This window comes from Paenibacillus sp. P36 (assembly GCF_045866505.1).
Taxonomy (GTDB): domain Bacteria; phylum Bacillota; class Bacilli; order Paenibacillales; family NBRC-103111; genus Paenibacillus_E; species Paenibacillus_E chondroitinus.
On record NZ_AP038372.1, the window covers coordinates 7,174,808 to 7,232,478 of the forward strand.

At 48.4% G+C, this 57,671-nt stretch carries 47 protein-coding genes and 1 riboswitch (2 of these 48 running past the window's edge); of the genes, 8 read left to right on the forward strand and 39 right to left on the reverse strand.

The genetic code is table 11. The features are described 5' to 3' along the window. The 8 genes from ACKTT9_RS31415 to ACKTT9_RS31450 all read right to left on the reverse strand — a co-directional run. A protein-coding gene (locus ACKTT9_RS31415) for an ABC transporter permease (protein ID WP_397369575.1) crosses the window boundary here: on the reverse strand, nt 1–442 show its 5' portion. 419 nt of this gene lie to the left of the window's left edge; 442 of the gene's 861 nt are visible here — the first part of the coding sequence; the start codon lies at nt 440–442; its stop codon lies beyond the left edge, outside the window. 231 nt (nt 443–673) lie between these two features. After that, complete coding sequence (locus tag ACKTT9_RS31420; RefSeq protein ID WP_407869108.1) at nt 674–2,467, reverse strand: histidine kinase; 1,794 nt, start codon at nt 2,465–2,467, stop codon at nt 674–676. Between the two features lie 7 nt (nt 2,468–2,474). Further along, the gene (locus tag ACKTT9_RS31425; RefSeq protein WP_326063656.1) at nt 2,475–3,263 is read right to left on the reverse strand and encodes a response regulator; all 789 of its coding nucleotides are present in this window, start codon (nt 3,261–3,263) and stop codon (nt 2,475–2,477) included. 466 nt (nt 3,264–3,729) lie between these two features. Beyond that, nucleotides 3,730–5,064 (reverse strand): sulfatase, encoded by a 1,335-nt coding sequence (locus ACKTT9_RS31430; RefSeq protein WP_407869109.1) that lies wholly within the window; start codon nt 5,062–5,064, stop codon nt 3,730–3,732. Then, nucleotides 5,061–6,455, reverse strand: coding sequence for a sulfatase-like hydrolase/transferase (locus ACKTT9_RS31435; RefSeq protein WP_407869110.1), 1,395 nt, complete (start codon nt 6,453–6,455; stop codon nt 5,061–5,063). The genes ACKTT9_RS31430 and ACKTT9_RS31435 overlap by 4 nt, the downstream gene beginning before the upstream one ends. Before the next feature lie 22 nt (nt 6,456–6,477). Next, nucleotides 6,478–7,266, reverse strand: a complete 789-nt coding sequence (locus tag ACKTT9_RS31440) for a carbohydrate ABC transporter permease (protein WP_407869111.1) — start codon at nt 7,264–7,266, stop codon at nt 6,478–6,480. A 5-nt stretch (nt 7,267–7,271) separates the two neighbouring features. Continuing rightward, complete coding sequence (locus tag ACKTT9_RS31445) at nt 7,272–8,189, reverse strand: carbohydrate ABC transporter permease (RefSeq protein WP_407869112.1); 918 nt, start codon at nt 8,187–8,189, stop codon at nt 7,272–7,274. A 152-nt stretch (nt 8,190–8,341) separates the two neighbouring features. Further along, nucleotides 8,342–9,685 (reverse strand): ABC transporter substrate-binding protein, encoded by a 1,344-nt coding sequence (locus tag ACKTT9_RS31450; protein ID WP_407869113.1) that lies wholly within the window; start codon nt 9,683–9,685, stop codon nt 8,342–8,344. A 323-nt stretch (nt 9,686–10,008) separates the two neighbouring features. Here ACKTT9_RS31450 and ACKTT9_RS31455 point away from each other — a divergent pair, with 323 nt between their 5' ends. Further along, nucleotides 10,009–11,208, forward strand: a complete 1,200-nt coding sequence (locus tag ACKTT9_RS31455) for an ROK family protein (RefSeq protein ID WP_407869114.1) — start codon at nt 10,009–10,011, stop codon at nt 11,206–11,208. 105 nt (nt 11,209–11,313) lie between these two features. Here the strand turns inward: ACKTT9_RS31455 and ACKTT9_RS31460 are convergent, their stop codons facing one another. The 11 genes from ACKTT9_RS31460 to ACKTT9_RS31510 all read right to left on the reverse strand — a co-directional run bounded on the left by ACKTT9_RS31460 (nt 11,314) and on the right by ACKTT9_RS31510 (nt 24,665). Continuing rightward, entirely contained in the window at nt 11,314–12,297 is a 984-nt protein-coding gene (locus ACKTT9_RS31460) for a Gfo/Idh/MocA family protein (RefSeq protein WP_407869115.1), read from the reverse strand. Beyond that, a complete protein-coding gene (locus tag ACKTT9_RS31465; RefSeq protein ID WP_407869116.1) occupies nt 12,290–13,285 on the reverse strand; it encodes a Gfo/Idh/MocA family protein in 996 nt (331 codons plus the stop codon). The genes ACKTT9_RS31460 and ACKTT9_RS31465 overlap by 8 nt, the downstream gene beginning before the upstream one ends. An 18-nt stretch (nt 13,286–13,303) precedes the next feature. Then, the gene (locus ACKTT9_RS31470) at nt 13,304–14,383 is read right to left on the reverse strand and encodes a Gfo/Idh/MocA family protein (RefSeq protein WP_407869117.1); all 1,080 of its coding nucleotides are present in this window, start codon (nt 14,381–14,383) and stop codon (nt 13,304–13,306) included. A 14-nt stretch (nt 14,384–14,397) separates the two neighbouring features. Further along, entirely contained in the window at nt 14,398–15,927 is a 1,530-nt protein-coding gene (locus ACKTT9_RS31475; protein ID WP_407869118.1) for a hypothetical protein, read from the reverse strand. Nucleotides 15,928–15,964: 37 nt separating this feature from the next. Beyond that, nucleotides 15,965–17,020: an aldose 1-epimerase family protein gene (locus ACKTT9_RS31480; RefSeq protein WP_407869119.1), complete on the reverse strand. Its 1,056-nt coding sequence runs from the start codon at nt 17,018–17,020 to the stop codon at nt 15,965–15,967. Between the two features lie 21 nt (nt 17,021–17,041). Then, nucleotides 17,042–18,373: an extracellular solute-binding protein gene (locus ACKTT9_RS31485; protein WP_407869120.1), complete on the reverse strand. Its 1,332-nt coding sequence runs from the start codon at nt 18,371–18,373 to the stop codon at nt 17,042–17,044. Between the two features lie 32 nt (nt 18,374–18,405). Beyond that, nucleotides 18,406–19,236, reverse strand: a complete 831-nt coding sequence (locus tag ACKTT9_RS31490) for a carbohydrate ABC transporter permease (protein ID WP_407869121.1) — start codon at nt 19,234–19,236, stop codon at nt 18,406–18,408. A 3-nt stretch (nt 19,237–19,239) separates the two neighbouring features. Continuing rightward, entirely contained in the window at nt 19,240–20,352 is a 1,113-nt protein-coding gene (locus ACKTT9_RS31495) for a carbohydrate ABC transporter permease (RefSeq protein ID WP_407869122.1), read from the reverse strand. A 28-nt stretch (nt 20,353–20,380) separates the two neighbouring features. Further along, entirely contained in the window at nt 20,381–21,574 is a 1,194-nt protein-coding gene (locus tag ACKTT9_RS31500) for an ROK family transcriptional regulator (protein ID WP_407869123.1), read from the reverse strand. 1,014 nt (nt 21,575–22,588) lie between these two features. Further along, a complete protein-coding gene (locus ACKTT9_RS31505) occupies nt 22,589–23,779 on the reverse strand; it encodes an ROK family transcriptional regulator (protein ID WP_407869124.1) in 1,191 nt (396 codons plus the stop codon). A gap of 145 nt (nt 23,780–23,924) precedes the next feature. After that, nucleotides 23,925–24,665 carry an MBL fold metallo-hydrolase gene (locus ACKTT9_RS31510; protein WP_407869125.1) on the reverse strand — a complete coding sequence of 247 codons (741 nt, stop codon included), beginning with the start codon at nt 24,663–24,665 and terminating at the stop codon, nt 23,925–23,927. A gap of 226 nt (nt 24,666–24,891) precedes the next feature. Then, nucleotides 24,892–24,990, forward strand: a riboswitch (purine riboswitch). A gap of 58 nt (nt 24,991–25,048) precedes the next feature. On the opposite strand from ACKTT9_RS31510, the gene ACKTT9_RS31515 reads away from it, so the two are divergent. Then, complete coding sequence (locus ACKTT9_RS31515; protein ID WP_407869126.1) at nt 25,049–26,482, forward strand: NAD(P)/FAD-dependent oxidoreductase; 1,434 nt, start codon at nt 25,049–25,051, stop codon at nt 26,480–26,482. A 168-nt stretch (nt 26,483–26,650) separates the two neighbouring features. Further along, complete coding sequence (locus ACKTT9_RS31520; protein ID WP_407869127.1) at nt 26,651–27,001, forward strand: LytTR family transcriptional regulator DNA-binding domain-containing protein; 351 nt, start codon at nt 26,651–26,653, stop codon at nt 26,999–27,001. Nucleotides 27,002–27,287: 286 nt separating this feature from the next. Here ACKTT9_RS31520 and ACKTT9_RS31525 read toward each other — a convergent pair whose 3' ends face one another. From ACKTT9_RS31525 to ACKTT9_RS31560, 8 genes are all read right to left on the reverse strand, one after another. Continuing rightward, complete coding sequence (locus ACKTT9_RS31525; protein WP_407869128.1) at nt 27,288–28,391, reverse strand: IS4 family transposase; 1,104 nt, start codon at nt 28,389–28,391, stop codon at nt 27,288–27,290. Between the two features lie 287 nt (nt 28,392–28,678). Continuing rightward, the gene (locus ACKTT9_RS31530) at nt 28,679–29,089 is read right to left on the reverse strand and encodes a hypothetical protein (RefSeq protein ID WP_127452444.1); all 411 of its coding nucleotides are present in this window, start codon (nt 29,087–29,089) and stop codon (nt 28,679–28,681) included. Nucleotides 29,090–29,177: 88 nt separating this feature from the next. Then, on the reverse strand, nt 29,178–30,434 hold the full coding sequence (locus ACKTT9_RS31535) for an MFS transporter (protein WP_407869129.1): 1,257 nt from the start codon (nt 30,432–30,434) through the stop codon (nt 29,178–29,180). A 6-nt stretch (nt 30,435–30,440) separates the two neighbouring features. Continuing rightward, nucleotides 30,441–30,881, reverse strand: a complete 441-nt coding sequence (locus ACKTT9_RS31540) for a MarR family winged helix-turn-helix transcriptional regulator (protein WP_407869130.1) — start codon at nt 30,879–30,881, stop codon at nt 30,441–30,443. Between the two features lie 158 nt (nt 30,882–31,039). Continuing rightward, on the reverse strand, nt 31,040–32,398 hold the full coding sequence (locus tag ACKTT9_RS31545) for an MATE family efflux transporter (RefSeq protein ID WP_407869131.1): 1,359 nt from the start codon (nt 32,396–32,398) through the stop codon (nt 31,040–31,042). Between the two features lie 410 nt (nt 32,399–32,808). Beyond that, nucleotides 32,809–33,894: a lactonase family protein gene (locus ACKTT9_RS31550; protein ID WP_407869132.1), complete on the reverse strand. Its 1,086-nt coding sequence runs from the start codon at nt 33,892–33,894 to the stop codon at nt 32,809–32,811. Between the two features lie 50 nt (nt 33,895–33,944). Then, on the reverse strand, nt 33,945–34,589 hold the full coding sequence (locus ACKTT9_RS31555; RefSeq protein WP_407869133.1) for a DUF2238 domain-containing protein: 645 nt from the start codon (nt 34,587–34,589) through the stop codon (nt 33,945–33,947). Between the two features lie 97 nt (nt 34,590–34,686). Then, complete coding sequence (locus ACKTT9_RS31560) at nt 34,687–37,128, reverse strand: HAD family hydrolase (protein ID WP_407869134.1); 2,442 nt, start codon at nt 37,126–37,128, stop codon at nt 34,687–34,689. Between the two features lie 109 nt (nt 37,129–37,237). On the opposite strand from ACKTT9_RS31560, the gene ACKTT9_RS31565 reads away from it, so the two are divergent. Continuing rightward, nucleotides 37,238–38,053, forward strand: a complete 816-nt coding sequence (locus ACKTT9_RS31565; RefSeq protein ID WP_407869135.1) for a glycosyltransferase family 2 protein — start codon at nt 37,238–37,240, stop codon at nt 38,051–38,053. Here ACKTT9_RS31565 and ACKTT9_RS31570 read toward each other — a convergent pair. Next, nucleotides 38,042–38,887, reverse strand: coding sequence for an AraC family transcriptional regulator (locus ACKTT9_RS31570; protein WP_127452429.1), 846 nt, complete (start codon nt 38,885–38,887; stop codon nt 38,042–38,044). The two genes, ACKTT9_RS31565 and ACKTT9_RS31570, sit on opposite strands and share 12 nt — an antisense overlap. Before the next feature lie 135 nt (nt 38,888–39,022). On the opposite strand from ACKTT9_RS31570, the gene ACKTT9_RS31575 reads away from it, so the two are divergent. From ACKTT9_RS31575 to ACKTT9_RS31590, 4 genes are all read left to right on the forward strand, one after another. Beyond that, the gene (locus ACKTT9_RS31575; RefSeq protein WP_407869136.1) at nt 39,023–40,018 is read left to right on the forward strand and encodes a Gfo/Idh/MocA family protein; all 996 of its coding nucleotides are present in this window, start codon (nt 39,023–39,025) and stop codon (nt 40,016–40,018) included. Nucleotides 40,019–40,062: 44 nt separating this feature from the next. Continuing rightward, the gene (locus ACKTT9_RS31580) at nt 40,063–41,001 is read left to right on the forward strand and encodes an aldo/keto reductase (RefSeq protein ID WP_157319148.1); all 939 of its coding nucleotides are present in this window, start codon (nt 40,063–40,065) and stop codon (nt 40,999–41,001) included. Between the two features lie 458 nt (nt 41,002–41,459). After that, a complete protein-coding gene (locus tag ACKTT9_RS31585; RefSeq protein ID WP_407869137.1) occupies nt 41,460–42,200 on the forward strand; it encodes a (S)-benzoin forming benzil reductase in 741 nt (246 codons plus the stop codon). A gap of 138 nt (nt 42,201–42,338) precedes the next feature. Further along, entirely contained in the window at nt 42,339–43,094 is a 756-nt protein-coding gene (locus tag ACKTT9_RS31590) for a DeoR/GlpR family DNA-binding transcription regulator (RefSeq protein ID WP_127458734.1), read from the forward strand. Between the two features lie 52 nt (nt 43,095–43,146). On the opposite strand, the gene ACKTT9_RS31595 is transcribed toward ACKTT9_RS31590, so the two are convergent. The 11 genes from ACKTT9_RS31595 to ACKTT9_RS31645 form a co-directional block, all read right to left on the reverse strand. Next, the gene (locus ACKTT9_RS31595; RefSeq protein WP_174806861.1) at nt 43,147–43,341 is read right to left on the reverse strand and encodes a YbdD/YjiX family protein; all 195 of its coding nucleotides are present in this window, start codon (nt 43,339–43,341) and stop codon (nt 43,147–43,149) included. A 4-nt stretch (nt 43,342–43,345) separates the two neighbouring features. Then, entirely contained in the window at nt 43,346–45,415 is a 2,070-nt protein-coding gene (locus tag ACKTT9_RS31600; protein WP_407869138.1) for a carbon starvation CstA family protein, read from the reverse strand. Nucleotides 45,416–45,529: 114 nt separating this feature from the next. Next, nucleotides 45,530–46,285 carry a LytR/AlgR family response regulator transcription factor gene (locus tag ACKTT9_RS31605; protein WP_407869139.1) on the reverse strand — a complete coding sequence of 252 codons (756 nt, stop codon included), beginning with the start codon at nt 46,283–46,285 and terminating at the stop codon, nt 45,530–45,532. Between the two features lie 6 nt (nt 46,286–46,291). Further along, on the reverse strand, nt 46,292–47,905 hold the full coding sequence (locus ACKTT9_RS31610; protein ID WP_407869140.1) for a LytS/YhcK type 5TM receptor domain-containing protein: 1,614 nt from the start codon (nt 47,903–47,905) through the stop codon (nt 46,292–46,294). An 862-nt stretch (nt 47,906–48,767) separates the two neighbouring features. Next, nucleotides 48,768–50,006, reverse strand: a complete 1,239-nt coding sequence (locus ACKTT9_RS31615; protein WP_407873154.1) for an MFS transporter — start codon at nt 50,004–50,006, stop codon at nt 48,768–48,770. A gap of 195 nt (nt 50,007–50,201) precedes the next feature. Beyond that, complete coding sequence (locus tag ACKTT9_RS31620; protein WP_407869141.1) at nt 50,202–51,320, reverse strand: ROK family protein; 1,119 nt, start codon at nt 51,318–51,320, stop codon at nt 50,202–50,204. Further along, nucleotides 51,302–52,936, reverse strand: a complete 1,635-nt coding sequence (gene nagZ / locus ACKTT9_RS31625) for a beta-N-acetylhexosaminidase (protein ID WP_407869142.1) — start codon at nt 52,934–52,936, stop codon at nt 51,302–51,304. Before nagZ ends, ACKTT9_RS31620 begins: the two co-directional genes overlap by 19 nt. A 26-nt stretch (nt 52,937–52,962) precedes the next feature. After that, the gene (locus ACKTT9_RS31630) at nt 52,963–53,790 is read right to left on the reverse strand and encodes a carbohydrate ABC transporter permease (RefSeq protein WP_407869143.1); all 828 of its coding nucleotides are present in this window, start codon (nt 53,788–53,790) and stop codon (nt 52,963–52,965) included. Next, nucleotides 53,787–54,647 carry a carbohydrate ABC transporter permease gene (locus tag ACKTT9_RS31635; RefSeq protein WP_407869144.1) on the reverse strand — a complete coding sequence of 287 codons (861 nt, stop codon included), beginning with the start codon at nt 54,645–54,647 and terminating at the stop codon, nt 53,787–53,789. Before ACKTT9_RS31635 ends, ACKTT9_RS31630 begins: the two co-directional genes overlap by 4 nt. Before the next feature lie 35 nt (nt 54,648–54,682). Continuing rightward, on the reverse strand, nt 54,683–56,023 hold the full coding sequence (locus ACKTT9_RS31640) for an extracellular solute-binding protein (RefSeq protein ID WP_407869145.1): 1,341 nt from the start codon (nt 56,021–56,023) through the stop codon (nt 54,683–54,685). A gap of 94 nt (nt 56,024–56,117) precedes the next feature. After that, nucleotides 56,118–57,671, reverse strand: the 3' portion of a protein-coding gene (locus ACKTT9_RS31645; RefSeq protein WP_407869146.1) for a response regulator. 72 nt of this gene lie beyond the right edge of the window; 1,554 of the gene's 1,626 nt are visible here — the last part of the coding sequence; its start codon lies beyond the right edge, outside the window — the gene reads right to left on this strand; its stop codon occupies nt 56,118–56,120.

Below are 57,671 nucleotides of genomic sequence, written 5' to 3' on the forward strand. Positions count from 1 at the left end.
GGAAGTAATCAATTGAGGTCATGAAGCCTATCGACTGTCCCCCAGCATCTTCGATAAAACGGTTGACGATCCCGGAATTCTGAGAAAGCAGGGCGATCAGAATCCCGTAAATGATGACCCAAGATAAGAAATGCGGCATATACGTGAGCGTCTGCACAACCGTTTTGAACCACCGCAGCCTGCACTCATTGAGCAGCAAAGCCATAATAATTGGCGGCGCCATCCCAAATACGAGCTTGTAGATACTAATGACGAACGTGTTGACCATTAGCTGCCCGAAATACGGGGAATTAAAAAACGTTTGAAAATGCTTGTACCAAGGATCCGCCCAACCACTGCCGAGAATGCCATCCAGTATTTGAAAATCCTTAAACGCAATAATCACACCATACATAGGAATATAGCGGAAAATTACGAAATAGATAACGCCAGGCAAAAGCATAAGATAAAAAGCCCGAAAGGCCCAAACCTGCTTCGCAGATAATTTAAGCCTCGCATCTTTTGTTTGTCTACCCGCCTTTACTTCCTGCTTGGCTACGATTTGCTGTTCCATGAGGCCACCTCTTTTCCATCTGATCACTCGCTTCCTAACGGGTTGAGTTAAGTATAGCAAGCGCTTTCTTTGGAAAATATACAGTGATCCTGCGAAAATGTTCGAATTCTTGCAAACGCTTTATTTGTTTTTTTCTGTATATTCATGTTCCATTGCCGGAAGTTCAATTCGAATTAATGTTCCGATTTCGGGCAAGGAGAAAATAGACAGACCATACTCCGTTCCAAAATGGAGCCCGATTCGCTCATGGACATTCATGAGCCCGATTCCTGTGAATCTATGTTTGCTCGGCGCTTTGTGCCGCTCTTCGAACACACTGTTCAGGACCTCCGAGTTCATCCCGAGCCCGTTGTCCCTGATCGTAATAATCAATTTATCCTTCGCACACTTGGCCCGTATGCGAATGATTCCCTCACGTTTGAGTGGAACAATTCCATGAAAGATGGCATTTTCCACAAGCGGTTGCAAGGTCAGCTTGAGTATGGTTTTGGAGAGCGTGGCAGGCGGTGCGTCGATCTCCATTGTGAATTTATCGCCATAGCGCACCTTCTGAATATATGCATACATGCGCAGCCCTTCCAGTTCGTCCGCTAACGTAACGAACTCCGTGCTTTTATCAAAGCTGAAGGACAACAGCCCCACCAGGGTCTTGATCGTTTCCCGAACCTCGTAGATCTTGTGCTGCTTAGCCAAAGAGCTAATACAAGCAAGCGTATTGTACAGAAAATGCGGAGCAATTTGGCTCTGCAGCATTTTCAGCTCAAAATGCTTCTTGCGGCGTTCCGCTTCCTTCGTTTCCTGCATCAGATGATGAATCCGCTCCATCATGGCATTGTAGCTTCGCGCCAATCGGCCAATTTCATCATTACCTGTTGCGTGTATGGTGTGGAGCACTTCCATATCTCGCACGCGATCCATTTTGGCAACCAATGTGCGTACCGGCAGCGTAATATACCGGCTAATCATGTAGGTGCTGGCCAAAACAAGAAATATCCAGAAAACACCTGCCGTGCTGAAATTCCGGTACAGGCTGGCAATATTTTGATAGAAAAAACTATTTTCATAGAAGGCGATAAAATACCAGCCCAGATTATTCATGCCGGACTTGACCGCAACCAAATCGCCTTCCGGGCCACCAATCTCCGATGCACCGACAGGAAGATCCGACACCCGCTCGACGAACCCCTCATCCAGCTCCGGCGGATAGACAGACGTATGATAAGGCAGCAGCCGGTAAGAGCTGAGCGGAAGACCAACATCAAACGAATGGACGACATTCTTTTTATTGGTGATGATAGCGAAAGTCTGATTCTTCGTATTCATGAATTGCGCGATCATATTCGTTAATTGAACGAGATCGATTTCTACGACGGCAATCCCTTTCAGCGACTTCGTTGAAGACGACTGAATCGGCAGCACGAAAGCGACTGTTTTACCCGACATAGGGGATTGATAGGGCTCGGTAATAAAAATGCCGTAAGTTTGCTTGGCTTGCTCAAGCAGCTTCGGGATTTCCGGATTTCCAATAATATCAAAAGTGGTTTGGGAGTTGGATATAACATGGCCATCTACACCCACCAAATAAAGCGACTTATATAGCGATCTGTTCATATTCGCATACGAGCGAAGAACGTCCGAAGCCTCCTTTTCCATGCCCACATCTAACAAATCTTCCCGGGTTGAAATTAGCAAAAGAATATTTTGCACATTGTCCAAATAGGCATTCATATAGAGATTGGTTCGGTCAATAATCACTTGGGCGTCCGACACAACCTGTTTACGAAACAGTCCCTCCGCTTCGCGCAAGTTGATGTAGCCAAGCCCCCCTAACAGCACAAGTGTTCCCAGGGATAAAAACAAAAAATGCTTGGCCAACATGCTCCAGCTGCCAAACCATGAGATAAGCGCTTTCATATTAGCATCATCCCTTTTTATAGTCTGTAGGCGCTACGCCGGTCCAATTACGGAATAGCTGTGAGAAGTAACGGTAACTTGGAATCCCTACCTGTTCGGCGACTTCATACACTTTGAGCTGCGTGTTCTGGAGCAGGTTCACGGCTTTTTCCATACGCAGCCGGGTCACATAATCGTTAAAGGATTCCCCTGTTTCTTCCCGAAACAGTCGGCTAAGGTAATAGGAGCTCAGCCCAACTTCTTCCGAAACGGAAGTTAACGTAATGGGCTCGCCTAGCTTGACCTCAATGATTCGCTGGGCGAGCTGAACTTCTTTGCGAATCTTCCGTTCGTCGCTCACCGCTGGCTTCGGCGCATTGGCCGACTCTCGACGCATCCGTTCTTGTTCGTATTGTTTCAGATCGACTTCACGTCGGATCGCTGCTCTCGCTTTTTCAATCGCCGTCTTCATATCCTCTTCATCAAAGGACAGCTTCGTGAAATAGTCCAAGGCTCCTAACTTCAGCGCTTCTTGGGCATAATGAAAATCGCTATGACAGGTTAAGAGCACGAATTGGATGTGCGGAAATCTTTTTTTGACGTTGCGGAACAATGTTAAGCCATCCATGATGGGCATCGTAATATCGGAGATGACAAGGTCAGGTTCCAAAGCTATACAGAGCTCCAAAGCCTCTTCCCCATTCTCGGCCTCTCCGACCAGTTCTGCACCAAATGTAGGCCACGGCATGGATCGTAGTTCTTGTCTTAACGGCAATTCATCATCAATGATCAACACGCGTACGGGTGCGACAGACATATTGCCCACCACCTTTCCTTTGAACCTTGAAATCGCTATCATTCTTTAACACAATGATATCAATTATATCAGTTTTTGTTTATACAGAAATAATGTAAAAATGTATGAAAAACCAAACTCAACAATCTCGACAGCCTGGAAACAGCGCACGTTGAGGGAACTACGATCCGCTATTTTCCAAAGATCTGGCACTTGCGCCAGGTGAGGGGAACTGTGGTCCTTTATTATCTAATTTCCGCCCAAAAATAGGGTATTTATGGTAAAATAAGATCCTGTAGTTCCGTTTCACTACGAAAATACCAAATTTCCTCGAAATAACGCCCTGTAGTTCCGTTTTATACAATAATATGGCCGTTCCCTACCGTAGAACTCACCATATTTATGCTGCCGCAACGCAAAAAGAGGCTGCCCTCAAGTAGAAGCATTCTACTTGTAAAGCAACCTCTCGAGTGTACCTAAGCGCCACTCACCATCCTTGAAGCGCAGCCTTAAGCTTGGCAATCACATCCGGATAATCCTCCGCGAGATTGCGATTCTCCCACGGATCGCTACGTAAGTGGTACAGCCGATCCGCCCGATCTCGCTCAACGATCAGCTTCCACTCCCCGTCCGAAGCGATCCGCCATGAGCTGGGATGCTGAGGTCCATCGTCCAATCCGGAAATTTGGACGTCGCGCAAACTGGCCGCCACTTCGCCGCGCACCACACTTTTCAGGGAAAGCGAATCTTTCGCTTCTTCCATGGTGAGATCAGCGAAATCCAGGATGGTGCTTGCCAAATCCTGCAATTCCACCAGGGCATCGCTGTACTGCCCCTTCTGAATGCCAGGCCCGCTCATCACCAAAGGAATGTGCACGGAACCGCGCTCAGGCTTGCATTTGCCGAATTTATCGAAATCCCCCAGCATATCACCATGATCCGAGGCATAAATGATCACCGTATTCGCCAAGTCGCCTCTGCGCTTTACCGCATCCAGAAGATGACCGATATTGCGGTCGATGTTCTCCAGCATGGCGGCATAATTTTGCCGAATCGGGTTCCAGGTTTCCTGCGGAACACTGCTGTTGTTCGGCTCTGCGAATTGCACCTGCTCCCAGTCCGCTTTCATCCGGTGCGTAATGTCCCATGGCTCATGCGGGCCAACGAAATTCACCATGAGAAACCACGGTTGGTCAGCTGGAAACGACTCCAGCATTTGCACACCGTTTCGCGTCAGCCAATTGTCGCAATACGCTTCATCCGGCAAATCCGTGGCGTCGGTGCGTTGACCGCGATTCTGCATATCTTGCAGGTGAATCTCAGCTAATCCTTCCTGATACAAATACTGCATATAGGGGTCCTTCGGAGACTCTTTGCCCGAAATAATTGCGTCTATTTTGCCGGCGTTATCTATCGCATCTGTAAAACCAAGCTGGCTTAATTCATCAATCCAGCCATCCAGCCCCCACCAATGGGTGGCTTTGTGCAGGTCGAACTTGCCGACGCCGCCAACACGGTAGCCGTTATCTTTCAAGACCGAGTAGAACGTTCGGCGTGACAAATCGTAATTCTCATGATTGCCGGCCACTTCCGGCTTATTGTATCGTAATCCCGATGCCAGACAGGCACGGGCCGGTGCGCACAAGGGCGAGGAAGTAATCGCCTTGGTAAAGGTAACTCCTTGCTTCATTAAAGCCTCCATATGAGGCATTCTGATCGGCAGTGGCTCCATGCCCAAAGCCTCGACAACAGCCGGTGCGTAAGGCATCCAATCTCCACGATGCGTGTCTGGAAATAGAAACAGAAAGTTGGGACGGCTCATCCTTCACTCCCCCTTTCATGAAGCATTGGATCTTGGACGCTTTGCTGCCACACGAACAGCTCATTTTCCAATCGCTGCAGTTGCTCCTGATTTGCGGCATCCTCCGCCAAGTCACGGGTTTCCCAGGGGTCGTTGTATAGATCAAACAACTGCGTCCGGTTCGTGCCAACTTCGCCGCTTCGGAAATAGCGAATTAATTTCCAGCGACCGTCACTGACCATGCGCTGCACATTTTTATAAACGGCAAATACTGTTTTCCTTGACTCCGTATCTTCACCGGTTATCATTCGGACCATGCTTTTACCCTCCACCGTTTGAGGCAGCGATGTTCCCGTTAGTTCGCATAATGTCGGGAAAATATCCATTTGACAGCTAAGACCACCAGCTAGAGCCCCTTTCGGCAGCCCGGGACCCTGCATGATAAGAGGAATATGGATGCTGTGATCATACAAATTTTGCTTGCCCAAAAGTCCATGCTGCCCCAAGGCGATGCCATGGTCAGCCGTGTATACAATGATCGTATGCTCTCTCCGATTCGTTTGTTCAAGCGCCTGCACAATACGGCCGATTTGCTCATCCATATGCGTAATCATGCTGTAATACTCAGCCAGATGCTGACGAATTTCTTCCGGCTTGCGCGGAGAGGAAGCCAACTTCTCATCCCGTACATGCATTTCGCCATTATCAAAAGGATGTTCCGGCATGAAATTGTCGGGTAGCGGGATATGATCTTTTGCATAGAGATCTAAATACGCTTGAGGCGGGGTCCGTGGATCATGCGGAGCTGTAAATGCCACGTATAGAACAAACGGCTCCTCTTCCTCATATTGCTGGATAAAATCAATGGCTGCTTCCGCAAAAAGTTCCGTCGAAAACTTTTCGCTAGGAGCTGCCTGATCCGCCGGATAGCTGCCATCGGGGTCATAATGATGAATGGGCAGGCCAATATGATCGCCCATTCCTCCGAAGAAAATGTTCGCCCCGTCTGAGAAACTCCGGGCAAAGCTTTCTCTGCCATTATGCCACTTGCCAATGCCGAAGGTCCGATAGCCCTCTCTGCGGTACACCTCCGGCCATGTCGGGAGGGAGGGACGAATCGCCCATAGCTGCTGATTCTCCGTCTCACCCAGCTTCACTTCTTTTTCCGTTACCGTTGCCTGAAACACATTCGTCCCCGTCAAGAGACAGGCACGGCTGGGCACGCAGAGTGCAGCTGTCTGTCCCCCCATCGTATAAATGGATGTAAACCGCACACCTTCAGCTGCCAGACTATCCAAAACAGGCGTTTGTACTACCTGATTGCCATAGGCGCCAATCCCGTCAAATCGATGATCATCTGCGATGAAAAATACGATATTCGGCTTTTTGTCCCGAGCTTCATGTTCTCTCATGTTAACCTCCAGAATCAGGCGTTTATTTGATTGCGCCGCTCGTCAAGCCGCGCTGCATATACTTTTGACCGAAGATATACAAAATCACGACCGGAATCGTAATTAACACAAGTGCCGCAAACACTTTATGGTAGTCGGAGGTATACTCTTTGATGAAAAATTTGGGAGCCATGGTCACAGTCAGCATCGTTTCCTTGCTAATGAAAACCAGCGGAAATACGTACTGATTCCAGGAATTCAAAAAAGCCAAGATGCCAATGGTTGTCAGCACAGGGATCGCCAGAGGCAGCATCACGTGAACGAATCTTCCCCACGCGTTTGAACCATCTATCTCCGCCGCTTCCAGAAGCTCGCCAGGCACCTCGTCGAACGCGTTACGGGCCAGCAGCAAGGAAAAAGGAATGCTCATCGCGACTTCCGGACCAATCAAGGCCAAATAGGTATTCATCCAATGAAAGGACTTGATCGTTTGGAATAAAGGAACGAGCATCGCCACAGGCGGGATCATCAGTCCGATTAAACAAATGGCAAAAACAGAAGAATCCCCAGGAAATCTGAGCTTACTGAAGCCAAAAGCCGCTAACGATACGACGATCAGTAGCAGCAGCACAACCGAAGTCGATACAATAAAGCTATTGATTAGAAAGTGCGGAAATAAGTCCAAACTGACAACGGCTTGATAATTCCCCCATCGGTCACCCTCGAACGAATACATCACCAGATAAATCATAGGAATAACCCAAATAGCAGCCAGGATTAGGAGTAGAAGGTTCATCGTAATCTTTTCAGATAGTTGTATGCGACCGAACATCTTTTTTACCTCCTAACCTTGTTATAGACACGCAGCTGGAAAGCCGTATAACCAAAGGCGATAAGCAGCAGAACAACAGAGACCGCTCCACTGTATCCCGTTCTATATTTGAGAAGAGACTCACGGAATAAGAAAGTGGAAATAAGCTCCGTTTCTCCTCCCGGACCACCTTCTGTCATAATCCAAATGAGGTCGAATACTTTAAGCGCATGAATAATACCCAGAATGAGTAAAGTGATGTGTGTACCGCTGAGCATCGGGAATATAATATGGCGGAATTGCCTCAGCACCCCCGCTCCATCGATTTTTGCCGCTTCGAATATTTCCTGGTCAATATTTAACAGACTTGTATAGTAAATCAGCATGTAAAATCCCGTATTGGCAAAAATGTAGACGGCAGCTATCGCATTTAGCGCAGTAGCTGGCTCAGACAGCCAGGCATGTGCCCAGTTTTCTACGCCTGCAAAACGCAGCATCGTATTGAGCAAGCCAAAATTCGGCTCATAAATGCCGGCGAACGTCGTACCAACCGTGACAACGGCAATGACATGCGGTAAAAAGAAAATGGACTTAAACAACCCATCTGCGACCCAAACGCCGTTAAGCAAAGTTGCCAGCGAAAGTCCAAGCGCCATCGAAAGTGGAATGGTAACAACCAGAAAATAGAACGTATTGCCAAGTGCTTGATAGAAGTTAGGGTCATGAAGCAGACTCACATAATTGTCGAGACCGACAAACGCTTTGCTTCCAATACCCGACCACTCAAAAAATCCGATACAAACATTATAAAAAATGCCAAAAAACGTGAACACCGAGACAAAAAGCAATAAGGGCAGAACAAAATATAAGCCTGTGAAACGTCCCCGCTTTTTCTTTTTCGATTTGGCTGCTGCTGATTTCGTTGCCGTTAACACGATATCCACTTGGCTCCTCCTCACAACCTTCACGAGGAAAGGGACCCCTGCCTGCCAAGCTGCAGATGACAAAGGCCCGCTTCTTCATGAATGTAAGCTTAATAAATGAAACGTTATGTAGTCCAAATGAGCGAAGTAGTTATTTGAGTTAGCGTTTTTCGTTAGCGTTTCACGGCATCCGAAGCTTTTTGCACCTCGGCCATCGCTTGCTCCGGCGTAACTGCTCCAGTTGCCACCTTTTGCAAATTGGTAAACAACGCTTGCTCGATGGAAGCATTGTCCAGGAAGCGGATGCCGCCAACATTATTCGTAAGTGCGTTCAGAACCACATCAACGGATTGCTTCTCAATATCGGTTTTGAGCGCGGATTTGTCCATGGACAGCCCTTCTTTCACCGGAAGGAACTGGAGTGCTTTGCTCAAAATCGTCTGATATTCGCCCGTAGCCATAAATTCTACGAATCTCCAGGCAGCCTCTTTGTGCTTCGAATCTTTACTAATGCCAAGCGGGACATCTCCATTGATTAGGACACTTGTTTTACCCCCGGCAATGGTCGGCATTGGCACGAGCCCGAAGGTACGGTCGCCAATTTTCAAACCGTCCTTATTCGCTACGTCTGTCATGATCCATGCCCCAACAAGAATCATAGGAAGCTGTCTCTTTTGCTCATACATATCGCGAAGGTCCGGATCAAATTTAGTCGTCAGGTTGCCGTCTTGGAATAGATGATCGGTATAGAATTGTTTGAATGCATTCGTCGCTTGAATAAATTCCGGATCGGTAAATTTCGCTTTACCCGCGTCCGCTTCATACAATTTGCCCGGTGCAATCTGGTTGACGAGGGTGTAGAAAACATCCGTTACCGTTGCGCTTTTCCCGCCGGCAAAGCCTAGACGTGGCACAATGCCCGGCAATTTGGCATCTTCAAACTTTTTCACGACTTGTTTCAACTCGTCATATGTCTTAGGCGGCTCTGCGCCTACTTTTTTGAACAGGTCCACATCATAGGAAAGAAACGGCGTAACCGCGACCCCTGTCGGTATCGTCTTATAATCGTTTTTCTTAGCCGATTCCATTGGTGTAGATTTGAACAGCTTCTGCCAATCCTTACCTAACGATTTCTCCGCCAAAGGCGCTAATGGCTCAAGGATCGGGGAATAGTTTTTGATCATCGGACCGTTGGAGAACGCCATGACATCCGGTACCTCGCCGCCTTGAATGGCAACTTGAATTTTCTTGTCGTAGTCAGCCGATGGTGTACGCACATAGTTCACTTTAATTTTTGGATATTTCTCATTGAAAGCTTTGATTAAGGGCTGCCAGACGTTATCTTCGGGTGACCAGGACCAAAATGAGATTTCACCTGTGACCTCTTCCGGCTTTTGCGTGGCGGCTGTTTTTGTATCGCTGGATGGGGTTGCCGTCGTGCTTTGAGTCTGAGCGGAGCAAGCGGACAGCAGCATCAGGCCTATCAGCAAAGAACTCGCAAGTCTCATTCGTTTCATGTAAGAACACTCCCTTTTCGACTTATTTAGTATAAATGTAATACCAAGTAAATAACTAGGCTTAGTTGATATTAATTTAATGTCTATTCGTTAATAAGTCAATAATGAGTTTCAAGTCGTTACAAAAATACATTCCCCCCTCGTTTTAGCCCGCGAACCCCCGATATTTTATGTAAAACGCTTTCAACTTCTTGCTATTTAGTATATACGTTATACTAAATAAAAGCACGGTAATTTTTGTATGTAGCGATATTATTTTTTGACATGTTCTAATATTTTGTATATCATTCATACTAAATAACTACCACGCTTGAAGTAAGGTTGTGATCCATTTGCATTCGAACGGACCTATCGGCAATTATGATCTTGTTAAAAAAATAAATATGGAACATGCCATTTCAACGATTTTGAAATATCGGCCATTATCCCGCGCCAAAATCGCCTCTCTGACCGGCCTCAACAAGATGACCGTCTCCAGCTGTGTCGATCTCTTCGTGCAGAAAGGTTTTGTCGTCGAGCTCGGCACAACGGGGACTTCCCGGGGACGTCCGCCAACGCTGGTCGACCTGAATGAAAAAGCAGGCATCTGTGTCGGGATTGATGTTGAAATCAATCAGTTCACCGTTCTGGTTACAGATCTGCTCGGAAAAAAGCTGGACAGCATGATGATTCCGCTCCAAAGCAAAGATCCCTTCTTTTTCGTGGAGGCGATATCGGATATTTTAAAACAATTAGCAACAGATCATGCGCATCGCCAATTAGGCATTGTAGGTGTTGGAATCGTCATCCCGGGCTACTACAATATCCGAACTGATGTTGTAGATTACAGCGCCAACTTGCAGGAGTGGAACGATTTTCCTTTGCGAAGTGAGCTGGCCAAACGCGTTCCCGGGCTCACGATTCATGTCAACCCTGCTTCATATGCGGGCGCAATGGGGGAAGTCCATTTTGGAGGGGCGAAAACAGCTGATCATTTAGTCTATGTAACAAGTTCCTGGGGCTTGTCCGTTGGGGTCTACAGCAAGGGAGAATTATTCACGGGTACGACGGGTACTGCGGGGCGATTAGGGCATTCCACCATCCATATGAACGGCAAAAAATGCACCTGCGGCAGCAGAGGCTGTTGGGAAATGTATGCATCCATCAAGGCGCTTTACGAATTATTGGAGACAACGCCTCAGGAGATGTCGATCTCTGACATTGTGGAAGGGATTGAGCGTGGTGATTCCAGAATCACGAGTGCGGTGCATGAGCTTGGCCATTATCAAGGTATCGGCCTGGCGAACGTGATCAATGCGTATAACCCAAGGGTGATCTGTCTTGGAGGGCTTCTAGCGCTGCTTGGCCCTACGCTGATTAATTCGATCTGGAACACCTTGCGTGAAATGATTCCTGAGCGGTTTCTTCTGAATTTGGAGATTTACTGTTCCGATTTAGGCGAGCTTGGCGTTGCCCACGGAGGCGTATCCATGGTGCTGAGGCAGCTTTCTACGACGATTATCGAGAGCTCTTTGTTGGAGTGACGGTGCAGCAGCAGAAATAGCCGGAAAATCTACCGTTACTCTTCGCTGCTCAGCGGCAATGAAGAAAATAACGGTAGATGATCCAGCTAAAATGTGTCTCCGCCCCTAGAGGCGCACCGGTTTATTAAGCCTAATCGACTCATAAGCCGCAAGCGCAATAACCGTTGAATTGTAGCCATCTTCACCTGTAATCGATACAGGCCGATCTTCTTTTAGACATTGAATCCAATCATCGATCAGCATCTCATCTTTGTTGTCGCCCCAATAGCTCCACTCCGCATGCCCGGTCGTTTCGCTGTATATTTCGTTCACCTGAGCGAAATAATCCAAGGAAATGACGCCCTCCGTCCCGATGAACGTCATCGTTAAGTCGCGTTTATAAGGAGCCGCATGCTTCCTTGACCAACTTGCGTCCAAAGCAGCGATAACTCCGTTGGCAAATTTGACATGAACCATGGCAGCATCATCCATATCGATGCCATGAAACAGACTGTCAGCCTGTGCGTAAACTTCAACGGCTTGCGATTGGAAAATCCAGTTCAATAAATCCATGACATGCACGGTATGGTCCATGAGAGATCCACCGCCGGACAACGAGGGGTCATTAAACCAACCGCCAATCATTTCTCCTTTGTTCGTCGCCTTAACAGCAACCACCTCGCCAATCTCTCCACGCTCAATGGCTCGTTTCGCCTCCACAATCATCGGAATGTAACGGTTTGGAAAGGACGTCATCAATTGCACGCCGCCAGCTTGGCACGCCTCAATCATCTGACGCATTTGTTCACGGGACACACCCAGCGGCTTCTCACATAGCACATGTTTTTTGTGCTTCGCAGCCTCAATGGTCATCTCCGCGTGATTGGCGTTTTCCGAGGAGATAATGACGGCCTCGACATCTCCAGCCAGCAGCTCACGGTAATCCGCATAATAAGGCAGCTGGTACTTTCTAATGAACGGTTCCACCCGCTCCCGATTTTCATCTGCAATTCCGACAAGCTCCACATCGTCGCGCCGTACCAAAGCTTCCAAATAGCTGACCGCATGCAGATGGGCAAAACTGATCATGCCGATCTTCCGTTTATGCATCCTCTTCGCCTCCAATCCCGTGCGAAAACGTATGGTCCATGAGCTCCACCGGCTGCCCGGTCAAGATGGATTGTTCCGCTGCAGCTGCTACCTTCAACGTTCCAAGGGCATCCTCCGCCGTCATTACCGGCTGCAAATCCTCTTTCACGCAGTCTAACAAATGAACAAGCTCTTCATATTCAGGATTGCGAAAGGAAGGACTGAAGTTTTGCTTCCGTGGACTTGCCGCTTTATAAACATGCAAAGCATCTGTTTTCCGATTATCATAGCGAAGCAAACCATGTGTACCGGCATATTCCACGGCCGATGTATACTCCTCCGGGTATCCCAAACACGCTTCGAGATTGGCAATTGTTCCACAGCGGAACTTAAGCGTAATCAAGGCATAGTCCAAATTCCCCGTGCCTCTTTGCATGGCATAGACGCATGTAACTTCCCCTACGATCCAGCGAAGCACGTCGATGTCGTATACAGCGAGCCGGTGGAGCGCGCTTCGCGACTCATTTTCAGGCGGCTCTGGACTATAACGCTTGACGTTAATCACCCCGATGCTGCCTATCGTTCCGGCATCTATCCGCTTTTTAATATCCACTTGATGAAAATAAAATCGTTCCGGGTTGATAAATAGCAAGCGACCTCCGCATGAACCGGCAGCGCGCAACATGGCTTGAACATCCAACAAATGGGAAGCCGCAGGCATTTCGGTTATAACGGTTCTGCCTTTTTCTAGTAGGAGTCTCACCGTCTGGGTCCAGTCGTTCCGAAGCTTCTGAAGTCCGACAAAGACGAACAAAGTGCTCAAAGGTAGTGCATCGTTCAAATCGGCAATCGAGGGGAAGACAAGACCGCCGTAATCCGCAGCAAGCTTTAATGCCGCTTCCTCCCGCTCATCGTATAGAGCAACGATTTCCACCTTTCCCGTTTCCGAAAGCAGCTGCGCATAGTTTCTCGCCGCATTCCCTGCGCCAACCAAAGCTACTTCTATCATTAAAAGGCCTCCCCCACTCTAGAGCGAAACAGCTTTCCCGGTTTCCGAAGAAACATAAATCGCTTCTAGGATTTCCTGCACAACAAGTGCTTGCTCAGGCTTCACAATCGGATCCTGCCCGTTCATCAAAGCTTCAATCCATAACCGCGCTTCGAGATCCGCCGGACTTTCTTCTTGAGTCTTATAAAAAGGGACCCCCGTATGCTGAAGATGGATACGGGTCGTATACAGTTTCCCATACTTTTCTCCGTTGATGTTCAGACCGTCCCACATATCGGCCCCTGCCTCTGTTCCGCATAACGTCACTTTGCCCGCACCTTCATTTGTGATGTTTAGCGCCCAACTCGCTTCAAGTTGAATGGTGGATCCGTTCTCCATCATAATCATCGCCACGGCAGAATCCTCAACCGTGAATTGAGCCGGATCCCACGATCCATAAGGATTGGCTGCATTTGCTTGCTGCCCCAACTGATGGAAGGCTTTCCCCAGCACCGTTCTGGGTTTATAGTTGTCCATCAGCCATAGGGCGAGATCGAGTGCATGTGTGCCGATATCAATCAAAGGTCCGCCGCCCTGCTTATCCTTATTCAGAAAAGCTCCCCACGTCGGAACCCCTCGGCGGCGCAGCGCATGTGCTTTGGCCAAATAAATGTGTCCCAAATCGCCGTTTCGGCACATGTGATACAAATATTGCGAATCCGGGCGGTAGCGGTTGTTGTAACTGATCGTCAGCTTCTTATTCGTACGTTTCGCCGTCTCAACCATTCTCCTGGCTTCCGCCGTCGTTATGGCCATTGGCTTCTCACACATGACATGTTTCCCTGCTTCCAATGCGGCAATCGCAATTTCGGCATGCGAGTCGTTTGAAGTGCAGACATGAACGACGTCAATCGTCTTGTCCTCAAGTAAATGGCGGTAATCCCCGTAGACCTTGGCATCCTCCGAACCGAATATTTGAGAGGCTGATCGCGCTTTATCCTCTGTCCTGTTGGCAAAAGCGGCCATACTTACCTGCGGCAGTTTACTCAGACTAGGCATATGTTTGGCGTTGGCGATGCCGCCGCAGCCAATGATTCCGACTCTCAACTCTTTTGCCATGAACGGGAGCCTCCTTAAGAAATAACGAATACAGGCGTGATCCAAGCATACTGTTCATTTGTTTGTCTGATTTCCACATGATAGGCGTCGCAATCACGTTCTTTTTCATCGTCGTGCCATTCTCCCTGGAAGCAATAAGCGTGTTCAGGGACAGCGCGATGCACGAGGATGGCCTCGGAGCTGTGCGGCAGCATATGCGCCGAGCGGCTTCCTTCAAGGAGCTCACCGATTGTATAAGTAAAGGTTTGGCCGTTCACTTCAATGGATAATTGACTGCTTGTGTCTCCTTCAATTTCGAAAATAAGCGCAGCGGTTTGCGGGTGCCGTGTGGACACATTCTTAAACGTCGTACAAGTCCATTCCGCCGTCTGTTCAGACCAAGCTATGAGCTTGTTGCCTAGCAGGTTAATATCCGGATTATCCCGCATCTCCGGCGTCGGCGCCAACACGCTTTGTCCTCGGAAACATGTCTCTAACGAGACGATTTGCCCCTTGTCCAGACGAGCACTGCCCTGCCATACATACCCTGTTTGGCTGTCGCCCCATCCCATTTCCACACGTACTTTGTACTTGCCTTGCGTTTGAGGCTCCGGTAATTGCTGAAGACCGGCATGCTGAGCATTAACAACTTTCCATAGCACACCGTTCTTATACACGCTTACTTTGTCAATGAAGTCGCAGCCCGTAACATCCAATTTGAGCTCTCTACGTCCGTCTACCTTCACTTCGCTGCCAAAAATAGCGCCGTTCACGGTAAAGGAACACGCGATTTTATCGCCGGTAATCGCATACGTGCGGCGAGCCAGTAGAGCCTCCCATATCGCATCACGCGTTTTTTCAGTAGCCAGTACAGCCACTCGACCGTCTCCATAAGAGCCGGGATATCCAGCATGATGATCGGTTGATCCAGCGAAGCCGAACTTCCGGCCGCTCCGAATGGCCGATACAACTGTATTGCGCGAGTCGCGAGGGCCCATTGTATGCCAACACGGATAGGCACTGGAGTCGGACATGGAGCAGCCGTGCTTGGAGTATACTTCCACAACAGGACTGATTGACTCCGAAAATGCCTCCCAGTTCGCTCCCCGGTAGCCAGGCGTGTAACTCACATGATGAGGTACAGCAATGACGGGCAGTGGAGCTAGCGCAGCCACCAGCTCAGAAGGTGAACCAGCTTCAATCAAAGGAAGCTCATCCGAAGTTGACAGTACATGATGATCACCAAATTCACTCGAGTGGATCTCATATCCTTGAAAGGTTACAAATTCATGTGGAACATTCCACGTTTTAACCGTTTCACGGACATGCTCCCAATTGCCTCTCAGCTTAGCAAATCCTTTCAAATGGAAATCGACCAAAAATTCCAGGCCTTCCGTTCTTTCCGGCATATCCGGCCACATCGCATGGCCAATGATTGCGCAGAAATCCAATTGTTCTTTGGCCACAGACAACGCGTTCTCCAAACCACCAAAACCATACGTAATCCCACAGTGATTATGCAAATCTCCCCAAAACAGCTTCATTTCCCGATCACTCCAATTCATGATAATATCGTTAATCCTTCACGCAAATTTCCACCCCTTATACGGGTAAAATGGATTCCAACTGAGCTTCCACGCAAAATGAGTACGTTTTCCGCTCTCCAGGAGCCAGTACCGGCAAGGTTCCCCTCGCGCGATGTACAGCGCGTCCTTCTGTTGTCGCATTGCCTGGCTCAATGCCGAGTACGTAAACTCCTTTGCCAGGATGCTTCCACTGCGTCAAGACAGGGCTTGCTTTTTTATCGTATCGTATTCCTACCACTAACCTTTTCTCTTCACCGTTATGCACAATCTTGTTGCTGATGCGAACCTGAACGGTTCCTTCCTTATGATCCTCCTGCACATTCTCGTGTGCCATTACCGATGGCTGCCCATTCTCCAGTGGCGCAGGATACGAGCTCCAACGATCGGTTGCTCCCTGGCCGTTAATCCATCTTTTGGGGCCATCTGGTATATCAATAGCACAGTTTTCACCAATAAGCGGAAAACCAAGGTTAAAATGATGCATCATTAAATGTGCAACAGGCCGCTGCGATTCGTTCGTAACCGAATCCGTGATCTCCAATCTGTTCTCCCCCAGCCTGGTCACGATCGTCCTTTCCAACACAAGGTTCTCACCGGTCGCTGAGCTTTCACGGACGCGCCCGCGAAAAATCAATTCATATTGACGGCAGTCATTCCAGCGCCCCTCCGACTGCAGCAGTTCCGCAGGTATCGAGGAAATACGCCCGTGCGAACCATACACTTTCCCTTCATCTACACTCGGTTTGCCCATCGTCGATAAGCCGCAAGTTGCCAGCAAGCCGCCTTCAAAGCTGCGGTTCCACTCCTCTCTTTCATAATAAAAAGGAGCGACAGGCCCGTTTTGCGACAGCCAGGCAAGAGGAATGCCATACAATTCGCACATGCCAATATCGAAAGAGCGGCTTACCGCAATTTGAAACTGCAGTCCTGAGCCATTGCGAACTTGGATGACTTCATTGCCACGGCCTTTGCCTTGCAGCAGCTCCATGCGCTCAAAACCGGCTAATTGGCGAATATCTGGCATATGCGCAAGCAAACTCTCTTTTCCTTGTAATCCGTATATATCCGGCATCCTGTCACTCCCTCAAAAATATTACTTTTTACTTCCGTCTATAAGTGCTTGCAAATCTTTCTCCGCACTTTTCAGCGCAGCATCCGGTTTAACCGTTCCCGTCATAATTCCCGAAAGGGCTGTATTCATAATTTCATGCTGCTTCAAATAATAAGGCACGAGCGGCTCGTCTTTTGCGACTTTTAACGTTTCCAAGACGGTATCGTAAAATTCGCGTGGCTGCAGCGAAGGATCGCTGAGTACAGAGTATCGAATTGGCAAACCGCCTAGTTTAGCCTCGCGCATCGCTCCTTCTTTACTGGTCATGAACTCTACGAATTTCGCTGCATCTTCTTTGTTTTTCGCGTTCTTGTTCATAATCAGCATCCATGATTGGAAGAGCGGCGTACGTAAGATTTTGCCGTCAGCTTGCTTCTCGCCAGGAATTACGCCAATTTTAATCTTATCCTTGTAAGGGCTGTCGCTTTTCTTGAGTTCTGTATAAGCTGCACTCCAGAAAGGTGCGGCCATCGCAATCGTGCCTGTTTTCAAAGCATCGAATACGTTCGAATAACCCCAGTTTGGCGTATCCTTCGGAATGACTTCGTCCTTCACCATGGATTGCCAGAGATCTCCGGCCTTGATCGCCCCAGCCGAACCTACGCCTGCCTTGCCGTCTTTCGCAATCTCCCCGCCAAATGACCACATCATGGAATAAAATACTTTCGGCTGCTCAGAACCGGACATCGCCGTCCAGGAAGCACCGTATGCCGTTGGCGAAGCCGGATTTTTTGATTTGGTCCATTTTTTAGCTTCTGCTGCGAACTCTTCCCAGATTTGCGGCGGATTCGGAATAAGGTCTGAGCGGTAGTAGAACAGATGAATGCTTAGGTTATAAGGCATGGCAACCGTTTTATCTTTGTACTTGTATTGAAAAGCAACATCTTTCCAATCATAGTTCGGATCAAACTTCTTGATATACTCATCGTACGGCTCAATTGCGCCTGCTTCTGCCAGCGGGGCTACATACGTATTGTTTGTAGTCGCCAAGTCAAAGGTGTCCGTGCCTCCAATCAGTTGATTGGTCATGTTGGTAAAATAATTGCTGGCGCCCTGCTCGGTAATGTTCACTTTGATCCCTGTTAATTTCGTGAACTCTTTGCCTTGTTCTTTGACATAATCACTCGTGTCAGGACCTGTACGTGTAAAAATGGTAATTTCCCGCGCTTTTTGCCCCTCTTGCGCCTTCGGACTTTCTGAACTCCCCTTGTCGAGTGGCTTTCCGCTGTCAGATGAGCATGCACTTACATAAACAAGACTTGACGCCAGCAATACCGTTAACACTGATCTTCTTTTTAACCGCTTCAGCTTCATGTTCGAACCCTCCATTTTTATTGTTTTTTGCTCTATTTAACTGCCCCCACAGTTAAGCCCTGCACGATATAACGTTGCAGAAACAAAACCATGATAAAGGCAGGCAATAGAATTAAGCTTCCCGAGCCGAATACCGGCCCCCAGTTAATCGAATACCCCGTAATGAAATCCCCAGTTGCTACAGGCAATGTTTTACTTTTCTCCGAAAGCGCAAGAGTAAGGCCGAACAAGTATTCATTCCAAACAAACAGGAAGCAAAAAATGCTGGTCGTGATGAGCCCCGAGCGGGCCAAAGGCAGCGATACGCGCCAAAAAGCTTCAAGTCTTGTGCAGCCGTCAATTAACGCAGCTTCCTCCATATCTTCAGGCAGTTCATCGAAAAATCCGCGCATCGTCCAGATAACAAAAGGAATATTGAACGTAATGTTGGCGATGACAAGCGCCCAAACCGTATTGATCAAGCCAATGCTTTTGAACATCAGGAAAAAAGGAATGATAAGAATCGCAGGCGGCGCCATTTTCGTAAAAATGACCCAGTTCGCAAACGCGTTCCCTCCTGTCCGCCATCGCGCAATGCTATAGGCAGCCAGCGTTCCGGTCGTTAGGCATATAAATGTCGCACATACTGCGACGATCAGGCTATTGATCAGGTATTGGAAAAAATTCTGAGTTTCGAAAATAAATTTGTAGTTAGCGAGTGTCGGCTTAAACCAAACGATGAGTTTTGGCTCAATGATCGCTTGTGTGGACTTGAAACTGCTTAAAATCATCCAGAAAATCGGTACTGCCCACACCAGGATGACGATTGCAATAAGACAAGTTACGACAATTTTCGCCGCAATGGCCTTGTAGGTCCTTTCCATCCGTTATGCCCCCCTTTTGGAAACCCATTTACCGATATTTGAGAAAAGAAAGCTGATTCCGATAATGAGCACCAGCACAAGAATGGATAAGGCCGCGCCTTTACTATAATCCTGACCGGTCAGACCCGTTGAAAAAATATGAATATTCAGCGTCCGCATGGTAACCGAGTCGCCAAACAATGCCCAGATCTGATCGTACACCTTCATGAGATCAATGATTCGAATAAGGAACACTACACCGATAACTGGCCGCAACAATGGGAACGTAATGTGCCAATACGTCTGCCAGACATTTGCTCCGTCCACCTTGGCTGCTTCATACGGCTCTCTCGGCAGAGCACTTAACCCCGCTAGGAACATCAGATATACAAAAGGCGTCCACTGCCAAATATTCACGATAATTGCGGCTGCGAAACCGATGTTGGCATTCAGATAGGTAACCAGGAAGTTACCGATTCCCGGGATTTGGCTTATCCATGGCAGCGGTTGATTGGTTAGCCACGGGATCTCGCCGATCCCCACGTTTTTTAACATTAGATTTATAAAGCCGTTATAACTGCTGTACATGTATTTCCATAACATCGCAATGACAATGGGACACGTCATCACCGGGATCACCAGCACCGAAGAAACGAAAGAGCGCCCTCGGAACTCTCGTTGCAGCAGCAGCGCAAGGCCCATTCCGATCACCATTTGCAGCCCGAGCACAATGACCATGTATTCGATCGTGCGGATAATGGCTCCGTAGAACAATTTGTCTTTGGTGAGGAAATACGTATAGTTGGTAAGCCCAACAAACGACCATTCCCCTTTGAAATTTAACAGCGATACATCGAACACGCTAAGGTATAGGAGGAAGATTGCGGGTACGGTTGTGACACAAAACAAAATCACAAATCCTGGAATTACAAGCGTATAGCGGATATGTTTATCTCCGAAGAAAAACAAAGACCATAAGAATATGAAGACAACGGTTACTCCAATCAAGCCGAATTTGGCTGCAGGAGCTATCTCACTTTGCAGTGTAAAGATATTTGTAACGAGCCCCAAGATAGACAACCATAAAAACAAGTATGCTGGTGCTGAATGGCTTCTTGCTTGCTTTATTTGATCCATACACGAACCAATCCCCCCATAGACGAAGTCATTGCCAAATCATACGGTGATACATGTCGGAAAAAAAATGATTGCTGATGATTGCTGCAGCCCCCCTCACTTGAAGCTTCTCCGAATGTTCGGAGAACCGGATTTGGCTGCGCCTTGTGACCGCAGAAACTCTTTGCTGAACAACTTCGATAATTTTCTTTTCCAACTCAGGGCCTGCTTGGGTTATTTCCCCTTGAATAATCAGCTGTTCGGGATTAAACACATTTAATATCGTAGCGATGCCAATCCCCAGCCAATAGCCGGTATAGTTAAGCAAAACATCTGCAACAACCGGATCGCCCTCACGGTAAAGGCTTACGATTTCATTGAACTCTAGCTCTGCATATTTTCCATCGCGTCGTGACAGCTCTTCGCCGAAAGCCGTAATTGATGCCAGAGCTTCCCAACAACCGCGGTTGCCGCAGCGACACAGGGGGCCATCATGATCAATGGTTGCATGGGCCAAGTTTACAGCACCGCCGAACGCTCCTCGGTATACCTCATTACCGATGACAACTCCGGTCCCGATCCCGATTCCGACGCTGACACAAACTAGCGTATCTCTATAGTTGCCGTTGCTGTTCAGCATCTCTACATACGTGCCAGCCCTCGCATCATTTTCCAGGAAAACCGGAATGTCCAGGCTTTGACTCATATATTCTCCGATGGGTGCGTCCTTCCATGGCATCGCCGATGAATAGCGCATGATGCCCTTATCCGTGTCGACCAGTCCGCGAACGGCAATGCCGCATGCCATGACAGGCTGCTGCTGGCCTTGCGCACGCGCCTCTTGAATCAAATCGCGAATCCCTTGCACGATCAGATCGATCGTTTGCCGGTAGTCATCATAGATGCGGATTTTCTTTTTCATATAAAATTTCACGACACCCAGCAAATCGACTAGCGCAATTTCGTAATGCTTGTTGTTAAAAGATACGGCTGCGATCATCGCCACATCTGCTTGAAAGTCAAGCAGGATGGGCTTTTTACCGCCGGCTTCGGTGGAGTCCCCCCTTCCGGTCTCAACCACCAGGCCTTCCTTGATCAGTTCATCAACGAGCGCGGAAACGGCCGGCTTACTTAGCCCAAGAGCTGCTGAAATTTCGGCTCGTGAGCAAACTGCGCTTCTGATCGTTTTCAGAATGCTCATCCGGTTTCGTTCTTTCATATCGTTTTTGCTGATCATTTTCATCGTGTCCTTCCAATCTGTCCATTTGTCGGCATGAATTGGTCTTACGTATGTTAGTTATAATAACTAACTAACTTATAAGGCAATATTACTGCCTACCCGTTGGGGCTGTCAATATATTTTTTGAGCCTTATGTTGTGAGCGAGTAATGGGCGTAGTGCCCCCTCCTAACGGACCGAGCGGCCGCTATTCGCTGGAATTGGGGCTCTTTCCAATTCTAACGGACTCCAGCGCTGCTATTTCTGCTACAAGGCGGGATTTTGCGTGTGAAAAGGTGAAATAACGTCACTGGGGTCCGTTAATGTTGCAAATAGCGGCAAATTGGCTGCAATAACGGCGCTGGGGTCCGTTAGAGTAGCTGGCTACTTTTCGAGATACACTGGTGGGAGTGTGAGGATTGGGGTTGTGTGAGGGTGTGCGGTGTGCGGTGTGCGGTGTGCAGTGTGCGGTGTGCAGTGTGCGGTGTGCAGTGTGCGGTGTGCGGTGTGCAGTGTGCGGTGTGCGGTGTGCGGTGTGCGGTGTGCAGGTGCGGTTTAGTTGCGCGGTATGCGTGTAAGGTTTGGAAGTACGGTTTGGGTGTGTGGTTTGGGTATGTGGTTTGGGTATGTGGTTTGGGTGGGCAGTTTGGAAGTACAGTTTGTGTGTGTGGTTTGGGTGGGCAGTTTGGAAGTACAGTTTGTGTGTGTGGTTTGGGTGGGCAGTTTGGAAGTACAGTTTGGGTATGTGGTTATGCGGTGCAGTGTGGGTGTGCGACTTGGTTGCTCGGTTTAGGTGTGCGGTTAGGATATAGTTCAGAGCACTAGGCGTAGCGCCCATCTCTAACGGACCGAGCAGCCCTTATTCGCTGGAATTGGGGCTTTTTCCAATTCTAACGGACTCCAGCGCTGCTATTCGTGCCTCAAAGTGGAGTTTAGCAAGTGAAAAGACGAAATAACGTCACTGGAGTCCGTTAATTTTGTAAATAGCGGCAATTTGCCTAGAATAACGGCGCTGGGGTCCGTTAAAGCAACAACGCCATCATTTCCAAATAAGACGATGATGCGAGTCGGAGAAAAAGTACTGGGAGATAACAGCCGCTGCTCCCCTCACCTGAAGTTTTTCGGAATGTTCGGAAAAACGAATGACGCTGCGCTTTGTGACCGCAGACTTCACTCGTTGATGGACAACTTCGGTAATTTTCCGCTCAAGCTCGGGCCCGACAAAAGTAAGTTCACCTTGAATAATCAGTACCTCGGGATTAAATGTTTGCAAGATGTTAGCAATGCCTACCCCGAGCCAATAGCCGGTATAGTTGAACAAAACATCCGCGACAACAGCGTCACCCTCATGGTAAAGGTTTAGAATTTCAGTGAAGTCTAAATCCGCATATTTTCCATCGCGGCGTGCCAGCTCTTCATTGAAAGCAGTGATGGAAGCCAAAGCCTCCCAACAACCACGATTACCGCAACGGCAAAGAGGGCCGTCATGGTCAATAGTCGCATGAGCCAAATTTACAGCACCGTCGAACGCTCCACGGTACACCTCATTGCCAATCGCGACGCCTGTCCCGATCCCGAGCCCGACACTAACGCAGACGAGCGAATTGCTGTAGGTTCCGTTGCTGTTCAATAGTTCAACATACGTGCCTGCTCTCGCGTCATTTTCGAGAAAAATCGGAATATCCAGGCTTTTCTCCATGTAATCCCCGATGGGAGCATCCTTCCACGGCAACGCCGAGGAATAGCGCATAATTCCCATCTTCGTGTCTACTAATCCGCGAATGGCTACGCCACAAGCTAAGACTGGCTGCTGATGGCCCTGCTCCCACGCCACTTGAATTAAATCACGAATTTCTTGCACGATTAGATCGATGGTTTGCCGATAGTCGTCATAGATGCGGATTTCTTTCTTCACATAAAACTTTACGGCGCCTACCAAATCTACTAACGCAACCTCGTAATGTTTATTGTTAAAGGATACGGCTGCAATCATCGACACGTTCGCCTGAAAGTCTAGCAAGATAGGCTTTTTGCCCCCTGCTTCCGTCGAATCACCCCTCCCGGTCTCGTACACCAAGCCCTCCTTGATCAGCTCGTCGACGAGCGCAGACACCGCTGGCTTACTTAGACCAAGCGTGGCTGAGATGTCCGCACGGGAACAAACTCCTCTTCGGATCGTTTTCAGAATGCTCATCCGGTTTCGTTCTTTCATGTCGTTTTTACTGATCATCTTCCTAGTCCATCCATTCTGTCTACGAAGTTGCGCTCTTATCGATCACAACTGTACGTTAGTTGATATAACTAACAAACCTTTTCTTGTGTAAAAATACCGCTTACCCACTGGGTTGTCAAGGTATTTTCAACGTCCCGAGGTTCTACCACTCATACACTCGCAATGGCTCAGCCAAACGAAGTTTATGTTTACCATAAACCTGCTCACGTGCATCAGCCAGCACATAATCATCCACATAATGCATGAGCAGCATCTTCTCTTGAATGGACATGGAGAGCGTTAAAAGCTCCTCAAATGACGTATGCGAAGGCAGCTGATCCTCCTGCATGTGACATTCGTGGAAGATCGTTTGCACCTCGCCTTCAACCTCTCCGAGAAACGTTTCGTCTAACCTCGTGTCCCCGCTGAAATAGAAATACGGCTTACAAAGCAAGCCATAGCTAAGCATGTCCGGCACATGCTGCGTCCGAATAAGCTCGAATCGCTCACCCGCGATTTCAAAGACATTTTCCACGCATTCCACGTCAAAATAGTCCTCTAAAACCCGTTTCCCTCTCGTGGTTAGCTCCAATCCATGGCGTAAAACCTGCCATAAATCAGCTAGCAGCCCTGCAGGCACATAGAGCTTTGGCTTGATTTTTCCGGGATACACCCGATGAAACAACGCCAACTTCGCCAAGCCATTGATATGATCCTCATGCAAATGCGTTACGAAGACATGCTCCACCTCATTGAGCTTTTTCCCCATCTGATGCAAAGCAGTATGATTCGACTCGGGAAAGTCGATGCACAGGTTGGTATCTCCGAACGTGAGTAAAGCGCTGTTATGGCCTTGCTCGACACTAAAGCCGTCACCACAGCCCAAAAATGTTAATTTCATCATATATGCCTCGCTCTTTATCCTCATGATTTCGTTAATCATTGTACTACTAACCAATAGTGTATTCTACACCTACTCGAAGTAAAAATGCGGCGGAACCGTTCGGGTAAACTCAACGAAAAGCGGAACAACCTTCACGATTTCAATCAAATCCTAGTCATATTCGCGAACATTATATGATTGACAACGTAAATTGTTCGTATTATGATGAATATGGCGATAAGAAACTGCCACATACGTCATAATCGTTCGTATATCCTTGAGAATTGGCTTAAGGGTCTCTAGAGGAAGCCATAACTTCCTAGCTACGACGGGTTCTTGCTTTTGCATACCCGTGTGGCTAGGTTTTTTTGCGTCCAAAAATGATATTTCCAGAGGAGATCGCAATGAACGCTTATGATTTGATCGTAGTTGGTGCAGGACCTGCCGGTATTTTCGCCTGCTATGAAATGACACTGCTTCACCCTGCCGCTAAAATATTGCTCGTCGACAAAGGCCATGATATTTACCATCGCAGTTGTCCGATTCTGGAAAGCAAAATCAAACTGTGCCCTCCGCCTGCCGGTAAAAAGGAGTTCTCAGGCTGTCTGCCTGCGTGCTCCATTACGGCCGGCTTTGGAGGTGCCGGCGCTTATAGCGACGGCAAGTTCAACATCACCACGGAATTCGGCGGTTGGATGACCGATATATTGGCCCCTAGCCAAGTCATTGATTTGATTCGATATGTGGATCGCATTAATCTAGAGCATGGTGCAACGGAGAACATCACGGACCCGACGACCGAAGCTGTGAAAAACATTGAGCAGCGCTCATACGCGGCTGGACTTAAGCTGCTTCGTGCACAGGTCAGGCATCTAGGCACCGAACAGAACCTAATGATTCTGAAATCCATTTACGAATATTTGAAAACACGTATCGACATGCAGTTCAAAGCTGAAGTCGACGACATCATCACGGTAAAAAGAGAAGACAAACATATCGTTCAAGGCATACGGCTGAAAGATGGCACCGAGATCCACAGCGATCATGTCATGCTAGCTCCCGGTCGTGACGGTTCCGCATGGTTAACGCAAGTTTTAAAGAAGCGCCGTTTGAAAATGTACAACAACCAAGTCGACGTTGGCGTCCGCGTCGAAACATCGGATGTCGTGATGCGCGAAATCAACGAGCATTTGTATGAAGGGAAATTCATCTACAATACCTCTGTGGGCACGCGGGTTCGCACCTTCTGCAGCAATCCTTCCGGCCATGTTGTTGTCGAGAATCATAGCGGCGTTATGGCCGCCAACGGTCACTCCTACAAGGATCCGGCCCTCGGCTCCAATAATACGAACTTCGCCCTGCTCGTTTCGCACAAATTCACCGAGCCGTTCGATAAGCCTAACGAATATGCGCGGGAAATTTGCAAACATGCGAACGATCTATCAAGCGGCGGCGTTATCGTTCAGAAATTCGGGGACATCATGCGGGGACGCCGCTCTACAGCAGATCGAATTCGCGAGGGCTTTCTGGAGCCGACTTTGGCTGAAGCAGTTCCTGGTGATCTAGGCCTCGTGCTGCCTTACAATACAATGAAAAGCTTAATTGAAATGATCCACGCTCTTGAAAAAGTAACCCCGGGGATTGCGGCCGAACATACCCTCTTCTACGGTGTTGAAGCGAAATTTTATTCCGCTCGCCCGAAGCTCAGCGAAAGCTTCGAAACCGAGATCAAAGGCTTGTTCTGCGGCGGTGACGGTGCAGGAATTACAAGAGGCTTAGCCCAGGCTGGAGCTGCTGGTGTATGGGTGGCTCGCAACGTGCTTGAGCGAATGAAATAAGCATTAATGTTGTTAAATATTTCCTAGGAAATACACGATCACGGATCTCCTTTTTTAACCAAGGAGGTCCTTTTTTTACATGAAAAACACTTTTAAAATCTAAATAAATGCGGTATAATGAGAACGTTCTCAATTGTAAGCGTTATCATTTTAAAGGGGGAATCTAAAATGACTGTAGCGCTCGAAACCAGAAACAGCTATGAAAATTTCGTACTGGAGAAAGATATTATGTACTTCCGGGTCGGAGAGCATGGGCTGGTCTCTTTTCATGGGAAAAATTTTCACATTAAAAAACGGATGTCCACAGAGCAGATCGTAGAGATTACAACGGGCAGCGCTTTTTTCAAGGTGAATACCGATTGTTATGTGAACACACATAAAATTGTTCAGATTCAAGATGGCAAAGTATTTTTTGAGGTCAAAGGCGCTGACTCCAAATACACCTCGGTCACCAAACTTCGCCAATACCGCTTGAAAGAGATTGTGCAGCAGCACAAAACGGAAGCAGCGAAGAAGTAATTACCGCTTGTCACCGCAAAAAAAGCTTAGTTAGATCCATGTTGGGGATCTGGCTAAGCTTTTTTGTTATCGGGGGGGCCAGGCGTTGCCGACACACATCACCAAGCTGCAATTGCAACAGCGTTCTATGTTGTACTTTATGCAGCCATTTCGCTGTAATTGAGCCTTAGCACACCCTTGTATTGTACTTTATGCAATCATTTAAGCACGAAACTGCCTAACTCTCACCTTTTCGCAACAAATGGTTGTACTTTGTGCAGGCCTGTTGATTTACCAATAAGTGGGTTCATGAGAAAGTGAAATTACTCGTCAAATAGACCAACCATTCTGCCTGCAAGTCGTTCATACTAAATAAGCGATCAAATTCGGCAAAAGATAACTGGGCACTTGGATGTACTTTGGAATTTCCTTGTTCGAATACAAATTTTAGTAAGACATATACCAATAAAGCTGTGTACAACTGGCCATAAACGGCATTTGGCGTTGTTCCAAATATCATCGGTACATTCAAATGCTGCTTAATCCAACGAAAAAAAACCTCGATTTGCCACCGCTTCTTATACATCTCAGCAATTTTTTCGACAGAGGGCCTATGTAGATTGGTTGCCAGAATAACAGGATTGCCATGCGGATCCTTTAGAATAACGACACGAAACCTATTTTTTGAAAGCGTCGACTTCGCTCCTAACTGACAGGTTAAATCTTGTTCAATTGTGCCAGCAAATGGACGTTTACGTGTCCTCCGTTTAGGTTCATGAAAATGTGTGTTATCCCTGAGGCGAATCACGAAATATTGGTTTTGTTCCTGATAATCATCAAATTGTTTATGCTTACCATAAGCGCGGTCAGCTACTAGTATGAAACGGTCGTCGCGTACGTCATTACAGCTTAATAGATCTGGGCGATTCCCCGTTGTTTCTGTAACTTTATGTAGCTGACCTGCATCTGCAATGATTGAAACGTGGAGTTTAATTCCTGCTTTTTCACCTTTTAGCGGCGCCCATGGCCATCGTTCTTTACCAGCCGTAATCTTAGTGGAATCCACTACAAGCAATTCCTTAGGGATACCTAAACGACGACGCGTTGGGCGATTACATTTCTGAATCATCAGACGCAACAGCTGCTTGAACACCTCAAATGGGACATCTTTGGCTTTTTTTGAAATCGTGGAGTGATCAGCTTTTACAAGTCCACAAGAAGACATGCGTTTTTCACCATCTCGGTAGCCGTCCCATTGCTGGAGTGCGGCTTGCGATAAAAAAAGAAAGAGATCATAAACAGTAAATTTCCGCGCAGAATCAACGTAGGACTCTTCTTTGATAAGAGGAAGCACTTCTTCTTTCGGTATAATTGTTTGCAGAATATTCGAGAACATAGTAGACTTTTTCATGAGGTCGCCTTCTTTCGGATGTTTGTAGGGGTACAAACAGTTTACCGAATGGGCGGCCTTTTTACCTGCCATTTTGTGGATAATCAACAGGCCTGTACTTTGTGCAACATAGGACCGCTTTCGCGGTCAGACCACGTCTTTACGTTGTATAAAATACAACGTAGGCCTTCGATTTCGTCTTTGCCGCTCAGTTGCGCTTCGTCGTCCACTTAAGTCGAGCACGCTTGTCCAGGCAGGTAGAGCAAAAAAGCCAGCGATGAAATCGCTGACTTCTTTATGTGGTCCTGCTATGAGGTTCGGGCGAGTGTCTCTTGTTGATGTTCACGAATCAGAAATCGTATGTATTCTACGGTCGTATCTTTTACCTTCTTGGCTTCTTCCAAAGTAGCAAAGCTGTACTCCGCGTAATCTGTGCTTCCGTATTTCTTCAGCTCTTCATAATTCATCCCTAGTGTGGAAAAGTTATGAACCAGTTCATATGGTGTCTTAGCATCCACATTTTGCACAAAAATGTCCTTGGAGAAGAAAGAGCCTTGTTTCTCTACTTTGAAGATGACTCGAAAAGGCCTGTCCTTATCCGACACGAAGCACTTAATCACCACGTCAATCTCCATCGTTTTATAATCCACAGCGTTTGCAGGATCTTGCTTTGGCATATGTTCAGGTGAATGCATCCATCTTTTCAAAAACCCTAGCACAAGATTACCTCCCCAATAACGACATGAATATAACTCATATTGTAATGGAAACGCTTCTAATTGACAATCCAAAATTTGGATAAATTAGTTAAATGGCCTCAACCGATTTTTTTCCACCTGTTTTCCGAAATTTCCAGATAATAATTAAACATAAAATACCCGTTAGTAACCCGCATACGACAAAAGCCCCATTCGCCCCAAAACGGTCTGCGACATATCCAGCAAATAAGCTGCCAAACGGTGTAGAACCCGCAAATACTAGCGCATAAACACTCATAACCCGCGCGCGATACTCCTCTTTGGCATTCATTTGAAGATTGGAATTGCTGTTCGTAGCGAACATAATATTGAAAAATCCCGTTAAAGCGAGCACTCCCCCGCACAACCAGACAGACGTACTAAGCCCATTTAGAATCAGGCAGCTGGCAACCACTAGGCTTGCGATCATGCTGATTTTGACTCTTGGACCCTTTTTACTGCGAAATGACATCGTCAGCGCCCCTGCAAAAGAACCAATTCCAAGGCATGACATCAGGGTACCGTATGTGGTCTCTCCTAATTGCAATACATTTCTCGTGAAAACTGGAATGAGGATATTAAAGTTAAAAGCTAAAGTACCAATCACCGTCACAAGCAGGACCGTCTGAGCTAACACTGGATCTCTTGCAATATAGACGATACCGTCCTTAATCTCCTTAAAAACACCCTCCCGCGAGGTTTTCTTTCGAACATAAGGCGCTGTTTGAATCTGGAGGATGCCATACAAGACAGCTATAAAGCTGACTCCGTTAAGCAAGAAGCACCAGCCTGCCCCCAGCCAAGCCATCATTACTGCACCAATGGAAGGTCCAACAATCCTGGCCATATTGAACGTCGTGGAGTTGAGCGCAATGGCATTCATCAGATCTTCTTTTCCAACGATTTCAATGTTAAAAGCCTGCCTTGTCGGCATATCGAGCGTGTTATTAAGCCCCAGCAAAAGCGCAAGTACAATAATAAACTCGTACCTCACGGTATGCGTCAAAACAAGCGTTGCCAGCGTAAAAGCAAGAATCATGGAAACCGTCTGCGTGACCAAAAGGATGTTCTTCTTTGGAAATTTATCTACGATAATGCCCGCAAATAGCGAAAATAAAAGGATCGGTAAAAATTGACAAGCCGTGACCATGCCAAGCTTAAGCGGCGAACCTGTCAGTGTAAGAACGAGCCAAGATTGCCCGATATTTTGCATCCATGTCCCGATGAGCGATACACATTGCCCTGTCCAAAGATAGCGATAATTCCGATGAGTTAAAGCATGGAAATGTCGATCGATAAAAACCGAACCTGCTGCCCTCACATTCATGCTAATCTACGCCTCCTCTGCAAATCTAGCTGCATTATTGCCCATTTTCTCCAAAATGGTTAGGGCCAATTGCTTCTCTTCTTGGGATAGACCGTCGGTCAAACGCTCCCGCCAATCCGTTAACACTTTACGCACATCTTCCTTGATCAAAAGCGCCTTTTCAGTCAGATGAACCTCGTTGCATCGTTTATCCTTTTCACTGACCGTGCGCGTTATGTAACCTTGCTCTTCGAGTTTTTTCAGTGCTTTTGCCGTCGTACCTTTATCGATTTTCAAGTAATCCGCCAGTTCTTCTTGCGTCAGGCCATCTTCCTTATAGAGCGCGTTGAGAAAAATATGCTGCCCCTTGCCGATATCGTACGCTTTCAGGTGCTCACCAATATACATTTGTCCATACCGGTATAACAGAGAGATCCACCTTGGAATGCTGTTTCGGGCATCAATCATAATCCTTTCTCCTTCCTTCCTGCAAAATGGTGGGACTGACCGAATCGTTGCACTTGCCACTAGTTTATCATACGCGCGATTAGTTGCATGCGCAACCAATTTTTCAGATAAAACAGCCCCTTTTTAAGGGGGCTTGTCTGGTCTGGTCAGATTATTGTTCAAAAATGTGAAGTTATTGCACTTGTAGAAACTGCTGCTTTCGGCAGCTTTTTGCGAGCCATCCAGCGCCGCTGGACAAGAAATCCGCGAATCGCTTCATCACAAATCATAGCCACATAAACGCCGTGGAGCAGCCAACCGAATTTTAGACCAAATACGTACGTGCCTCCAACCGCAAAAATCCACATGACGCCAATGCTCACATACATGATAAATTTGGTTTCACCAACGGCGTTAAGCGCATTATTGAGCGGCATATTCCACATTTTGAGCGGCTGCAGAATTAAATTCATGGCCATGACACCAACGACAATCGAGATAATTTGGTTATTTTCAGTAAACGCCCCTACGATATGTTTGCCTAGTAAAAATAACAAGAGCGTATTGGCAACCACGACCACTTCGCCCCAAAATAACGCTTTATAGAGGCTGCGATACGCTTTCTCCATCTGTCCCGCACCGAATAAATGCGCCACCTGAATTTGGACCGCCATCGCAAAGGACCAGCCTGCCAGGAAAGAGAACGATTCCATCGTATTTAGATAGGTTCTAGCCGTAAGCTGCTCTGCGCCCATCGTAGCAACCATCGAAAATAGGATGACTTGGGACAAGGTCCATGACGCCGAACTAATGGCCATCGGCAGGCCAACTTTCGCGACCTCTTTCAGTAGTCCCTTATGGAATACGCGCAGGTCACGCCAAGTGATAAGTGTAGTAAAGGTTTTGCGGAAAATGTAAAAAAGCACGAACAACGCGATGACGCGACTTCCTACCGTTGAAAGGGAAACGCCAAAAAGCCCCCATTTTGGGAATCCTAAAGCGCCAAAAATAAACACATAATTGCCGATAATATGGATGATGTTCATACCGATAGCAACAAGCATCGTACCTTTCGTATTGCCAGTGCTGCGGATAATCGTGCTAAAAGTTAATACAGCTGCCATGACGATCGTTCCACTGCCTACAATTTGAATATACTGCCGCGTCATCTCATATAGGGAGGCCGGGACATGCAGGAAATAAACGAACAAATCCACACCGAAATAGAGCAGCAGAGAAACAACAACGCCCAAACCCAGCGTTAATGTAAAAGCCATCGAAGCCACTTTCCGCGCTTCTTCCTCTTTGCCTGCTCCGAGTTTCTGGGAGATGACAATGCCCGCTCCGCTGGATATAAGAACGAATAGCATAATGACCGCTTGGAAAAATTGATTGCTGATCCCAACGACAGCTACCGCATCGTCCGAAATCCGGCTCACCATCAGCGTATCCGCCGTGCCGATCATAAATTGCAGAAATAATTCAATCATTATCGGCCATACAAGCCCGAATAACGTCATTTTCTTTGCGGTTTCCATGTTGGTTTCCTGTTCTTGATCTTATTGTGTACACGCGTTCAGCACGCACATACAATGATCTATTTTAACAACACTTCTTCAGAAGTCAATGCTTTTTACTGCAAAGCTGCCGTGGTGGCTAGGGCATGGTTAAGGATGCAGCCTGGTTACACGCTAATGGACTCAGGTGCCTCTATTCGATGAAAAAGAGGCCTTTTTAAAGTCTAACGGACACAGCAGCCGCTATTTGCCTTTGTAGCAGGGTTTCCACTGCTTTTAGGTGCAATAACGCTTCTGGTGTCCGTTAGCTCAAAAATCAGGCTATTTTATTGGAAATAGCGCCTGTGGGGTCCGTTACAACTTGCGGGAGGCTTGTTGCAAGAGCACAGAGCAGGCACACCGAGCTCATCGCCTGGAGTGAAGCTCAAAGCCTAAAGAAACTTCACGCAAACCGGCCGCGATATCACCGCGCTTTGCCCAGTTTCCTGCAGCATCCCCGACTCCGCGTCCACGCGGAAAACCGTGATGCTGTCCGAGCCCTGATTCGCCGCAAGCAGGAAGTCCCCCTGCGGCGTCAGGGCGAAGTTCCGCGGCGTCCGCCCCAGCGTCGCCTGCCAACCCACGACGGACAGCGTGCCGCTATGTCCGTCCACGGCATAAACCGCGATACTGTCGTGTCCGCGGTTTGAGGCATACACATGCCGGCCATCTCTGGAGAGATGGATGTCCGCGCATGTGCTTTCGCCGCTGAAGCCTTCCGGCAGCGTCGAAATGCTTTGCAGCGCGGTCAGCGTTCCCGCGCTGGCCTCATAAGCCAGCACAGTGACTGTGCTGTCCAGCTCATTAATCGCGTACACGAACCGGCTGTCCGCGCTGTACACCAAATGCCGCGGGCCTGCGCCCGGCTTCACCGCTGTTTCACCATGCGCGTGAAGGAGGCCGCCCTCCGCGTCCACGCGGCTCACGATCAGCCGATCAAGGCCCAGATCGGCGGAAATCGCATACCGATTGTCTGGCGCCAGCACAATCGAGTGCGCATGCGGACGCTCCTGGCGATCCGTTCGCGGCCCTAAAGTACCTTCATGCTTGACCAACTGCGTAGGCTCGCTCAGCTTTCCACCCTCTTCAATCTGATAGGAAGTCACACTTCCGCTTGAATAGTTGGCTACAAACACGGCGCTGTTCGTTTGATCCACGCTTATATAACAAGGAGCAGTGCCGCCTGTAGGCTGCTGGTTCAATTTCGTCAGCTTCCACGTTCCAGCTTCGATCGCATATGCCGCGGCTGAGCCTCCAAATCCACCCAGATAAGTATCCGTCTCACTGACCGCGTATAAGACAGACCGATCCTCATTTAGAGCAAGGAACGAAGCGTTAGGCAAATCACTATACGCATCCAATAGTGTGATTTCTCCGCTTTGCAGGTCCAGCCTAAATAACGTAATCCCCGTCTTATGTTCTTCGTTTGTATAAGAACCTACATAACCAAACAATTCTTTCCGTCCTTCACCTGACACCAGCAATCAGCCTCCATAATTGCAAATTTAATTACTCATTATTTCATCATTTATCTTTCACCGTTACCACGCCTCATCACAGCCGTCACCACCATCGCAATAACAGCCCCATAAAGCGCTAACTCCATATCGTGATGGGTATCCCACGGATCACCTTGCGTTCCAAGAAATAACGTACCAATTTCCGGGGCAACAAGCAAAGCTACCCACATTTCTATCAGCTCATAAAAGGCTCCCAACGCCAATATCGTAACGCAGGTCATCACATAAAGCCATCTACGGCTTAGCTGCGTCCACGCACTCAGAGCTTCCCTTAACGGGTAAGCTAGCAGCAGCCCAAAACTGAAGTGCACCAAGCGATCATAATTATCGCGTTCCGAATGCAGAATCAGCTTCAGCCAAACATCCACGATATTTTCGTTATAGGAATAATGAGCCCCTACAGTATGCAGCGCCAGGAACAAACCAATTAACGAATAAGACAAATTGGACAACTTATTTAGCTTATAAGTGCTGACCAAGGCAATAAGCGCTGCCCAAATCAAAAGATTTTCCAATACCCAATCGAATCTGCTGTAAGGAGCAATCGCCATCCAGATCCACAATCCTACATAAATGACGATCATCGCATGTAAAGGCCTATTTGAACCAAAGGTTCTTGCAGATTTCCGCGCAATGTTTCCCTTCTCATTCATGGCTGAGCCCCCTAATTTAGCTTTTACTAAGTTTAGGTTATCTCGCCACAGTCTTTTCCAAAAGTACTAAGTTTATGTAGTACTGCGCAAATCCTAGCTACGGACGAAGCTGGTAAAGCTTGGGGGTTAGGTCGCAGCCTTCAAAAGCTTCTAAAATCCGACTCGGATACGTCTCAAGCTCAGAAAGCGTCGCAATGAGGAATGCAGGGGCAGTCCTTCCGGACGCTTCTGACAATGCCCTTGCCTGTTCTAATGTCTTATAGGAAAAACGCCCCCAAGGAGCGGTATTCTCCTCCACAGCCGGATCGATCCAATAGGGAATATGTAGGCCATGAAACCAAGCGGCTTTGAGTACCTGCTCGGCAAATGCACCCGTTCCATACAGCATCAGAGAGGCAATGCCGTCTTTTTTAACCCTCTGAAGGGTGTCGAAAATCATCGCCTGACTGCCGAACCCATCTGCCAGCTGCAAATAATAATGATACAAATAGTAGGGAAACCTTCTGGTTGCCATGCCCTGCGGCCAATTCACATTCATAACGGAAGGCGCGTAATTACAACTGTTCAAAAACGCTTCCGGTCCCGCCAAATACCACTCCTCCGCCACAGCTTCACAAATCAAGGCAATATACTCCGTGCAGAAATTGTCCTGATGTGTCAAGTCCCCCAAAACCCTCGCCTCTTCCGGCTTAGGCATAGCTAGAACGCGGTGCAGCGGCTTGCTCCACTCTTCCGGATGCATGGACGCTCTGGATAACCGTCCGTCTTTTTGCTGCAGCAGATACGCATAGTACCTTTGGAAGGCAAGCGCTCCTTTTTGACACGCCAGTTTTCCTGCGTATTCTTCCTCTGATCTGTGCAGCTGCGCTTGTATAGGACTTATGCGGCTAGCGTTGTCTTCATTATAACGCAGCGTTGAGCCGAAACCGCCCATCATGAGCTCCTCCAAAAAAGCAGGAGTCCTCGCAATCCGCTTCCCCGACTCGCTTCCACCGCTGCCTGAGCGAAGCATGCTCCGAATGTCCATGCCTTGAAGCCGGAACTCATCCAGCCGATTCGTGCCTACAGCGAGTAAGTGCAGCATTTCCGGCTGCAGTCCTGCGAGTCGTACAATTTTTTCCAATGCACCTTGAATGGTTCCCTGAAACCCAATATCTATCGTCACTAAACGATCCGGTGAACCAAACTCTTGCTTCAAGTAGCCTACCAAAAGCTGCCTATGACGCTCAATCGACGCGGAGAGCTTACTTTGCCCAGATTCACTTTGTAGATAATTGCATAAGAGACTATAGATGGTTTCCCCATTGTCCTCAGTTATGTACTTGCATGCTTCAATCGGTTTTTCCAAGTAAAGCTCGAAATCCCTCTCATCCAACCCAACACCCAACACGTCGAAAAGCTCTCTCACTTTCAAACCTTGAATATTTAATAGATAAGCAAGCTCATCTTCCCCAAAATGCTCCAGACCCGCCATAAAAGTAGCTTGTCTGGATACGTAAACCGGCTTCACTTGAAGCTCCATACCTCTGAGTTGCGCAGCTTGCTCAAGCATCGGAGCTAATAAATACGCCTCCCTCATCAACGGGTTCACGCATGTGATGCCCTCTTGGACACAAATATCCAGCACCCATTCGCACAAGGTGTGCAGGAAAGGCCCGATCACATCCGTGCCAAATTGGTATAAGACGCGCTCCTTTTCCCCGCTTCCAGCCGCCAAGTCCGAAGCTGCAGCCAGCTTTCGCAGCGACTTCCATTCCGGCAGCACATCCCCGTGCCTGACAAATTCCCAATGATGGATGCTTTCAAAATGCTCCAGAATGACAGGATAATGTAACCCCCTGATTCCGGCTTTGGATGCTCCTTCCACATCAGCGGCTACATTGTCACCGATATGTACGATAGATTGACTGTCGATTTGCGGATAAAATTCTTTGAGCCTGGCAAACAGATGCCCTGACGACTTGCCCTCGCGCTCCTCCGACGAGACGAGCAGCGTATCCACCTGGGACAGGTCAAGCCCGGCTGACGCAAGAATTCGCCGAAGCTGCTCGGAAGACAAATACATATCTGATAACAGCGCCACCGGAATCCGCTCTTTTTTACAGGCGTAGAGCAAGGAGGTAATGTGTGGGTTAACATAGCAAAACTCCGCTTCAACTTCCACTTCCAGCCGGGCAAGCTCATCTCTGCGGCCAATCGCTTCCGGTATTTCTTCATAAATCAGCTCCAACGTGACTTCACCGAAGCCGGTTTGAGCCGTTTGCTTCGCACGAGCTTTGTGTTCGGCACGAATGCGCATTTCTTTGAACGCTTCCGGGGACACATAAGTTTTCAGAAAGCCATTACGATGCGCCCGCTCGGCGATTTTCGCAAATACGTCAGACGGATTCGCACAAGTACGAAAGAGCAGCGTGTCGAAAATATCCAGACTTAGCAGCCCAATGCCCTGTATTTTTCCAGCCAAGACACTCAAATAACGATCCTTTTCCCACAAAAGCAGATCAGTCGGGCTTATCGGAGCATGCAGTTCCTTTGGCATCAAAAGCCTCCTTCATGTTTGGCGCAAGCAGCAACTTGCACAAATGTATTTGAGAAATATGACGAATTTGAGGTAAGCTTAATCTATGATAAATCGGAGGTGTTTCTAGTTGTCTGACCAACCCTTGGTGTCCATTATTATCCCTACGTATAATCGTCGAATCGAGCTTGCTGAGCTCGCAGAATCATTATACCGCCAAACGTACAAAAACCTGCAAATCATTATTGTCAACGATGCCGGTCCTTCGGTAGATTTCATTCAGGAGCTTTATCCAGAGCTCGCCATTCAAATCGTGAATATGCCGCAAAACCTCAAGCACGTTCACGCTCGAAACCGCGGCCTGCAAGAAGCGAAAGGCGATTACATCATGCTCTGCGATGATGACGATTTGCTGCTCCCCATCCATATTGAACGCATGCTGCAAGAAATTCAAGGGTATGATCTTGTTTATCCTGATGTCGAAATTTTCGATTATGTTTATGAAAATAATGCCCGCTCCATCACAAACCGTTTCGTATTCGCATATGAATTCGATGTGCCGGCGATGCGCAGATTTTCGACCTTTTTCTCATCCGGCTGCATCTTCCGTCCTGAATTGATTGAAGCTTTGGGACCTTTTGACACGGAAGTGTTTCACTACTGGGACTGGGATTTCTTCTTAAGAGCGGCTGAGAAATTCCGCGTGAATCGCGCGCCTATTGCCAGCGTCCTCTATGCTTTTGCGCAGCAGGGCACCAACAACATGTCAGGCCAGCTTGACAATATGCGCCCCTTCTTGGACATGCTATCGGCCAAACATGGGCTCGGCGATTTGCCTACCAAAAATTTCTTCCTCCTGCTTGAGGAACCGGAAGTCAAAGAACGTCAAGCCGAAACCGAGCTCATTTGGGACGGCGAACCGATTCGCTCGCGCTTATTCGAATAAACCTTTGCCATACAAGCTCCGAAATTCGCTTGGCGTCATCCCTTCTTGCTCCTGAAAACGCTGGTTAAAATAACTGGCGCTGGCATAACCGGCTTGAATCGCGATTTCCTTGATCGCCAAGCTTTCCTTCTCTATCAAACGCTGCTTCGCAAATTGAATGCGGCATAGCGTAATGAAGGAGAGCGGTGTCATCGAGGTCGCTTTGCGAAACAATTTGCAGAAATAGTATGTGCTTACGCCTGTGAGCTCCGCCCATTCTTCCAGAATGAACGGTTCGCAGGCTTTTTGCTGCATAGTAGGAAGTATAGCCAGGATTCGATCCACGGACTCTATCCCCCGATTGCTCGTTAATGGGGCAGCATAACTCATGAATTCACTTAAGATCTTATAGGATAAAGTCGAAAGATTCGTCGGCTTCAGAATGCTATTCGACTCCGCTTCTAGCAGCAGCTCGTGAAACGCCTCTTCCAGCTCACTCCATCTTTTAAGTGTCCATAACGTGCGCAAAAAGCCTTTTTCCAACATAAACTCCTTCAGATGACTACCGTAGAAATGAACCCATCGAACATCCCAAGGATCCTCTTTGGAGGAATAATAACGCTGTTCTTGAAACGGATAATATAGAAAAGCATCGCCTTTTTGCAGCACGTGCTGCTCCCCTTCAATCTCCACATACCCTTTTCCTGAAAGGATAAAATGAATGCTGTACGAATCATAGTAACCTTCTTGCCGATAAATGGAGTGTTCAGGGGAATCCTGATACCAGCCAACCGATTCCGGAAAAATAAAATAGGGGCATTGCTGCAGCTTCGGCAGCATGACTTGTCTTTTCATCCCTCACGCCCTCCTTCCTCAATGACAATATTCCGATATCGGATGCAATATATTATCATATTCATTTTAAATAACTCGTTTTATAATAACAATATAACGCTATTAAATATTTTTTTCAAAGGAGATCATATCGTCATGACAAAGCTTCGTTGGGGAATTTTAGGCTGTGCGGGTATTGCAATTAGGGCTTGCATCCCCGGAATTGTGCAGTCCCAAACTGGTATTGTAAGCGCTATAGCCAGTCGCGATTTGCAGAAGTCACAAGAAGTTGCGGAGAGGCTTAACATTCCAAAAGCTTACGGCAGTTATGAGGAATTAATTGCCGATCCGGATATTGATGCTATGTACATACCTCTGCCGAACCATCTGCACAAAGAATGGACGATTCGCGCTGCAGAAGCTGGCAAGCATGTGCTTTGCGAAAAACCTGCTTCATTAACGGCTGCTGATACAGAAGAAATGGTTGCGGCTTGTGAAAAGGCCGGCGTACAGTTCGCTGAAGCCTTCATGTATCGCCACCATCCTCGATATACACGCATTAAAGAAATCATTGATTCCGGAGAAATCGGCGAAATTCGCGGTATTCATGGGGCTTTCACCTTCAGCAACCCGGGTGACAGCAAAAATGTCCGCTTCAAACGCGAGTGGGGCGGCGGTTCGCTCTATGATGTAGGCTGTTATCCGATCAGCGCAGCGAGAATGATTCTGGGCCGAGAGCCTGAAGCGGTTACGACACACGCCTTCTTCTCCCCTGAACATGATGACGTCGATATGATGATGTCCGGACTTGTGGAATTCAGCGGCAATGTCGCGCTAACTTTTGACTGCGGCATGTGGGCTGGTTCCCGCAATATTCTAGAAATCGTCGGAGCGACGGGGCGGATTGAAGTCCCATCTGCCTATGTCACTCCTACGGAAGAATCCGGTCAATTTATCGTCCATATTCGCAATGAGCGTCGGGTTGAGACCGTTCCTTTCCTGAACCAATATGCGTTAGAAGTTGACGATTTGGCTTATGCCGCTTGGGGCGAAAAGCAGCCGAACTTCGCAGCTAGTGATGCTACCCTTAACATGAAAGTGCTTGACGCTTGTTTGGAATCAGCAAGAAAGCGTGCACGCGTTGTGTTGTAAGTTAACAATAATTCCTTAACATACGAAAGGTTGGGATGACTGCGATGAAACACATTCAAATTAAAGGCTTAGAGAAACCTGTATCCAAACTGATTATGGGATCTGACTTTTTCCGTCTGGACAACCGTCAGGAAGTCAGCGACGTTCTTGGCCATTATTTAGCGATTGGCGGCAATACCATTGACTCGGCTTTCATTTACTGCGGCGGGCAAAGCGAGCAAGCGCTCGGCATTTGGATGGATGAACTGGGCAACCGCGATGACATCAACATCTTCACCAAGGGAGCTCATCATGATCAAAACGGCCCCCGTGTGAACGCAGAGGCGATCCGCAGCGACCTGTTCACATCGCTTGAGCGACTGCGCACGGATTACATCGACCTCTACGCGCTGCATCGCGACGATCCGGCCATTCCGGTCGGCGTGATCCTGGAAGCGCTGAACGAGCATGTAGAAGCTGGACGCATTCGCGCATTCGGCGGCTCCAACTGGACGCACGCGCGTCTGCAGGAAGCGAACGACTACGCGGCGAAAAACGGCCTTGTCGGCTTCAGCTTCAGCTCCCCGAACCTCAGCCTCGCGAAAGCGAAAGAGCCGTTCTGGAGCGGCTGCGTCTCCGTCGATGAAGAAGCTCTGCGCTGGCACGAGTCTACGCAGCTGCCGCTGCTGTCTTGGTCTTCGCAGGCGCGTGGATTTTTCACGGGCCGGTATACGCCGGACGTGCTCGACAACGCCGATCTCGTTCGCGTGTTCTACAGCGACGAGAACTGGACGCGGCTGCACCGCGCGGAACAACTGGCTAAGGAAAAAGGCGTAACCGCGATTCAGATCGCGCTCGCCTACGTGCTGAGCCAGCCGTTCCCGGCTTGCGCGCTCATCGGACCGCGCAACGAGGCCGAAATGCTTTCATGCCGCGACGGCGCGGAGCTTGTGCTCACTCCGCAGGAGTTGGCATGGCTTGATTTGACAGCAGCTACGGTGTAGCTGCATGATGGAAGCCCCGGCGGGTAGTGCCGGGGCTTTTTAACGTTGTTTTTTTACGTCAACGTGGCACTTTACCGAGCAGTTGGATTCCCTCGTGCCGCTCCATTTGAAATAAAATGAATTTCTACCTCTAATCCTCGCTGCTTATTGGCTAGGCAAGAGTTAGCTGCAGAAACTCCATCTAAATCACCGGTAGATGAACAATAGTTACTAGATTCGGCGAAATTAACGGTAGGAACTGCAGTTACTTGGGCAAAAGTGGCATAAACTGCAGAGCATATAAGCAGAAATCGGCGTTAAACTCCTCAACTAGTCCCTCTCTTTCCGCCGGTTACCATCGACCCAGCAGTTCTCCTAAAACAATTAGAGGACTACAGTTGCCTCACGCCGAAAGAATTGGACATCTCAGTTTTTTAGGTGCTATAAGACTCATCTACTCAATTTAGGGAGTTGTTCAAATGAAGTACTTTATCATTACCGGTACATCCCGTGGTCTTGGAGAAGCTATGGCATTTAAGCTCATTTCTCCTGAGCATCACCTGATTTGTATTTCCAGGACAAAAAACGATGACCTAATTGCCGCTAGTAGTCACCTAGATTACTACGAATATGATTTACAAAACGTCAATCAAATTGAAGCTCTGATGGAACAAGTGTTCCAGAAGATTGACCTAACAGATGCCGATGGCGTCTATCTCATTAATAATGCAGCTATCATTTCACCTTTTTCCCGAATCGAGCAAGCGAACTCACAGGACTTAATGGACAACCTTCATATTAATCTGCTCGCCCCTATCGTGCTTACCTCCAGTTTCATTCGCCTTACCCAGCACCTACCGTTAGAAAAGCGCATCCTGAACATTTCCTCAGCCTCTGCCAAACAATTGCTTCCAGGTATGAGCGCATATTCGGCAGCCAAAGCGGGTCTCGATGCTTTTTCATCCTGCGTAGGCTTGGAACAGGGGGCCGACTCAGCGGCAGTCAAGATCGTTTCGGTTTACCCTGGTATGGTCGATACAAGTCTGCAAGAACAGGCAAGGAACACAAGCAATGAGGCATTGGCCACACCGGACATTTTTAAAATGGTAAAAGATCGCGGTATGCTGATCTCCCCCAATACAACAGCCGACAAATTGATCGGCTTATTACTCGGTCACTCTTTCCATCAAGGGACAGTTGTGGAAGACCTCCTCCTGTAGCTACGATCTCAAGCGCATTGGCTTGTCCCCCATCCTCCTCCCCAATGGACGGCTTATCCATCCACATGATAAGATAGAAGCTAGCACTACTTACATCGTTAGCTAGCTTTCCTTGAGGAAAGCTTTTTAGGAGGTTCCATGGGAAAGACAGATATTCGCCGAGATGCCATTATGCAAGCCATCAAAGATAAAGGCTCCATCGCCTTGATCGATATCGTTCAGCAATTTGGCGTATCGGAAGCAACAGCCAGGCGGGATCTTGAGATCCTGGAGCAAGAGAAACGCTGCATCCGCACCTTCGGAGGCGCCGTGCTGGAAAGCTTAAAGGTGGAAGTCCCCTTTTTCAACAAAATGGACCTTTATACAGAAGAGAAAAAAGAAATCGCCGACAAAGCGCTCAACTTCATCGAGGACGGCGATATTATCGGCTTAACGGGCGGGACTACCACGACGTTCATCGCCAAAAAGCTGAACCAATTCAAGAACCTCACCGTCATCACCAATGCGGTGAATATCGCCTACGAGCTCATTGGAACGCAAGGGCTGCAACTCATTCTGACGGGTGGCGTGATTCGCACGCAAACGTTTGAACTTTCGGGGCCGCTCGCCAATGCCACACTCGATAATCTCAGCATCCGCAAAACCTTCATGGGTGTAGACGGCATTTCCTTGACACGCGGCATGATGATCTACAATGAGCTGGAAGCCGAAACGAATCGCCGAATGATGAAGCAATCCATGGAGACGTATCTTGTGGCCGACCATTCCAAATTCAGTCGCAGCTCCCTGTTCGTCATTGGGGAAGTGCAGGAAACAACCGGTATTATCAGCGATTCCAAAATAACGCCAGAAATGAAGGAAGCCTTCAGAGACGCCGGCGCCCCCTTCCTTTAAAAAGAAAAACTCGACCTCTCGGTTCTTTACCGGGGATCGAGTTTTTTTCATCTTAACAGCACCTATTGATTTTGCCGCTTTCATAACGCTCGTGAAGAGACTGCATATAGAACTCTTTTTCCGTCAAAATGGGATGGCCCGGATGATGTTCCTGCTGATGCTTCACGTATTTGTCATAGTCCGGGATATTGAAAATGATCTTGACCGTCGTGTTCAGCTTGTTCGAAAATCTCGTGATCGCATTCACGCTATCACCCTCCAAATGTGGATTGGACGAACGGCGATTCTTGTAGTTGGGGCTTTTGTTTTTGAATGATAATGTTGAACCACAAACGTATTGAAATGATGATCATCAGAAGGACAACGATACCAAAGAAAATCGTTAACCCTGCATCGATATAGTTATTCGTTACAATTTGGTGCATAATGTCCATGTTTTTAGCTGGCGCTATCACTTGGCCTTTATCAATTCCCTCTTGATACTTTTTCGCAGCCGATAGAAAACCGATGGTTGGATTCGGGGAAAATGCTTTTTGGTAACCCGCAGTCAACGTCGTCACGGCCAGGAATACGAAAGGGATCATGCCTACCCAAGCATAGCGGGCTTTGCCCATTTTGATCATAATCGTAACCGCTACGGCTAAAGCAATGGCCGCCAGCATTTGGTTGGCAATCCCGAAAAGCGCCCACAGAGAGTTAATGCCGCCAAATGGATCGACAGCTCCTTGATAGAGGAAGTATCCCCACGCCAAGCAAACGATCAGGGAAGCGATGAAATTGTATCTTAGATCTTTGGTTTGGCCAAAAGGTTTGTAGAAATTGCCGACTAAATCCTGCAGCATAAATCGGCCGACACGAGTCCCCGCATCTACGGCAGTCAGAATAAAAACCGCTTCGAACAAAATCGCGAAATGATACCAGAACGCTTTGGCCCCATTTAAAAAGGAGGAGAAAATCTCAGCCATACCTACGGCAAGCGTTGGTGCTCCACCTGTTCTGGAGAGGATGGTTTTCTCGCCGATTGCTTTGGCTGTACCCGTAATTTGATCAGGCGTCAAAGTGAAGCCCCAGGATGAAATCTTGGCTGCGACGGCAACAGGATCGGTTCCAATCACAGCTGGCGAAGAATTCATCGCAAAGTACAGACCTGGCTCCAAGGAGCATGCCGCAATCAATGCCATCACCGCAACGAAAGATTCAGCCGCCATTCCGGCAAAGCCGATAAACGGCGCGTGGCTTTCTCTATCAATCATTTTCGGCGTCGTACCGGAGGAAATCAATGCGTGAAACCCGGAGACCGCGCCGCACGCGATCGTAATGAACAGGAACGGGAATAAATTACCGGAGAACACGGGTCCAGTACCGTCAATAAACTTGGTTACAGCAGGCATTTTTAGTTCAGGCAAAATCACCATAATACCGCCGGCAAGGAGCAGGATAACGCCTATTTTCAGAAATGAGCTTAAATAGTCCCGCGGAGCAAGCAGTACCCAAACTGGTAATATGGAAGCAATAAGCCCATAGATCACCATCAAAACAGCAATTTGCGGAGCGGTGAACGTAAACATGTTAGCTAAAGCAGGACTTTCCGCTACAAACTGACCTGACCACAAAACGATCATTAACAAAACGAAACCGATGATAGAACCCTCAATGACTTTGCCCGGACGAATAAAACGCATATAAAAGCCCATAAATATCGCAATCGGCATCGTCATCGCAATGGTGAACATGCCCCACGGAGATTCTGCTAACGCTTTCACAACAACAAGTCCAAGAACAGCGACAATAATAATTAAAATGGCCAGCGTTGCAATAGAGGCTAGCGTACCGCTGAATGGGCCTACCTCATCTTTGGCCATTTGTCCGAGCGACTTACCGCCGCGGCGCATGGAACCTACCAGGGTGACAAAGTCCTGCACGCAGCCCGCAAGAACGGCCCCGATAATGATCCAGAGAATACTCGGCAAGTATCCCATCTGCGCGGCCAAAATCGGACCAACGAGCGGCCCCGCTCCTGCAATCGCAGCAAAATGGTGACCGAAAAGTACATACTTGTTCGTAGGCACATAGTCTTTGCCATCATTTTGAACATGAGCCGGTGTTGCCCGCTTGTCGTTAAGCTCGTAAATTTTGCGAGCGATAAAGCGACTGTAGAATCGATAACCGAAAGCATACGTACAAATGGCAGCAACAATTAACCATATGGCGGAGATGCTTTCGCCTCTCGAAAGTGCGAGCATCGCGAAGCCTGACGCGCCAAGCAGGGCAATAACCGCCCAGATCACATAGGAAGCAAATCTGTTTTTTAATAGTGACATATCTATGAACACCCTCCTGATAACATGAATGTTAGCGCTTACAGGAAGTATAGCTTGTTTGGGGAACAAGCGGAATACCTGAAACGCAACATGCCATTTTCGAGCTTCATGATGTTAAATTTCTAGTTTCAAACGCAGCTGCTTCACATAATTTCGGCTAACGGGTATCGTGCTTCGCCCTGCATCTTCCATCAGCAGGTTGTACGCGCCATTCACCCAGGTCTTCATTTCTGAGATGGCGGCGAGGTTAACCAGATAGCTTTTGTGGCAGCGGAAAAAACCGTACGGCTCCAACTTTTGCTCCAGCTCAGAAAGGGTATACGAAACGATATAAGCCTTATCGTGAAGGTGAACCTGCACATGCTTAATCTCTTTGCTAATATACATAATATCCTTCGGCGAGACATATCGGATTCCTTCTTCCAATTCCAAAGCGAGCTTTACGCTCGTTTTCACGGATGCCGTCTGGCTTAGTGCGGCCGCCGCTGCGCTGTTCTGAGGTTGTGTTTTGGTTTTGCGCAGCTCCCTGAACACAATGGCGATATCCTCCTCATCGTACGGCTTCAGCATATAATGAAAAGCACGCAGCTTAAACGCGTGAACGGCATATTGATCGTAAGCAGTGGAAAAAACAATTTTCACCTGCGGATTGATTTCTCCTACAATTTCGGCAACCTGTAAGCCGCTAAGATCCGGCATGTCCATATCGAGAAATAACACATCCGGCGCTAATTCCTTGACCTTCTTAATCGCATCCATTCCGCCAGTTGCCGCGGTAACTTTATCCACCTCCTCACTGCTTTCCAATAGATAAATCAATTCTTCTCTAGCCGGCTCTTCGTCATCCGCAATGACTATATTCCAACCCAACCGCCATCACCTCACCCAAAATTTAATGATCGTTCCTTCCCCCGGCTTGCTTGCTATTTCCAAAGGATGTTCTTTACCGTAGTGATAATTCAGGCGCTGCTCGATATTCCGCAAAGCCAACCCCGCATGTTCCGACTGACTATCGAGTTCGGCTGTTTCAAGGCCAACTCCGTTGTCCTGTACAGTAACACGCGCATGGAGCTTGCCCTCGTCGAGCTCCTCCTTCACCGAAAGTCGAATGACCCCGATGCCCGGCTTGTTTTTGATCCCATGCACGATGGCATTCTCGATCAGCGGCTGAATCGTAAAAGGAGGAATCGCATGATCCAGCAGCCTTTCATCGATATCGGCGTAAAATTCCATCTGATCCCCTAGACGGGATTTGATCAAGCTCAGATAAGACATGACCAGCTCATATTCATCACGTATGGTGATAAGGCGCTGGTTGCCGTGGCTCATATTTTTTCGCAAAAACTTGGATAGATGCATTACCATTTGGCGGGCTTCTTCCGGTTTTGTACGGATAAAAGATTTAACTGTATTCAGCACATTAAACAGGAAATGAGGATTCATCTGCGCCTGCAGCGAGCGAATCTCCGCATCCGCCAGAAGCTGTGTTTGCCGATCCGATTCAACGAAAGCATATTGCTGAGAAAGCAGCTCCGCGAGAGAGGAAAGCATGCGTCTGCGCGACGGATTGTCATCCTGCTCACGCTCGAAATAAAGGCGGAACTGGCCGACCTGCGGCCGATTGGGAACACGGATGATGAGATCGTTGGCGTGCTGCGTTTTTCTCCCCTCCGCAACCCAAGACTCGCCATCCTTACTGAAAAATACGCCTACCGACTTCATTTCCTCATTCAGCACCTTCGAGATTTCCGCTACCGCCTTATCAAAATCCAGCCGCCAAAGCGGCATCGTCATATCGGCAATTTGCAGGGCTTGATGCGCATGCTCCGCACCAATTCTGGCCTCTTCGCGCTCCATTGTGTTATATAACACAAAATAGAGAGCGACACCAACACTATTGGCGAGCGTCTGGGGCAAACCTATGAGTGACACCAAATTGAATGCATCATCCCAAGGCTTGGCCAATGCAAGAATAAGAATCATTTGTAGGGCTTCAGCCATGAATCCAACGAGAAATGCGAGCTGTACGGAAGCTATTTTCCGAAAGCGTTTCTTGAAAGCATTGCGGCACAGTCCTGCCAATATGCCCTGCAGAATAGGAGCAATCATACAGGCAACCGCAACAAATCCACCTAAGCTGTAGCGATGCACGCCGGCTATGATGCCGACGATAAATCCGCTTTTGACGCCACCAAGCAGTCCCGCGATGACAACACCAACGGTACGTGCATTCGCAATAGCCGCTGTTGGTGATACCTCGCCAATCCAAGGGGCCGGCCTGTACGTGTAGTCGGAAACCGTCACACCCGAATACGTCGCAAGAATCGCATACGCGGAGAAAAAGAACAGAAAACGCCATTGATACGTCCTGTCCCCTTGATAGCTCATATAGCTGCGCATCCATCGGCTGCGGGAAAACGCAAACGCCAGCGCGATTAGAAAGCCAACCCGTTCCATCATATCCACGAACAATTGAATCAGTTGAAGCATGCTTCACTCACCTTTTGCAATCTCATATCGTTATCCTAACAGAAATTGTGTGGGCTTGCTTGCCGTATACTCATCCAGCGCAACTTCTACCTCATGTGCCCTTAACAAATGTCAAAAACCTAGCGAAAATTCCGCTATGGCTTGCTTATGGGAACTGGCGTCCTCTATTTTGGAGGAAAATGAGTGGTTTCCTCTCATAGTGGAACTACAGGATCTTATTGCGCCGCCCTGGCGCGTTTTCCTCAAGAAATTGGTGGAATAGCAGCCCGTAGTTCCGTTCCCTTTCGGAATCGGCTGTTTTCGGGGGAAATAGAGACCTGTAGTTCCCTTCGAAAGAGCTTTCTGCGGATTTCATCGGCAGAAATAAAAAGCCTGACGGCACAAACGCCGTCAAGCTTGGCGCTAGCTACTTTGCCAACCAATCCTGCACATTGCATCACATACTCATCCAGCGCAACTTCTACCTCACGTGCCCTTAACAAATGTCAAAAACCTAGCGAGAATTCCGCTATGGCTTCCTTATGGGAACTGGCGTCCTCTATTTTGGAGGAAAACGAGTGGTTTCCTGTCGGAGTGGAACTACAGGGTCTTATTGCGACTCGCTGGCGCGTTTTCCTTAAGAAATTGGCGAAATAACGCCCCGTAGTTCCTCTCCCTTTCATAATCGGCTGTTTTCGGGAGAAATAGAGGCCTGTAGTTCCCTCAGAAAATAGCTGTCTGCGGGGCCTGACGGTACAAACGCCGTCAGGCTTAGGGCCAGCTACTTTGCCATTCCATCGCCAACCTGCCCCCGCAGCAAAAAAAGGAGACTGCCCTAAGAAGTCAATAATGACCTTCTCAGAGAATCCCCTTTTTCAAAAACTTACCCAGCTTTAACTTCTTCGGTATTCGGTTGTGGTGCAGCATTTGCTTTGTACTTCAAGGTAGGCAGCATAATAAATACGCCAATCAGGAAAAGTACAGCGGATGTGACATAAATGGATGGCAGCGAGAAGGACGCTTTAATGCTGCCGGCCAAACTCATTGTGAGAACCATAGCTCCCATGAACAACGGGTTCAAAATCCCATTCACACGGCCAACGAAAGATTCTTCCGTGTTACCGAGTATCATTGTAGAGATCGCAATTTGGATAGCAGGCATCACTAGACCGGAGAAGAACTGCATCAAAAGCGCCAACCACACCAGATGAGTCAATCCCATGACAGCAAAAGTCACGACGCTTACCGCCATCCCGATAATCAGCAGTGCTTGCGGGGACACTTTTTTCGAAAAGCCCATCGTCGCCCCGCCCCCAATTATCATCGCAACACCATTGGCTGCCATAAACCATTGCAGATCTTCCTTCGGCAATCCAAGGTTTTCAGTGACTAGAAAAATACCCAACGGTGATATCAAACCAATCGCCAGACCTGCTACTGCAAAGCAGCCTCCTAAGGTGACAAGCATTTTATTATTCAAAACATACTTAAACCCTTGACCCATTTCCGCAAAAATATGCGTGGACGGCTTCTCGGTCCCTTCCTCATTTTTACGGTCCGCAGGAAGAAACGTGAGTACAAGCGCAGAAAGCAGGAAGCATACGCCCATGATTGCAATTGCTACTTCAATGCCAAAATGATAGTAAACAAATGTCCCCATAATAGGGCCCAGGATCATAAAGATCGCCATCATCGATTGAAACAATGACATCCCCATTTGCATTTGGGATTCAGGCACGTGAACCTTAAACAACTTCATGCCGGAAGGTTGGGAGAACTGAGACAAGATGGACGAAACCAACGTGGCGAAAAAAATCGCCTTCCAGGAGCCGTAAAACAGTGTCACCATAATGGCAAACACGGACACGGCGCTGAGAATATCACACCAGACCATCGTTAATTTCGGTCGCCACCGGTCCGCAAAGGCACCACCGATAAACGAGAAAATAAAAATTGGCGCAAACTCGGCCACCGAAATTAAAGAAACGGAGTATGGATCATTATTCGTCATGTCTGTGACATAGAGAAGAATCGCAAAGTTACGAACCCAGATTCCGATTTGTAAAAAAAGACCGGACAGCATAATGGCTTGCACGAAACGACTGGCAAAAAACGAACGCATCGTCGGAGTATCCGAAGCTATTGCTTGAGACAAAAGAAAAACACCCCTTCATTAATCAGATAGTCTTATAAAACAAGACCTCCTTCTTACGTAAGAAGAAGAATAAATGTTTCATAAACCTTTTCTACTTTAACGAAAAAAGGTTCCTATCGTCTAGTGACATATGTCATATGACCAGTCACAAACCTAGATGCCTCAGCGTGACTGAGACATGAGCAGCGCGGCTCCAACGGCACCTGCGGAGGATCCGAGCGCAGATGCTGCGAACCGGACCGGTCCGCGAATCGAAGGCAAGCAGCGCTCCTCGACGATCTCGCGCATCGGTCCTAACAAAGGCTCGCCGATATGCGAGGCGCCGCCGCCAAGAATGACCACCTGCGGATTCAGCAGGTGGAGAATGCTCACGAGCCCGATGCCGAGGGCTCGGCCCGCTTCGCGCAGGATGCCGTTCGCGGCGGCATCCCCTTCCGCGGCTGCGGCCGCGACCAACCGCGCATCCACGCGGTTCGGGTCGCCTCCCGCGAGCCGCACGAGGGCGCCCGCTGCGCCCTCGCCAGCCCGGCGCACGTAGTCGGCGCCGCGGCGGCCAATAGCAGTGCCTGACGCATACAGCTCCAGGCACCCCACATTCCCGCAGGGGCAGAGCGGCCCATTTCCATCAATGGAAATGTGGCCGAGCTCCCCTGCGTTATGATTCGTTCCGGCGATCAAGCGCCCGCCGGAAATGATCCCCCCGCCGATCCCCGTGGAGATCGTCACAAACACACAGTCCGGCGCGCCCTCGCCCGCGCCGGCCAGCCATTCGCCGACCGCCGCTGCGGTGGCGTCGTTCTCCAGCCTGACCGCGCAGCCGAAGCGGTCAGTGAGCACGGCGGCGACGGCCATGTCGCGCCAGCCGAGATTGGTGGCGAACGTGACGACACCGTTCGCCGTATCGAGCGTGCCCGCGGTGGCGACGCCAATGCCGCGGAGAATGCCGCGACCGCCGGGCGCGGTCGCGAGCAGACCCTCGATCAGGCTCCCGAGCCGATCGAGCACAGCCTCCTCCTCCTGCTGCGCCAGGGTGGGAATCTCTTCCTTGGCGATGATGCGGCCATCGCCGCTAATGAGCGCGGCCAACATCTTCGTGCCGCCCAAGTCAACCCCAACGTAGTAATCCCGCAGGTACACGTCTTGTCCTTCCGTTCTTTCCGTTCTTTCCGTTCTTTCCGCTCTTTCCGCTCTTTCCACTCCTTCCGCTCCCTCCGTCCATCCCGTCCCGCTCATATCCTGTTCCCCCATCCATTCACCCCCACTCATACCTCCAACCTCCATCCAATCGCATATTGTTCCGACAACGTAACAGGCAGCCGCCCAACCGGCTTCTCATGCCCCAGCAGCACATTTGCCAGAGACACCATCGCCAGCGGACGATTCTCATAACAGGCCAAATACGTCTTCACCTCAGGAAACTCAAGTAAATCATAAGGGTTTCTTCCTGCAGCTACGATAAAATGCAAATCTTCAATCGCCGCAAGAGCCTTTACCAACTGAGTCTGTCCTGGCGAAAAAGTGGCATTATAAGTGACCATAACCACCTGCTTTTTGCCTTCGGCAGCTTGCAGGGTTGCAGTAATCTCAGACTCGGAAGGGTACAATCCCAAGATCACCTCTTGGACATCTTTCCCCGTGAGTTCAGCCAGTGTAGCTCCCAGCGTTCCCTGCCGCTCCACAACCTCATCAATCTCCGTGCCCGTCTGCACTTCCGTCCAAATCACGAGCGGCGACTCATTCATATCCAACAGCTTACCGGCTTCGTCCTTCACTAGCGTGATACTTTTGCGGCTTAGCTCCTTAGCCAAAAGCTGATGTTCCGGCGTTGAAATAGGTCCTTCGGGAATCGGCGCCAGTTTTTCAAATTGGATCTCTCGTTTACATTTGTGAGTCATTACTCGCAGGACAGACGCATCTATCCGAGACTCTGGGATACGACCGCTTTCAACAGCTGCAATAACGGCTTCCATGGCGGAAACCTGCCGTTCCAGCGTGTGACTGACCAGTATGAGATCCGATCCAGCCTCGATGGCGCGAACCGCACCTTCAGCTACTCCGATTCCTTCGGATATCGCTTTCATTTCCAAACAGTCCGTAACGATAAGCCCTTTGAAATCAAGTTCTTCCCGCAGCAGCTCGGTTAAAATCCGATACGATAACGTTGAGGGCACACCGTTTTGTTCCAATGCCGCGAACACGACATGCGCAGTCATTATGGCGTCTACGCCGCCTTCAATGGCTTTGATAAAAGGGGCGAGCTCAAGCTCCATAAGCCTCTCCATGCTGTGCGGAACAACTGGCAAATCATGATGCGAGTCCTCTGACGTGTCGCCATGCCCAGGAAAATGTTTGACCGTGGCGATAACGCCCATGTCTTGCAGCCCTTTGACAGCATGCGTCCCCATATCGCCGACGATGGCCGCGGTTTCCCCGTAGGAGCGCACCCCGATAACCGGATTCAAGGGATTATTGTTAATATCCAGGCACGGCGCAAAGTTCATATTCACGCCCATCTGACGCAGCTCCTTGCCCATGATTTTGGAGCTTGCATACACGCCTGCCGGCGCAAAAGCAGCCCCAAGCGCCATATTCCCCGGCAGCAAAGTCGCCCCTTTTTCGATTCGGGACACCATACCGCCCTCTTGATCCACCGCGATAAACAGGGGTTGTCCCCCGCTGTGACGGCTTATTTCTTGCAATTCTGCGGACAATTGCGCCAATTGATGCGCATCTTTCACATTCCTCCGGAAATAGATAACGCCGCCAAGCCCATATTCTTCAATTAGCTGCGTAATTGCTGGATTTGGCTCAATTGCATCAAAGCCACAAATAAACAGTTGACCAACTTTTTGGCGTAAAGTTAATGGTTTATGCGCGTTGCTGGATATGAACGACATTATGGACACGCTCCTTGGATAGGTGATTAAGCTTTAATACATGCAATAATTCGTTTCTGCATAAGGAAGTACATCAGCACGACAGGAATCAGACTGAACATGATAGCTGCGCAAAGCGAACCATAGTTCATATTCAACTGGTCATAGAAAGCCACCATGCTCACAGGAAGCGTTCGAAACTTCTCTTTGGTCAGGAACAGATTCGCCATCATGAACTCGTTCCAATTGCTAAGGAAATTGAGCATAAACACTGGAATAAGCGGCGGTACGGTAATTGGAACAATGACGCGCCAGAGCAGTCCATAGATGGATAGTCCATCCATTGTACCCGCTTCCTCAAGCTCACTTGGAAAGGATTTGAAAAAACCGCTGATCATAAAAACCGTAGGCGGCAATCCAATAGTTATATAAGGCATAATTAAAGCAAAAGGTGTATTGTACAGATGGAAACTTCTCAGCAGCATATACAGTGGGACAAGCAAAGACCCGGCGGGCACCAGTAAAGCGACCATCAGAACTCGTTTGATGACCTTGCTTAGTCTTGGAAATTTCATGCGTGTCAAGGCAAAGGAGGTGCTTGTACCGAGGATTAACGTCAGCACGGCCGATATACTGGATATCACGAGACTGTTCGTAAAATAGTGCGAGACATGCGCGCCCGTCCACGCGTTCCCATAATTGGACAGCAGCCACTCATGAGGGAAAGACCAAGGAAATGCGATGATTTCTTTATTCGTTTTAAAAGAAGAATTGAGTACCCAGCCCAGAGGGAACAGGATAATAGCTATGTAGACCATAAGTATGGCGTGCTTGATGGCACCGCGTAGGGAATTTGCTTTTCGCTGCGTTTTCAAAACCGCGCCTCCTCTTGCTTGGCCGTCAACCAACCAAACACGGAAGTCAGCACACCTGTGAACAGTAAAATGAGCAGAGCGACGGCATTCGCATAACCGTACTCGCCGATTCGATACGCCTTTTTATACATATAAGTTGCCATCACTTCCGTTATCCCGTAGGGATTACCTCCCGTCATCACAAAGACGATATCAAGCGCTTTCATCGCACCGGTAATGGAAAGCAAGATCATCACGATAATCACAGGGCGCAGGAGCGGCAGCGTGATCGACCAGGCTTGACGAGAGCTTGATGCGCCGTCCATTTCGGCTGCCTCGAGGATGGTTACCGGGATGGCATAAATGGCCGACAAAACGAGAATCACATAAAAGCCGACCCACTGCCAGGCGTTAGTGACGAGCACCGAAATCATCGCCGTCGATTCATCAGCCAACCAGGTATGCTTCCAAGCCCCTAAGCCTGCAGCTTCCAGCAATTGATTCAAGAGTCCAGCTTCAGGATGATAAATGAATCCCCACAACACTCCGACGACAGCCGTCGATAAAATGGTAGGGAGGAAAATCATCGTTTTATAAAATCCTGTCCAACGCCGAATTTTGCTCAACACGAGAGCTAAACAAACAATAAAAGGGATCTGTACGCCAATCGAAAAAGCAATAAAATACAAGTTGTTTCGCACGGCAATCCAGAAATATTTATCCTGAAACGCTTGGGTGAAGTTGTCCAGACCGTTCCACTTGGCTGGTAGGATCCCGTTCCATGCCGTAAATCCGTAGCGCAATGACATCAGCATGGGGGAATAGAAAAAAATCACTAGAAAAAGCAGTGTAGGTACTGTAAAAATAGCGTATGCCAATGGGTTTCTTCCTACTTTGTTCATAGTTCATCCCACTAATTCGTATGAGTTTCTTCCTTATTTGAAGCATCCTGCTGCTTCTGTATTTCTGTCATCAGCGTGACCGGATCTGTTCTGCCGCCGACTAATTCCTGCATGCCGCGTTCCAACTTCTCACGAACCTTGGTTTGAATGCGCGAGTCGAAAGCAGGGAATGCCCCTTTGCTGGTGGCAAACACATCCAAAATTTGCGTAATCAGCGGATTCACATTACTCGTATCCTGCAGCTTCATGGCAGGCGGCATGCCTTCCTCGACCAGCTGTCTTTTTTGCATCGGCTCATTGTACATCTGCCTGATGAATTCCTTTATGGCATCAAGCTGCGCCGGGGTCACTTTCTTCGAGAAACCATACGCGTTTGACCACCCGCCGTTAATGAAGCCGTCTCCAGGGCCGCCCATATCCGGGAAGCTCATGAACCCTACATCCTTCACAATGGCAGACTTCTCCGGATCAAGCAGCGGCGTATTGGCCCAACTGCCGTCAAACATGAATGCCGCTTCTCCGCTGCTGAATTTGTTTTGCTGCTCGGCATATGAAAGTGCTAAACTGCCCTCTTGGAAGTACCCTTTTTTCACGAGGAGATCGTATTTCTGAAAGGCATCCACGACATCCGGATCTGTCCAGTGCTTGCTCCCATCCAGAAAACCTTCGACGGAGTCGCGCCCAGCCGTGCGCACCCACATGGTGTTGCACATCATGTTGATGACCCACGAGTCTTTGGCTGCCAGTGCGAATGGCGTTATCTTCTGAGCTTTCAGCTTGGCTGCAGCGTCAAGCAGCTCATTCCAGGTTTGAGGCGGTTTGATTTGATGCTCCGATAAAATCTTTTTATTATAGTACAAGCCCTCGACATAACCGGCCATCGGGATGCCGTATATTTTACCGTCGACTGTAAACTCTTCAAAGCTGTAGAACTTGTCCGTTAACCCCAGTTCACTCAAGATGGACGTCAGATCTAGCAGCCTGTTCGCTTTCACATAATCTTTCGTATCCGTCCCGCCGAAGAAGTCGAAGATCTCGGGTGGATTCCCGGCAGCCATCTCAGCCCTCAGCTTTTCAAAGCGATTCACTTTGTCCTCTACACCATCCAGTGTAATCGACAGGCCGGGCACCTTCGCCTCCGTGGACTTCACGACCTCTTGAAGCATCGCCAAACGTTTCTTCTGCGTATCTTTCACTTGCGTGTGACGAATGGTCAGCAGGACCGGTTCTCCTTTTGCCCCTGGGGAGGGTGCTTCGGAGTTTGGGCTGTTCAGGTTTAAGCTGCTGCAAGCGGACAGGATGAACGATACGGCCACAACCCCTGTTACCGGGAACAACGTTCTTATTTTCATCTTCCTTGATCTCCCTTAGGCTTGCATGTTAAGTATAAAATAATGGCTGCTCCTCCTAAAGACCGATAAATTCCTTATATAGGGGCAAAATCCTCTACTTCGGCTCCATGCGTTTCTCCCGATACTCCGAAGGAATTTCACCGGTAAACTTCTGGAACACTTTTGTAAAATAACGACGCTCCGTATAACCGACGGACCTTCCGATATCCGTAATGCTTTTGTCGCTATGCAGCAGCATCGATTTCGCCAGCTCCATCCGGTGTTTGGTTACATATTCAACAAAAGTTTCCCCGAATTGCTGCTTGAACAATAAGCTAAAATAACTCGAAGAGATGCCGAGGGAGCTCGCAATATCTTCAATTCCGAAATCATTTGAATAATGGGTTCGAATATATTCCTTCGCCGCCGTCATTAAAAGCTCGCTGTTTTTCTTCTTATTCGTCCCTTCCAGCCCGATGGCGGCGAGCTGTATCATCACTTGAAGCAGGTGCGGTATGCTCTCGCTTGTATCCAGTTGGCGCCAAACCTGCTCTTCTTCCTGCACATCAAGCGAGTTCATCTCGCGCAATTCACGAAGCACATGCAGGATCAGGAAGTGCAGCATTTGATACGCTCTGGCAAAAGAACTGTTCGGCAGCCCCTCCAGCAACAATTTCAGCCTACTTAGAGCGTCCTCCGTTTTGATTCGATTCAACTGTTTGAGACCTGTTACAATCTCTTCAACCAAGTACCATAAGGAGCTGTTGGCGTCCGCCTGCTCTTTGGACTCCCTATAGAGCAGCACAGACTCCTGCTTATTCAGGTTTAACTGCATGAATCGCTGCAGCTTCCGATAAGTATCAGAGAGCAATCGCAGACCTACAGCACTAGGATAAAAGCCTACGCTAATGCCTAGTTTGACGGATTCACGGACATCTTTTTGCAGTTTCAGCGCCACTTCATACAAATTAGACTGCATTTGGGTTTCCTCGGCTTGGACTCCGTTGTCCTCGCCCCCTCTAGTGTCCCATTGAATAAGCAGGCACCATTCGCCTTCACGCATCTGCAGCACGGAAAATTCCGCTTTGAAATTGGCTAGTGAATCTTGCATGACATTACGGACGGCGAAATTCCATAGCTTTCGCTCTTGCTCTGACCAAGGGAGCGACTTTTGCGAGTAATCATCCACATCGATCATCATGAACGAATACGTCATCGTTTCCAAATCCATATTATCGATCGGAAGCAGTGTATGTGTTGAAATTTCTGTATAGTTCATGAGGACATCCTGAAGAATTTTCTCATAGGCCAAATTTTTCATTTTGCCCCACTTTTGCTGCTCCTGCTGCTTGATCGCCTTGTTTTCCCTGATTTCATTAGCTAGCTTACGAATACAGTTTTCCAACTCTTCATAGTTAATCGGCTTTAACATGTAATCACTAACGCCAACCCGCATGAGGGAGCGCGCATACTCGAAATCCTGATAACCCGTCACCATCAGCACTTTGCAAGCCTCGTTGATTTCACGGAGTTTCTGGACAAAAGTAATCCCATCCATCAAAGGCATCCGAATATCGCTCATCACCAAATCCGGTCCATGCAAGCTGGATAGTTCCAGCGCCTCGATCCCGTTCTTAGCCGTTCCTACAATATCAATTTCCAGCTCTGC

Coding starts and splice junctions, on each gene's coding strand:
- ACKTT9_RS31420 (WP_407869108.1), bottom strand. CDS start 2,467: ATGAAAGCGCTTATCTCATGGTTTGGCAGCTGGAGCATGTTGGCCAAG.
- ACKTT9_RS31425 (WP_326063656.1), bottom strand. CDS start 3,263: ATGTCTGTCGCACCCGTACGCGTGTTGATCATTGATGATGAATTGCCG.
- ACKTT9_RS31430 (WP_407869109.1), bottom strand. CDS start 5,064: ATGAGCCGTCCCAACTTTCTGTTTCTATTTCCAGACACGCATCGTGGA.
- ACKTT9_RS31435 (WP_407869110.1), bottom strand. CDS start 6,455: ATGAGAGAACATGAAGCTCGGGACAAAAAGCCGAATATCGTATTTTTC.
- ACKTT9_RS31440 (WP_407869111.1), bottom strand. CDS start 7,266: ATGTTCGGTCGCATACAACTATCTGAAAAGATTACGATGAACCTTCTA.
- ACKTT9_RS31450 (WP_407869113.1), bottom strand. CDS start 9,685: ATGAAACGAATGAGACTTGCGAGTTCTTTGCTGATAGGCCTGATGCTG.
- ACKTT9_RS31460 (WP_407869115.1), bottom strand. CDS start 12,297: ATGCATAAACGGAAGATCGGCATGATCAGTTTTGCCCATCTGCATGCG.
- ACKTT9_RS31465 (WP_407869116.1), bottom strand. CDS start 13,285: ATGATAGAAGTAGCTTTGGTTGGCGCAGGGAATGCGGCGAGAAACTAT.
- ACKTT9_RS31470 (WP_407869117.1), bottom strand. CDS start 14,383: ATGGCAAAAGAGTTGAGAGTCGGAATCATTGGCTGCGGCGGCATCGCC.
- ACKTT9_RS31475 (WP_407869118.1), bottom strand. CDS start 15,927: ATGAATTGGAGTGATCGGGAAATGAAGCTGTTTTGGGGAGATTTGCAT.
- ACKTT9_RS31480 (WP_407869119.1), bottom strand. CDS start 17,020: ATGCCGGATATATACGGATTACAAGGAAAAGAGAGTTTGCTTGCGCAT.
- ACKTT9_RS31485 (WP_407869120.1), bottom strand. CDS start 18,373: ATGAAGCTGAAGCGGTTAAAAAGAAGATCAGTGTTAACGGTATTGCTG.
- ACKTT9_RS31490 (WP_407869121.1), bottom strand. CDS start 19,236: ATGGAAAGGACCTACAAGGCCATTGCGGCGAAAATTGTCGTAACTTGT.
- ACKTT9_RS31495 (WP_407869122.1), bottom strand. CDS start 20,352: ATGGATCAAATAAAGCAAGCAAGAAGCCATTCAGCACCAGCATACTTG.
- ACKTT9_RS31500 (WP_407869123.1), bottom strand. CDS start 21,574: ATGAAAATGATCAGCAAAAACGATATGAAAGAACGAAACCGGATGAGC.
- ACKTT9_RS31505 (WP_407869124.1), bottom strand. CDS start 23,779: ATGATCAGTAAAAACGACATGAAAGAACGAAACCGGATGAGCATTCTG.
- ACKTT9_RS31510 (WP_407869125.1), bottom strand. CDS start 24,665: ATGATGAAATTAACATTTTTGGGCTGTGGTGACGGCTTTAGTGTCGAG.
- ACKTT9_RS31515 (WP_407869126.1), top strand. CDS start 25,049: ATGAACGCTTATGATTTGATCGTAGTTGGTGCAGGACCTGCCGGTATT.
- ACKTT9_RS31520 (WP_407869127.1), top strand. CDS start 26,651: ATGACTGTAGCGCTCGAAACCAGAAACAGCTATGAAAATTTCGTACTG.
- ACKTT9_RS31525 (WP_407869128.1), bottom strand. CDS start 28,391: ATGAAAAAGTCTACTATGTTCTCGAATATTCTGCAAACAATTATACCG.
- ACKTT9_RS31535 (WP_407869129.1), bottom strand. CDS start 30,434: ATGAATGTGAGGGCAGCAGGTTCGGTTTTTATCGATCGACATTTCCAT.
- ACKTT9_RS31540 (WP_407869130.1), bottom strand. CDS start 30,881: ATGATTGATGCCCGAAACAGCATTCCAAGGTGGATCTCTCTGTTATAC.
- ACKTT9_RS31545 (WP_407869131.1), bottom strand. CDS start 32,398: ATGGAAACCGCAAAGAAAATGACGTTATTCGGGCTTGTATGGCCGATA.
- ACKTT9_RS31555 (WP_407869133.1), bottom strand. CDS start 34,589: ATGAATGAGAAGGGAAACATTGCGCGGAAATCTGCAAGAACCTTTGGT.
- ACKTT9_RS31560 (WP_407869134.1), bottom strand. CDS start 37,128: ATGCCAAAGGAACTGCATGCTCCGATAAGCCCGACTGATCTGCTTTTG.
- ACKTT9_RS31570 (WP_127452429.1), bottom strand. CDS start 38,887: ATGAAAAGACAAGTCATGCTGCCGAAGCTGCAGCAATGCCCCTATTTT.
- ACKTT9_RS31575 (WP_407869136.1), top strand. CDS start 39,023: ATGACAAAGCTTCGTTGGGGAATTTTAGGCTGTGCGGGTATTGCAATT.
- ACKTT9_RS31580 (WP_157319148.1), top strand. CDS start 40,063: ATGAAACACATTCAAATTAAAGGCTTAGAGAAACCTGTATCCAAACTG.
- ACKTT9_RS31585 (WP_407869137.1), top strand. CDS start 41,460: ATGAAGTACTTTATCATTACCGGTACATCCCGTGGTCTTGGAGAAGCT.
- ACKTT9_RS31590 (WP_127458734.1), top strand. CDS start 42,339: ATGGGAAAGACAGATATTCGCCGAGATGCCATTATGCAAGCCATCAAA.
- ACKTT9_RS31600 (WP_407869138.1), bottom strand. CDS start 45,415: ATGTCACTATTAAAAAACAGATTTGCTTCCTATGTGATCTGGGCGGTT.
- ACKTT9_RS31610 (WP_407869140.1), bottom strand. CDS start 47,905: ATGCTTCAACTGATTCAATTGTTCGTGGATATGATGGAACGGGTTGGC.
- ACKTT9_RS31615 (WP_407873154.1), bottom strand. CDS start 50,006: ATGCGTTCGTTTTTTGCCAGTCGTTTCGTGCAAGCCATTATGCTGTCC.
- ACKTT9_RS31620 (WP_407869141.1), bottom strand. CDS start 51,320: ATGGAGGTTGGAGGTATGAGTGGGGGTGAATGGATGGGGGAACAGGAT.
- nagZ (WP_407869142.1), bottom strand. CDS start 52,936: ATGTCGTTCATATCCAGCAACGCGCATAAACCATTAACTTTACGCCAA.
- ACKTT9_RS31640 (WP_407869145.1), bottom strand. CDS start 56,023: ATGAAAATAAGAACGTTGTTCCCGGTAACAGGGGTTGTGGCCGTATCG.